The 57,671-nt window shown below is 36.3% G+C and carries 49 protein-coding genes, 1 other RNA gene and 1 pseudogene (2 of these 51 cut by a window edge); 29 read left to right on the top strand and 22 right to left on the bottom strand.

The genetic code is table 11. From position 1 onward, the window contains the following. A protein-coding gene (locus ACQCPR_RS02300) for a S8 family serine peptidase (protein ID WP_427138053.1) crosses the window boundary here: on the bottom strand, positions 1 to 1,390 show its start. 3,062 nt of this gene lie to the left of the window's left edge; 1,390 of the gene's 4,452 nt are visible here — the first part of the coding sequence; its start codon is at positions 1,388 to 1,390; its stop codon lies off the left edge, out of view. A gap of 721 nt (positions 1,391 to 2,111) precedes the next feature. On the opposite strand from ACQCPR_RS02300, the gene ACQCPR_RS02295 reads away from it, so the two are divergent. Then, positions 2,112 to 2,498 carry an SLAP domain-containing protein gene (locus ACQCPR_RS02295; protein WP_090564908.1) on the top strand — a complete coding sequence of 129 codons (387 nt, stop codon included), beginning with the start codon at positions 2,112 to 2,114 and terminating at the stop codon, positions 2,496 to 2,498. Between the two features lie 81 nt (positions 2,499 to 2,579). Here ACQCPR_RS02295 and ACQCPR_RS02290 read toward each other — a convergent pair whose 3' ends face one another. From ACQCPR_RS02290 to ACQCPR_RS02255, 8 genes and pseudogenes are all read right to left on the bottom strand, one after another. Then, on the bottom strand, positions 2,580 to 3,770 hold the full coding sequence (locus tag ACQCPR_RS02290; RefSeq protein ID WP_427138052.1) for an MFS transporter: 1,191 nt from the start codon (positions 3,768 to 3,770) through the stop codon (positions 2,580 to 2,582). A 9-nt stretch (positions 3,771 to 3,779) separates the two neighbouring features. Continuing rightward, positions 3,780 to 4,190, bottom strand: coding sequence for a MarR family winged helix-turn-helix transcriptional regulator (locus tag ACQCPR_RS02285; RefSeq protein WP_427138051.1), 411 nt, complete (start codon positions 4,188 to 4,190; stop codon positions 3,780 to 3,782). Between the two features lie 172 nt (positions 4,191 to 4,362). Continuing rightward, a complete protein-coding gene (locus ACQCPR_RS02280) occupies positions 4,363 to 4,968 on the bottom strand; it encodes a flavin reductase family protein (protein WP_427138050.1) in 606 nt (201 codons plus the stop codon). Positions 4,969 to 4,985: 17 nt separating this feature from the next. Beyond that, positions 4,986 to 5,924, bottom strand: coding sequence for a ring-cleaving dioxygenase (locus ACQCPR_RS02275; protein WP_090564917.1), 939 nt, complete (start codon positions 5,922 to 5,924; stop codon positions 4,986 to 4,988). 155 nt (positions 5,925 to 6,079) lie between these two features. Beyond that, on the bottom strand, positions 6,080 to 7,021 hold the full coding sequence (locus ACQCPR_RS02270) for a ring-cleaving dioxygenase (RefSeq protein WP_427138049.1): 942 nt from the start codon (positions 7,019 to 7,021) through the stop codon (positions 6,080 to 6,082). A gap of 277 nt (positions 7,022 to 7,298) precedes the next feature. After that, the gene (locus tag ACQCPR_RS02265) at positions 7,299 to 7,904 is read right to left on the bottom strand and encodes an NADPH-dependent FMN reductase (protein WP_090564920.1); all 606 of its coding nucleotides are present in this window, start codon (positions 7,902 to 7,904) and stop codon (positions 7,299 to 7,301) included. 425 nt (positions 7,905 to 8,329) lie between these two features. Then, positions 8,330 to 9,124 (bottom strand): M15 family metallopeptidase, encoded by a 795-nt coding sequence (locus ACQCPR_RS02260; protein WP_269922114.1) that lies wholly within the window; start codon positions 9,122 to 9,124, stop codon positions 8,330 to 8,332. A 9-nt stretch (positions 9,125 to 9,133) separates the two neighbouring features. Further along, a pseudogene (locus ACQCPR_RS02255) lies at positions 9,134 to 9,205 on the bottom strand (phage holin); the annotation flags it as partial. A gap of 669 nt (positions 9,206 to 9,874) precedes the next feature. On the opposite strand from ACQCPR_RS02255, the gene ACQCPR_RS02250 reads away from it, so the two are divergent. Beyond that, a complete protein-coding gene (locus ACQCPR_RS02250; protein ID WP_241597440.1) occupies positions 9,875 to 10,051 on the top strand; it encodes a hypothetical protein in 177 nt (58 codons plus the stop codon). Between the two features lie 584 nt (positions 10,052 to 10,635). On the opposite strand, the gene ssrS is transcribed toward ACQCPR_RS02250, so the two are convergent. Continuing rightward, positions 10,636 to 10,830: non-coding RNA, 6S RNA (ssrS, locus tag ACQCPR_RS02245), on the bottom strand. Between the two features lie 105 nt (positions 10,831 to 10,935). Here ssrS and ACQCPR_RS02240 point away from each other — a divergent pair. Then, complete coding sequence (locus ACQCPR_RS02240) at positions 10,936 to 11,739, top strand: S1C family serine protease (RefSeq protein WP_427138048.1); 804 nt, start codon at positions 10,936 to 10,938, stop codon at positions 11,737 to 11,739. A gap of 103 nt (positions 11,740 to 11,842) precedes the next feature. Here the strand turns inward: ACQCPR_RS02240 and ACQCPR_RS02235 are convergent, their stop codons facing one another. The 5 genes from ACQCPR_RS02235 to ACQCPR_RS02215 form a co-directional block, all read right to left on the bottom strand. Continuing rightward, positions 11,843 to 13,981 (bottom strand): two-component system response regulator, encoded by a 2,139-nt coding sequence (locus ACQCPR_RS02235; RefSeq protein ID WP_427138047.1) that lies wholly within the window; start codon positions 13,979 to 13,981, stop codon positions 11,843 to 11,845. A 28-nt stretch (positions 13,982 to 14,009) separates the two neighbouring features. Then, a complete protein-coding gene (locus ACQCPR_RS02230; RefSeq protein WP_427138046.1) occupies positions 14,010 to 14,870 on the bottom strand; it encodes a CheR family methyltransferase in 861 nt (286 codons plus the stop codon). Between the two features lie 13 nt (positions 14,871 to 14,883). Then, entirely contained in the window at positions 14,884 to 18,129 is a 3,246-nt protein-coding gene (locus tag ACQCPR_RS02225) for a response regulator (protein ID WP_427138045.1), read from the bottom strand. 310 nt (positions 18,130 to 18,439) lie between these two features. Beyond that, the gene (locus ACQCPR_RS02220; protein ID WP_090564930.1) at positions 18,440 to 19,198 is read right to left on the bottom strand and encodes a hypothetical protein; all 759 of its coding nucleotides are present in this window, start codon (positions 19,196 to 19,198) and stop codon (positions 18,440 to 18,442) included. Positions 19,199 to 19,225: 27 nt separating this feature from the next. Beyond that, complete coding sequence (locus ACQCPR_RS02215; protein ID WP_427138044.1) at positions 19,226 to 23,044, bottom strand: DEAD/DEAH box helicase; 3,819 nt, start codon at positions 23,042 to 23,044, stop codon at positions 19,226 to 19,228. A gap of 261 nt (positions 23,045 to 23,305) precedes the next feature. Here ACQCPR_RS02215 and ACQCPR_RS02210 point away from each other — a divergent pair, with 261 nt between their 5' ends. Beyond that, entirely contained in the window at positions 23,306 to 23,716 is a 411-nt protein-coding gene (locus ACQCPR_RS02210; RefSeq protein WP_427138043.1) for a DUF485 domain-containing protein, read from the top strand. Then, positions 23,713 to 25,236 (top strand): solute symporter family protein, encoded by a 1,524-nt coding sequence (locus ACQCPR_RS02205; protein ID WP_090564934.1) that lies wholly within the window; start codon positions 23,713 to 23,715, stop codon positions 25,234 to 25,236. Before ACQCPR_RS02210 ends, ACQCPR_RS02205 begins: the two co-directional genes overlap by 4 nt. A 745-nt stretch (positions 25,237 to 25,981) precedes the next feature. Here the strand turns inward: ACQCPR_RS02205 and ACQCPR_RS02200 are convergent. Next, positions 25,982 to 26,539, bottom strand: coding sequence for a YhcN/YlaJ family sporulation lipoprotein (locus tag ACQCPR_RS02200; RefSeq protein WP_427138042.1), 558 nt, complete (start codon positions 26,537 to 26,539; stop codon positions 25,982 to 25,984). Positions 26,540 to 26,673: 134 nt separating this feature from the next. On the opposite strand from ACQCPR_RS02200, the gene ACQCPR_RS02195 reads away from it, so the two are divergent. From ACQCPR_RS02195 to ACQCPR_RS02140, 12 genes are all read left to right on the top strand, one after another. After that, positions 26,674 to 27,843 (top strand): M20 family metallopeptidase, encoded by a 1,170-nt coding sequence (locus tag ACQCPR_RS02195; RefSeq protein ID WP_427138041.1) that lies wholly within the window; start codon positions 26,674 to 26,676, stop codon positions 27,841 to 27,843. Between the two features lie 275 nt (positions 27,844 to 28,118). Next, positions 28,119 to 29,051 (top strand): DMT family transporter, encoded by a 933-nt coding sequence (locus tag ACQCPR_RS02190; protein ID WP_090564939.1) that lies wholly within the window; start codon positions 28,119 to 28,121, stop codon positions 29,049 to 29,051. A gap of 19 nt (positions 29,052 to 29,070) precedes the next feature. Then, positions 29,071 to 29,700, top strand: a complete 630-nt coding sequence (locus ACQCPR_RS02185) for an alpha/beta hydrolase (RefSeq protein WP_427138040.1) — start codon at positions 29,071 to 29,073, stop codon at positions 29,698 to 29,700. Between the two features lie 232 nt (positions 29,701 to 29,932). Then, positions 29,933 to 30,550, top strand: a complete 618-nt coding sequence (locus ACQCPR_RS02180; protein WP_090564943.1) for a TerD family protein — start codon at positions 29,933 to 29,935, stop codon at positions 30,548 to 30,550. A gap of 13 nt (positions 30,551 to 30,563) precedes the next feature. After that, a complete protein-coding gene (locus ACQCPR_RS02175; RefSeq protein ID WP_090564945.1) occupies positions 30,564 to 31,139 on the top strand; it encodes a TerD family protein in 576 nt (191 codons plus the stop codon). 116 nt (positions 31,140 to 31,255) lie between these two features. Then, entirely contained in the window at positions 31,256 to 32,386 is a 1,131-nt protein-coding gene (locus ACQCPR_RS02170) for an HpcH/HpaI aldolase/citrate lyase family protein (protein ID WP_090565173.1), read from the top strand. Further along, positions 32,343 to 33,704, top strand: coding sequence for a phosphoribosyltransferase domain-containing protein (locus tag ACQCPR_RS02165; protein ID WP_427138039.1), 1,362 nt, complete (start codon positions 32,343 to 32,345; stop codon positions 33,702 to 33,704). Before ACQCPR_RS02170 ends, ACQCPR_RS02165 begins: the two co-directional genes overlap by 44 nt. Continuing rightward, positions 33,694 to 34,809 (top strand): cysteine protease StiP family protein, encoded by a 1,116-nt coding sequence (locus ACQCPR_RS02160; RefSeq protein ID WP_427138038.1) that lies wholly within the window; start codon positions 33,694 to 33,696, stop codon positions 34,807 to 34,809. Before ACQCPR_RS02165 ends, ACQCPR_RS02160 begins: the two co-directional genes overlap by 11 nt. Continuing rightward, positions 34,806 to 35,612, top strand: a complete 807-nt coding sequence (locus ACQCPR_RS02155) for an HAD family hydrolase (protein ID WP_427138037.1) — start codon at positions 34,806 to 34,808, stop codon at positions 35,610 to 35,612. The genes ACQCPR_RS02160 and ACQCPR_RS02155 overlap by 4 nt, the downstream gene beginning before the upstream one ends. A 25-nt stretch (positions 35,613 to 35,637) precedes the next feature. Next, positions 35,638 to 37,251: a YceG family protein gene (locus ACQCPR_RS02150; RefSeq protein ID WP_427138036.1), complete on the top strand. Its 1,614-nt coding sequence runs from the start codon at positions 35,638 to 35,640 to the stop codon at positions 37,249 to 37,251. 54 nt (positions 37,252 to 37,305) lie between these two features. Beyond that, the gene (locus ACQCPR_RS02145) at positions 37,306 to 38,343 is read left to right on the top strand and encodes a toxic anion resistance protein (protein ID WP_090565178.1); all 1,038 of its coding nucleotides are present in this window, start codon (positions 37,306 to 37,308) and stop codon (positions 38,341 to 38,343) included. 27 nt (positions 38,344 to 38,370) lie between these two features. Continuing rightward, complete coding sequence (locus tag ACQCPR_RS02140) at positions 38,371 to 38,949, top strand: TerD family protein (RefSeq protein ID WP_090564951.1); 579 nt, start codon at positions 38,371 to 38,373, stop codon at positions 38,947 to 38,949. A gap of 205 nt (positions 38,950 to 39,154) precedes the next feature. On the opposite strand, the gene ACQCPR_RS02135 is transcribed toward ACQCPR_RS02140, so the two are convergent. Next, the gene (locus ACQCPR_RS02135; RefSeq protein WP_090564953.1) at positions 39,155 to 40,075 is read right to left on the bottom strand and encodes an SDR family oxidoreductase; all 921 of its coding nucleotides are present in this window, start codon (positions 40,073 to 40,075) and stop codon (positions 39,155 to 39,157) included. A gap of 157 nt (positions 40,076 to 40,232) precedes the next feature. Here ACQCPR_RS02135 and ACQCPR_RS02130 point away from each other — a divergent pair, with 157 nt between their 5' ends. Beyond that, on the top strand, positions 40,233 to 40,406 hold the full coding sequence (locus ACQCPR_RS02130; protein WP_340878859.1) for a hypothetical protein: 174 nt from the start codon (positions 40,233 to 40,235) through the stop codon (positions 40,404 to 40,406). Between the two features lie 72 nt (positions 40,407 to 40,478). Here ACQCPR_RS02130 and ACQCPR_RS02125 read toward each other — a convergent pair whose 3' ends face one another. Together ACQCPR_RS02125 and ACQCPR_RS02120 are read right to left on the bottom strand one after the other, a co-directional pair. Continuing rightward, a complete protein-coding gene (locus ACQCPR_RS02125) occupies positions 40,479 to 41,738 on the bottom strand; it encodes a cytochrome P450 (RefSeq protein WP_427138035.1) in 1,260 nt (419 codons plus the stop codon). Between the two features lie 637 nt (positions 41,739 to 42,375). After that, positions 42,376 to 43,584 carry a NupC/NupG family nucleoside CNT transporter gene (locus ACQCPR_RS02120; protein ID WP_090564956.1) on the bottom strand — a complete coding sequence of 403 codons (1,209 nt, stop codon included), beginning with the start codon at positions 43,582 to 43,584 and terminating at the stop codon, positions 42,376 to 42,378. 289 nt (positions 43,585 to 43,873) lie between these two features. Here ACQCPR_RS02120 and ACQCPR_RS02115 point away from each other — a divergent pair, with 289 nt between their 5' ends. From ACQCPR_RS02115 to ACQCPR_RS02085, 7 genes are all read left to right on the top strand, one after another. Next, on the top strand, positions 43,874 to 44,575 hold the full coding sequence (locus ACQCPR_RS02115; RefSeq protein ID WP_340878856.1) for a response regulator transcription factor: 702 nt from the start codon (positions 43,874 to 43,876) through the stop codon (positions 44,573 to 44,575). Then, positions 44,572 to 45,921 carry a sensor histidine kinase gene (locus ACQCPR_RS02110; RefSeq protein ID WP_427138034.1) on the top strand — a complete coding sequence of 450 codons (1,350 nt, stop codon included), beginning with the start codon at positions 44,572 to 44,574 and terminating at the stop codon, positions 45,919 to 45,921. The genes ACQCPR_RS02115 and ACQCPR_RS02110 overlap by 4 nt, the downstream gene beginning before the upstream one ends. 73 nt (positions 45,922 to 45,994) lie before the next feature. Beyond that, positions 45,995 to 46,708 (top strand): PepSY domain-containing protein, encoded by a 714-nt coding sequence (locus ACQCPR_RS02105; RefSeq protein WP_427138033.1) that lies wholly within the window; start codon positions 45,995 to 45,997, stop codon positions 46,706 to 46,708. Between the two features lie 334 nt (positions 46,709 to 47,042). Further along, positions 47,043 to 47,609 (top strand): PepSY domain-containing protein, encoded by a 567-nt coding sequence (locus tag ACQCPR_RS02100; protein WP_427138032.1) that lies wholly within the window; start codon positions 47,043 to 47,045, stop codon positions 47,607 to 47,609. A gap of 175 nt (positions 47,610 to 47,784) precedes the next feature. Continuing rightward, positions 47,785 to 49,206 (top strand): aldehyde dehydrogenase family protein, encoded by a 1,422-nt coding sequence (locus ACQCPR_RS02095; RefSeq protein WP_340878852.1) that lies wholly within the window; start codon positions 47,785 to 47,787, stop codon positions 49,204 to 49,206. A gap of 592 nt (positions 49,207 to 49,798) precedes the next feature. Continuing rightward, the gene (locus ACQCPR_RS02090; RefSeq protein WP_427138031.1) at positions 49,799 to 50,776 is read left to right on the top strand and encodes a BMP family lipoprotein; all 978 of its coding nucleotides are present in this window, start codon (positions 49,799 to 49,801) and stop codon (positions 50,774 to 50,776) included. A gap of 19 nt (positions 50,777 to 50,795) precedes the next feature. Continuing rightward, a complete protein-coding gene (locus ACQCPR_RS02085) occupies positions 50,796 to 52,445 on the top strand; it encodes a methyl-accepting chemotaxis protein (RefSeq protein ID WP_427138030.1) in 1,650 nt (549 codons plus the stop codon). A 103-nt stretch (positions 52,446 to 52,548) separates the two neighbouring features. On the opposite strand, the gene ACQCPR_RS02080 is transcribed toward ACQCPR_RS02085, so the two are convergent. Continuing rightward, entirely contained in the window at positions 52,549 to 53,202 is a 654-nt protein-coding gene (locus ACQCPR_RS02080; protein WP_090564975.1) for an SIMPL domain-containing protein, read from the bottom strand. A gap of 115 nt (positions 53,203 to 53,317) precedes the next feature. On the opposite strand from ACQCPR_RS02080, the gene ACQCPR_RS02075 reads away from it, so the two are divergent. Together ACQCPR_RS02075 and ACQCPR_RS02070 are read left to right on the top strand one after the other, a co-directional pair. Further along, positions 53,318 to 54,610 (top strand): hypothetical protein, encoded by a 1,293-nt coding sequence (locus tag ACQCPR_RS02075; protein WP_427138029.1) that lies wholly within the window; start codon positions 53,318 to 53,320, stop codon positions 54,608 to 54,610. 248 nt (positions 54,611 to 54,858) lie between these two features. Next, the gene (locus ACQCPR_RS02070; protein ID WP_090564979.1) at positions 54,859 to 55,074 is read left to right on the top strand and encodes a hypothetical protein; all 216 of its coding nucleotides are present in this window, start codon (positions 54,859 to 54,861) and stop codon (positions 55,072 to 55,074) included. Between the two features lie 135 nt (positions 55,075 to 55,209). On the opposite strand, the gene ACQCPR_RS02065 is transcribed toward ACQCPR_RS02070, so the two are convergent. Together ACQCPR_RS02065 and ACQCPR_RS02060 are read right to left on the bottom strand one after the other, a co-directional pair. After that, positions 55,210 to 55,950, bottom strand: a complete 741-nt coding sequence (locus tag ACQCPR_RS02065) for a LysM peptidoglycan-binding domain-containing protein (RefSeq protein ID WP_427138028.1) — start codon at positions 55,948 to 55,950, stop codon at positions 55,210 to 55,212. A gap of 129 nt (positions 55,951 to 56,079) precedes the next feature. Further along, the gene (locus tag ACQCPR_RS02060; RefSeq protein WP_090564981.1) at positions 56,080 to 56,694 is read right to left on the bottom strand and encodes a DUF2238 domain-containing protein; all 615 of its coding nucleotides are present in this window, start codon (positions 56,692 to 56,694) and stop codon (positions 56,080 to 56,082) included. 107 nt (positions 56,695 to 56,801) lie between these two features. Between ACQCPR_RS02060 and ACQCPR_RS02055 the strand changes: the two genes are divergently transcribed. Together ACQCPR_RS02055 and guaD are read left to right on the top strand one after the other, a co-directional pair. After that, positions 56,802 to 57,167, top strand: coding sequence for a DUF2188 domain-containing protein (locus ACQCPR_RS02055; RefSeq protein ID WP_090564984.1), 366 nt, complete (start codon positions 56,802 to 56,804; stop codon positions 57,165 to 57,167). 376 nt (positions 57,168 to 57,543) lie between these two features. Then, positions 57,544 to 57,671, top strand: partial view of a guanine deaminase gene (guaD, locus tag ACQCPR_RS02050; RefSeq protein WP_427138027.1) — the 5' end (the start) only. 1,228 nt of this gene lie beyond the right edge of the window; only the first 128 of its 1,356 coding nucleotides appear in the window; its start codon is at positions 57,544 to 57,546; the stop codon falls past the right edge of the window.

Raw genomic sequence — 57,671 nt, 5'->3', positions numbered from 1 at the left:
GCAATGCTGCTACACCTGCTACAGCTGGTCCTGCCATCGATGTACCATTCCAACCACCTTCATAGATTCCTCCAGGTACAGACGAACGGATATTCACACCAGGTGCAGATATATCCGGCTTAGTTTCTGCATACGGGGATGGTCCACGTAACGAGAAGTTCGCTACAGTGTTATTAATATCCGTCGCTCCTGTTGCAAAAGATTCTGGATAATTAGCTGGTGCTGCTACAGAACCTGCTCCACCAGGATTTGTAAGGGTAGTATTCCCTGCAGAGAATTCTGGGAAGATCTCTGCTGCACGCCAGTTTACTACAACATCACGGTACCACTCATCTAGTCCTGCTCCGCCACCCCATGAGTTATTCACTACATCCGGTGCCATATCTACTCGTGCATTACCTTCTGCATCAGTTGGAGCTAAAATCCATTCAGCAGCTTCGAGTAAGTCAGTATCTGACCCCCCGCTTGCGGTAAATGCTTTAACAGCAATATATTTTGCACCTGGAGCTACCCCGACTTGGTTAGCGCCATTAGGTTCACTACCAACCATTGTTCCCGTTACATGTGTTCCATGTCCTTGGTCATCATATGGTGTAGCTTGCCCTGCTGTTGCATCAAACCAGTTATAGTCATGAGAAACCGCGCCACTCGCCTTATTATAACCACGGTATTTTTCTTTTAAAGCAGGATGATCCCATTGAACACCTGTATCAATACTTGCTACTACTGTTCCCGCTCCGTCAATTCCCATCTCCCACACTTCTGGAGCTTTGACCCGTTCCACGTTCCATTCTACATTTGCAGTTTCTGCTTTAGGTACAACTGCATTCTCTGTTTTTGTAGTAAATAATTGACGGGTTTCATTTGGTAAAATTTTTTCTACCTCTGGGAATGTAGTCAATTTTTCAGCAACCTCTTTCGTCGCTGTAACAGACATACCGTTTACTATATAGTAGGATTCAATATCTTTTGCATTGCCTTTATCAACTTCTTGCTCTAGAAAATCTGTAACGGATTGCTGAGACTCCAAGGAAGTGGATTTCAGTTCCGATACAACAGCAGATCGTTGGATTAGCTTAGCATTGTGAGAAGATAAGTTTGCCTTTTCAGCATTCTTTCTTGCATTCTCCGCTACTTGTAAGGAATCTGCTTTTTCCTTGAATTTTATTAGAAATGTAACTTTATCATCGCTTTTGAAACTTTCCAGTAACCGACTATTCAGCTTGTCCTTTGCTGAAATAGAACTAGAGCTTGAATCTCTGAATGATTGGTGAAGTTTGTTTGCTGTTTCCGCACTAACTACGTTTGGCGCAACAAGTGAAAATGTCATAAGTACGCTAGCTACAACACTAAGAACTTTAGTTTGACTTTTTTTCTTCCTCAATTTCATTCCTCCCTAAATTTTTCAAAGATTTTTTACCAATAAAACTTACAAAAGGCCATAAAAAAACACCTTATCCTCCTTCCCAAAAAATTTTGGTAAATAGAATCAATGGTGACAATCTAAATCTCTCTAGGTGTATCTATAACAATAGACGAAGTTCCTATAAATTTCTGTCGAAATCTGTCGATGATTATCTGAATATTCAAAAATAATAAATATAAACTATTTTTAACATTTTTTTAATAGGTTAATAGTCTCTACTCACAGAATTATATTAATATAAAATTATCAAAAGAACCGTTGGTACTACTAAGGAATATACAAATGATATTTTTTTGTTTATTAATAGACGTTATTTGTACTTTTAGAAGAAATAAACAATTATTCCCACTTCCAATTTATGTGAGTAGACCACGGAATTTACCGATATTTTAAAGTAGTCCTTATTAACCAATAAATATATACTTAAAAAGAGAGTTAAACCAATATTTTTCAATGTTTTTTATTAATAAACTCATTATTTTGTTTCATTTAAAATAGGAAGTACATTTTCACTATTAACCTAACCATTTACCATAACTTTAGAATCAGTTTCTAAATTACTTTCCAATTTGTTGAATGGAACAAAGTTGTCATCTACTATTTATCATAGCTAAAAAGTTAAAGGATTTTATTCTGTGAAGTTTATTGGTATGGTTAAAAGAGATTAAATTGGAGGAATTATGGAATGCAAACTTTACAATTTGAATCTTCGTGGGAAAAGACTATTGCTATCAAAGATAGAGAGCTAATAACAGAAATTTTTCAAGATAGTAATATGATAAATGGGCAAATTATTCGGTTGGTTCCCATTTGGGAAGCTCTGAATTATAAAGGAGAGATATTAATTACTGTCTTGATTCATAACTTTGCAGATATTGAGCAAATTTTTCAGAAACAAAAAATTGCCTATATAGAAAAGGAAACAATTATTGCAGAACACACTTTTACTGTTCCTAAGTTAATTATTAAACCTAAAACCAGTATGCCTTGGACATTTATCTTCCCTGTCGAAAGTTTGAGAATGAAAGAAATCAATGGGAATGGAAATTTAGAATTGCAAACAACTCCTTAAATAGTAACATGCCTAACGAATATGATATTTCGTTAGGCATTTTGTTGTTTATATTGTTTTTACTTTTTTGTTACGAGGTTATTATGCAGTTTTCATTAATTCCTTATCTTTTCTACCATGCATTAAATAGTATAGAGGAATACAAAGTATAATTACTACAACCATTGCTACAAATATTGTACGGTATCCCGTCTCGGGTACGATAAAGCCTAAAACGTATGGACCTATGCCTAAACCCAAATCGAATAGTATAAAATAGGTTGCAGTAGCTAAACCGAAACGATGTGGCTCTGTTACTTTAACTGCGATCGTTTGTGCAACTGAATTAAAGTTACCATAACCAAACCCTATAAATGCTGCTGCAAGAAGTAACATCCATCCTTCCGAAGCTTGGCTAAAGAAAAACATCCCGATAGCAAATATAATTATGCATGGGTAGACAATAATGTTTGCACCTCTAGAATCCATTATTTTACCTGTAAATGGACGAGAGAAAATGATAACAACAGCATAGACTAAAAAGAAATAACTAGCTGCACTAACTAGATTAATAGACTCCGCATAAAAAGACAAAAAGGTCATAACGCCTGAATAACTAAAACCGATGATCAATGCAATAAAAGAAATAGGCACTGCTTTCGGTTCGATAAATTGAGATAAAATTGAGCTTTTTACTGCTTTTTGTTCTGGTTGTTTAATTGGAGCTAATTTTAGTTTTACAGTTGCTAAGAATAGCATACATATGAGCGACATAAATAGGTTCATCACAAACATGATCGTGAAGCCACTTTCCATATTCATCAGTAGAATCCCTATAAAGGGACCAACAGCTGTTGCTAATATAGCACTTAAACTAAAATAACCAATCCCCTCTCCTTTACGCGCACTTGGCAATATATGAGCCACAATAGTACCCGTTGCAGTACCAATAATTCCAACTGCAATCCCTTGCGCTAATCTGTTGATTAACAGCAGTGGAATACTGTTCGCCAAGAAGTATAGTGCCGATGTAATGGCAAAGAAAGTTAAACCTATCCACAATACTTTAATCGGCCCTTTTTGTCCGATAAAACGTCCAGCACCAAGTCTACCCAACAATGAGCCAATAATAAAAATACTTGATACTAAGCCCGCCGTACTAGTAGAGGCTCCAAATTCAGATGTTGCATAAGATGCGATTGTTACCAATAATAAAAAATATACTAATGTTGCTAAAAAATTTATAGTTGAAACGATTATAAATTCCTTCGTCCAAAGTTTTTCTTTGTTCATAAACTACCACTACTTCCTAATATTTTGTTGCAATTTTTCTAAAACATTTTCCACAATCTCACATTCTTCTTTAGTAATGCCTTCTAAAAGCGAAGATTGGAAAGTATGAACTGCTTCTTTTAATTGTTGATATTTAGCTATTCCGTTCTCCGTTAAATGCATTACTTTTTTTCGTTTATCTGTTCCGTAAACTACGTATATTAATTGTTGATCAATAAGCTTCTGCGCAAGTGCTGTGACAGAAGGCTTCTCAACACTCCAATACAGAGCAATTTCTGAATTTGTCGCAGGACCAACTTCATAAATGTATCTTATTAATCCCCACTGGGCTTCTGACATCTGAAAAGGACTCAACACTTCCTGAAGACCATTCGCATAAGGTCGCTGAAGAATTTTAAATTTAGCAAACATCGAATTCATATAAACCCCTCCTTTATTATTATGAAAATTAGTTAGTTAACCTAATTAATTAAATAACAATTATTTGAATTTGTAAAGTATTTTACAATTCATTCTTTTTACAGAGTGAATGTATATAAAAACACCCTTACCAATTTGGCAAGAGTGCTGTAACAACCTGTAATTAAACTCACTATTTAGGTCTTTCAATGGAAAAAATATCACCAATGGTTGCATAACTAGAGCCAGCTAGGCGGCTGATAGCATTTAAACCCTTTGGATCAATTCTCCCATTTTCATAAATTGCTTCATCTATATGAAATCGAACTACTTCTCCAATGAATAAATCACTTCCTGGCTCTTCACCTCCTAAAGGAATTGCATGTATTAGTCTACATTCCATTCGTACTTTCGCTTCCTTTACACCTGGTACAGAAATATATTCACTCGGTACGAGCGTTAGGTTCGCCAATTCGATTTCACTTTCCGCTGCCGGTAATGATGCTGCTGTTTCATTAATTTTAGCTACATTCTCATCATCCACAATATGGACTACAAATTGTTGGTTGCCATAAATATTGCGAGCAGTATCTTTCACTCTTCCTCCTGGCCTTTGGATAGCAAGTGACACCATTGGCGGATTGGATGAAACAATATTGAAATAGCTAAACGGGGCCCCATTAACAATCTCATCTTCAGACTGTGTTGTAACAAAAGCAATGGGTCTAGGAATAATAGAACCAATTAAAAGTTTATAGTTATCTCTCTCATTATTTTGTTTTGGGTCAATAGAAATCATTTTCTTCTTCCCCTTCCTTAGTCGATTGGACGCACTTGAATTGGAATAAGCGAGCTTACTAATCGTTCACGGTGTTGCTCAAATTGTGCTGGTAACATCAATTGAGTCCCCATCGTTTCCAGCGATTCATCATGTGCAAATCCTGGAGGATCTGTTGCAATTTCAAACAAAATCTCTCCGGATTCACGGAAATACAATGCGTTAAAATAGTTACGATCCTTTAACTCTGTTACATGTTGACCACTATTCATGGTATGTTGTTGCCATTCAACATGATCAACATCATCTTGTGCACGCCATGCGATATGATGAACGGTACCAACACCCATCGAGCCGCTTACACCTGTTACCATTTTTAAATCTATAATGTTGCCGATATCTGCTGAAGCTTTAAAGCGTGTATAATCACCTTCAGTTCCAACTAATTCAAGCCCCATTACATCAGTTAATGTTTTAGCCGTTTCTTCAGGTCTGCTTGAGTAAAGTGTTGCACCACCAAAGCCTTTAATCGCAACTTCTGGTGTTACTCCACCAAACTTCCAGTTATTTTGTTCACCTTCTGCACGTTCGACAAGTTCTAGATGTAAGCCATGCGGATCATCAAACTGAATCACTCGTTCTCCAAAACGCTCTGCTTTTTTAAACGGAATTGCATTCGTTGCCAAACGGTTTACCCAAAAGTTAAATGATCCTGTAGGTACTACATATGTTGTAACTCCAACTTGACCGTCTCCAATTTGTCCCTGATAAGCATTTACCCAAGGGAAAAAAGTAATAATTGTACCAGGTTTCCCTCCACCATCTCCAAAGTACAAGTGATATGTTCCTGGATCATCGAAATTCACAGTTTGTTTGACTAAACGTAAACCTAATACCCCTGCATAAAAATCAATATTTTCTTGTGGATGACCAACGATAGCTGTAATATGGTGAATTCCCGCAGTATGTTTTTTCATCATTATTTCCTCCTATTTGATAAATTTCACAAATTCATCGACTGGCTATGGTAACCATCTGTAAGCTTTAAATCTTCACAAATTGGTTTTAAATCACTTTCTGTCATTTTCACTTCTTTTAAAAAGTTACTTGCAGATGTCTATTTCCCCTACCTTCACTCAATCGGTTCTAATTTCTCCTCGATTTCCGCACGCTTAACTTCCAAAAATGGCGGTAGGTCTAACTCTTTACCTAGTGATTCAATAGTAGAGTCCACTGTAAAGCCCGGTCCTTCTGTCGCCAACTCAAATAAAATACCGTTTTCTTCTCTAAAATATAAACTCTCAAAATAGTAACGGTCTTTAATTTTCATCACCTCAAAACCAAAGTCTCGAATACGCTGGTGCCACTCTCTTAGCTCCTTGCCATCTTTTACACGGATAGCTATATGATGTACACTGCCTTTTCCAGGTTTTTCTTTAGGACCGTCTTGCTCCACAATGACAATTTCACCAAAAGCCTGCCCTTTCACAGATTGATAAATAGCTGTGTTTCCCATATGCGAAGCAAGTACATACCCAAATAGGTTTTCTAATGTATTCGCTAGGCTATCAAGCGATTGCACAGTCATTTCTACAGCACCAATTCCAAGAATACGATGTTCCTCTAAAACAACTGAATCATCCCAAGACCGCCAAAATGCTGGTACCTCATCGCCACTATTATTTAAAAGGACTAGTCGTAAGCCTTCGCAATCCTCAAAATGAAGTGCATCACGTCCCGCATACATAGTAAGCTCCCCATGCTTCACATCGAGTACTTCAAATCTTTTCTTCCAATATAGTAAGCTGTCATACGACGGCACTAGTAACCCGATTTGTGTTATAGCGTTCGTCCCTCTCTTTGTACTTCCTACCATTGGGATTTCAAAAAAGGATAGTTCTGTCCCAGCACTTCCAGTTAAATCTCCATAAAACAGATGATACATGCTCGGGTCATCTTGATTGACTGTTTTTTTCACTCTACGAAGTCCGAGGACATTTTGGTAAAACTGATTGTTTTGTTGTCCTTTTTTCGTAATCATAGAAATATGATGATGTCCTGCTATATTGTTCATTATCGTTCCTCCCTTTCTTTATAAATTCTGAACAAAACCTTCAATCTACTTGATAGTATTTTGCTCAAAATTTATTTATTAAAAAAACAAAATGTGCATGTGCTAATGCACATTTTGTGAATTGTAGAGATTTAAATACTTACACCTAGGCGTATTGCTTCCAAATTTTTATCAAGCTCAAGGCCTTAAAAAACAGGATGTTAAACGGTTAGGGATTGCCGCAGGATGCGGCACCCTACTGCTCCTGCGCAGCTTTCGTAAATGCATTAAGTTAAAATTATTTACGTATAGTATTTAATGCAGTTGTCCACGGAATGACTTGGTCTAACATTTGGTTCACTGAATCTGCTTGTACTGCAGCTGGTTTGAAATCTGTACCGTTTTCGAAGTCAGTAAATAAGGATAATGCTGGGTGTACACGGACATGCGCTACTAATAACTCACTTAAAATACCACGTAAATGTTCTGTTGCACGCGCTCCACCTACAGAACCATAAGAAACGATACCTGCTGCTTTGTTGTTCCACTCTTCACGTAAGTAATCTAATGCATTTTTTAGTGCACCGGTTATAGAGTGATTGTATTCTTGAACGATGAATACGAATCCGTCTTGTTTAGAAATGATTTCTGACCACGCTGCTGCACCTGATGCATCGCCGCCAGCTTCACCTAAAAGTGGTAATTTATATTCTGCGATATCGATAATAGTGTAGTTTGCATCCCCACGTTTATCCGCTAATTCTTTTACCCATGCTCCTACTTGTGGACTTACGCGTCCTTCACGTGTTGATCCTAAAATAATGCCTATATTTGATTTTGTCATTGTTTTTTCCTCCTCTTGTTGTTGTCCTTGTGTTCCAAATAATTTATTTAATAAACCCATTCTTTCTTTTTTCACCTCCTTACAATTACCTGTAATCGTTAATACAAGTACAATCCTTCTTTACAATTAAGTCTTGAATTCGAGGTATTTAGTTGAAAAAATTCATACCCTCTTTGCATGATGTTCAATTTCCGAGTAATTCAGTCGTTTAATTCCCTTCAATATTACCTTTAATTAATATATCTCTAATTCGAGATAATAATATCATATAAGAAATCTCAATGTCAACATATTAAATCCTAATACATTTAACACTCAGCAGCTTCTTAAAGTAAACAGCCTTTTTAGTTCAACAATAATAAAGTATTACCTAAGCACCCTTATAATTTTTCTAATGCACCAATTAGGAATGATAATATTCTAACAATTCATTAAATTTTATTCAATAAAAAAGCCCCGTTAAATTAATTAGCGGGGCTTTAAAATCATTTACTATTTAATTTTGCTAACATCGCTTTGGATGGTGTTTCATACTTAATATACCCGTCCATCTTAGTAACCCACATACCGCTGCCAACATTATATTGACCACCATGATCTTCTCGATATCGGTAAACTCGATATTCTTCACCGGGGTTCAGTACACGAACCATTTGAAGTTGTCCATTTTCATGTGGGTTATCTTGCCACAGGTTAATACGCTTTAAGATAGTTACTTTACCTATTTGACCTTTTACTAACTCTGTTTTACCCCACATAATTTTATCATCTGGAACACTCTCAAGTGCTTTTAACGGTAAAAATACAGGTCTATGACCAGCTCTCAACTGAGCAATTGTTAATCCTGTGGTGTATTGCAAATGAGGATAATCTTCAAAACTCTTCCAATCTCCACCCCATTCAAAGCCCATTGATTTAGCGATAGCTGCAACACGCCTCCATTTATCGTTGACCGTCCACAATGATTTATTACCATCATCACTAACTAAAAAATAATCGATAGCTAGCCCATAATTGTGGACGGACGTTCCCGGCATTGCGTTCGAAACGATACTTCCTTTTGAACCATACTTTTTGCCATTCCAAATATAATTCGGTCTACCTTGACCATAGATATAGGCTTGTTCTTCGTTTGAACGGAATCCAGATGATATTTGGATTTTAATACCTTCATTGTAACAACGCTTAATTAATTCAATAGTATATTCCTTCAATGAAGGATGAACAGCTCCAATGCGATTGACAGACCGATCTATTAATATATCTACTGATACTACCATAATCTCACCTCATTTCTTCTTTGGTTTATTATAATTTAATGCTTGTTCACTATCAGATAATCCCTTTGTAGTTGGATTTGCAACTACTCACCCAGCAAGCAAAACTAACATAAATGCATCCACATAGTTATTATATTCAGCCAAATCTATTAGACATGAGTTATTAACTTATCAATCCTACAAAACCAAATAAAGTCTCCCAAAATGGATAGTTTTGCTAACGAAGTTGATATTTATAAACGTTAGTTAATCGTAATACTGCAAAACACTGCTATTGCTCCACCGATAACAACAATAAAAGAAATGACGCTCGCTCGTCTTTTCCATTTGGTACCGCCTTTAATTTCCTTACTCCTTCTTTCAAATTATAATATCACGGCCATCTATTAGCCGTTTGTCTCTTATTGGTGTATCAGAACGTCTTTATTAATTGCATCTTTCCAAATATCCACTTACTAGCTCCCACAATGTCATTCCACATCTCATTATTTCTCTGTTTAATAAAAAACAAAAAAACGCTCCAATTGGAACGCTCTTACGTGGTAACTATTAATTTCTCTTTACGCATTACATGTTTCTAAAATTAAATACTAAACACTTGTCACGATTCAACAACTTTAAATGTTTCATAGCTATGATTTTCATTACAAATGAATTACAAATTCCATATATTGCATACTTTACGTTCTTTTAATGAGATAATCATTATACAGCAATAAAATTGTTGAAGTCGTAACTAGGAGTTGTACCATGTTCGTTATCACACGAAATATAAATGGAGCAACAGAGGTTTTAAAATCTTCAAATAGCCAATTGGATAAAACTTTTTCGGATAAAGATGTAGCATTGAAGTTTGTGAAACAGTTAAACCAAAATATAATTCCATCTAAACAATGGAGTGTTTCCAAACAATTAATAAATAGTTAGCGCAAGTGGGTTAAAGCCTACTTGTTTTTTTATACAAAAACCAATTCGCTAAGGTCATGAATAATGAAAACCCTACTATTGTAAAAGTGAATCTTAAAAAAAAATCGTCATTCACCACGGAAGTGCTTTAAGGTCAAAACTGTTTCTATCGTTTTAAACACTTATTATCCCCATTTATTTCCACTAGTATAATAGAAAGTCTGCTTTCTGCCTCTATCATTGGCTAAACTTATTTCTAATTCAAAAGCGATTACAAATTATTTATGAGTCTCTAAAATTCAACCAATCTTATCATCTAAGCGATAAGCTATGCTACCTCTTATAGGAAGTACTACACTCTCATTAGTAGAAGATGGCGACTCCAGCAGGATCAGTGAGACAGATGAAACAACACAACGTACCCGAAGGGACGGTGATGGTTCATCGCTCAGCCTGCGGAACGCGTCCACCTAAAACGGAAATCAGCTATACTATCCCTATAATATAGTCCCACGAGCTCAGTGTTTACGCTACATTATTTCCAAAAAACACCCTTACCATTCCTGGCAAGGGTGCTCTATAAATGTTGCTATAATAGACTTTTTAAGTAAGCCGCCTTTGCCGTACATTCATTAGAAAGTTTTAAACCACCACTCCTCAAAGTGGGTGTTCGCAGAAACTATCCTGCATGTCCTTATTGTCTAAAAGAGAATAAGGCGTGTCATTCCAGCTCTATATAAAACTCCCTGTTACAGCTTAAAGGTTAAAACTTAATATCCATACGTACAATGCAGCTTATGTTTATATATTAAACCCTTCTCACAAACATTTCAATGGAAATGATTTCATTTTAAAATTAGGTATAATAGATAATACAGAAACGCTTGGATGGGGGATGTGATGAAGTGGATCTGAATAAAAAACAATCAGACGATGATTTTGAAGAAATAAGTGATGAAGAATTACAGCTACTAGTTCTTGAAGCACAACGGGAGGCACTTGAAAAAGAAGCGTTAGAAAAAACAAGACCAAAACTAAAGCGACCTTTTCCAAGATGGATATTTTGGATAATTGCTTTTGCCTTATTCGTCAATACATTTGCGATGATTTTTCAAATTTACTCCATTCCAGCCATTGAATTTATCAAGACCTCCGCTAGGTTATCAACACAGGAAGATATCTCTAATTATAAAGAGGCTGTTGTTGTTGTTTTAACGGATGATAGTAAAGGAACTGGATTTTCTATTTCAAGTGAAGGAAAGGTTATTACCAATAATCACGTAGTGGAGGACAACGACAACGTAATAGTTGGTTTTCCAGAAGCAGGACGCTTTACCGCAGATGTTATAGAAACTTACCCAGATATTGATCTTGCAATTTTGCAAGTGGATGAAAAGGACTTACCTTATTTAGAGCTTTCGGAAAACCCATCTTATGAGTTCGGCGATCACATCACCTTTATCGGAAATCCATTAAAATTTACTAGTATTGCGAATGAGGGATCATTAATTGATTTTCATCAATTAAGTGATTGGGATGTCCCAGTCATGATGATGGAAGCTCCCGTATATAGAGGAAATAGTGGAAGTCCTGTTATAGACGATAAAGGAGAAGTAATCGGTGTTGTATTTGCCACTTTAGATCATGATGAGCATGGAAAAGTTGGACTGTTTGTACCGATTGAGGAATACTTCAATGCGCAAAAATAACAAAGTCGACTTCAATTGAAGCAGACTTTGTTATTTCTTGGAATCAACGAATTTTGTTACAGTACATAATAAGCTTTTAGGCTTTGCTTTATTCAGTAGCAGCTTATGTTGCAAATACTCCATTATGATTCATATACCATAAATAAAAAGATTCAGCAGGCACAGGTTTGCTTAAATAGTAACCTTGTGCTGTATCACACTTTATTGCTTGCAGATTATCCCACACTTCCTTACTTTCTATACCCTCCGCCACTACTTGAAGTCCTAAGTTATGGGCCAGATTGATAACCGTATTGACAATTATTTCATCACTTTTACTATCTAACATGTCTATTACAAAGGATTTATCCACTTTTATTTCATTGACTGGAAGCTTTTTTAAGTAGGCTAAAGAAGAATAGCCTGTACCAAAGTCATCTATTGAGAGGTTTATACCCATTGAGGATAAGTTTTGTAATATTCCTCTCGCTCTAGCTGGATTACTCATAATAAAACTTTCCGTTATTTCCAAAGTAAGTGTCTTAGGGTTCATATTGTATTTATTCATTAAAATTTGTATGTCATCTGAAAGTTGCATATCTTGAAGATTTGAGGCGGATAGGTTAACCGAAATCTGTAATTCTAATCCATCTTCTAACCACTTTTTACTTTGCTGCAATGCTTTTTCAAGAACCATGATTGTCAGCTTTTTCATTAGGCCATTTTGTTCTGCTATAGGTATGAACCGATCTGGCGGTATAAATCCATAGGTAGGATGAATCCACCTCAATAGCACTTCGACACCGGTCACTTTTTTTGTTTTCATATCGACCTGTGGTTGATAGTGAAGCTCTAGCCTATCATTTTCTATTGCTTCTTTGAGACTTCCTACTAAACTAAGCTCTTCTATTGTATGCGTGTCTAGTTCAGATGAAAAGATACAGTAGCCACTATCCTTTTTCTTGGCGGTATACATCGAGATATCTGCTTTTTTCATTAGGGTTTGCACATTATCCCCATGGTCTGGATAAAAGACAATTCCTTGACTCAAACTAATAGAAAGAACATGATCGTCTAGTATAAAAGGTTGTTCCATAGTGTGTATTACTTTCTTAGCTATATCTATCGTCTGTTCTTTCGTTGCTGTCGGTAAATAAAGCGCAAATTCATCCCCGCCTAAACGAGCTACCGTATCTTTTACATTTACAATTTCAACCAGTCTATTTCCAACTTGTTGAAGTAACAAATCTCCAAAGTGATGACCAAGTGTATCATTTATTACTTTGAAGTGATTCAAGTCAATCAATATTAGAGAGAAATTGCTATGATCATTTTTCGCCGCTTTAACTCCTTGTTCCAATCGATCATATAACAAATTGCGATTGGGAAGAGAAGTGAGTGAGTCATGCAAAGCTTGATGAGCTAAAGCATTCATTTGAGTTTTAAGTTCACTAATATCTCTAATAGTACATGCATATATACTATGATTATCAATAGTTGCACTCCCTAATTGAACCTCCACAGGAAAGTTACTAGAATCACTCCGAACACCCGTAACTTCTAATCTTTTTCCAAATTCATGTCCAAATTCTATCGCCAAGGTTGCTGCAGGAACAATTTGCATAATCTTTTGCCCAATTAAATCTACCTCTTCGTACCCAAACATCTGCTTAGTGGCGGGATTGACTGTTAAAATTTCAAATGATTCATTGTATGTAATCATCGCGTCTATTGAGGTATTTTTGATAATCCCATTCAAAGCCTCAGACTTCTTTAATTTGAGCGTAGTTTCTATTAGGTCTTGATTGGCTTTTTCTAAGCTCTGTGTTTTTTCAAGCAATAGTTCCGTATATTCTTCTAGTCCTTTTTTGTTTCGGTGAATAGCAGTAAAACTTTCAATTTTAGATTTAAGGACATCTGGTTCAAATGGTTTGAATACATAATCTATCGCTCCAACAGAATACCCGGTATAAACATTTTCTGGGGCTTTACTAATCGCTGTAATAAAAATAATCGGAGTATCCTTTGTCTTCGGTCTAGATTTAATAATTTTTGCTGTCTCGAAACCATTTAATCCAGGCATTTGTACATCTAACAAAATTACAGCAAAATCATCCTTTAATAAGCATTTTAGCGCCTCTTCTCCCGAATATGCTCTAATTAGATTGTAATCTAGGTCGCCTAATACAGCTTCCAGAGCAAGCAAATTTTCTGGACGATCATCTACTAATAACACATTTACTTTTTCGATGTACTTCTCCATATTGCACATCCTCACTTTAGTTTTTTCATTAATTTATCTTTTTATATAGTTTGTTTTCTGCATCTATTTCCTCGTAACATGGCATATAAGGAGAAAACCTTATAGATTCTTTGCTACCTAAGCCTAGGATGCCGAACCTACTTAGACTTTCTTGAAATAATCCATGGACCTGATTTTGTAGCTGTTTATCAAAATAGATTAATACGTTCCTACATATAATTACGTTAAATTCATTAAAGGAACTATCTGTTGCAAGATTATGCCTAGCAAAAACAATATTTTCACTTAAGAAAGGTTTAAATTTAACTCCGTATTGGTCAGCAGTATAGTATTCCGAAAAGGCATGTAATCCCCCAGCTTTTTGATAATTGCTTGTGTACTGTTTCATTTTTTCAAAAGAAAAAATTCCCTTTTTTGCCTTTTCTAACACATCTATATTCATATCGGTTGCATAAATCTTACTTTTTTTATAAAGGTCTTCTTCATACAAAAGGATAGCCATTGAATATGCCTCTTCACCCGTGGAGCAGCCCGCATGCCAGATCCTTATAAATGGATAGGAATGCAAAAGTGGAACTACACGTTTACGAAACGAAGAATAGAATTCTGGATCTCTGAACATTTCAGTGACATTTATAGAAAAATCCTTGAGTAGTTTTCTCATCATCTCAGGTTCGTATAATACCCTTTGTTGTAGATAAGAAATAGATGTTAATCCTTCTAATTCCATACGATATTTAATTCTTCTATTAATAGAAGGATAAGAGTAACCCCGAAAATCATGACCATAACGTTGGAATATACCTTCTAAAAGTAAAGTTATTTCTATTTTTTCTGTCCTAGAGTTACTTTCTAAACACTCTTGAGGTAAGTCACTCTTTGACTTCATTTACTTAACCTCCTTATGTGTATAGCCAAACTCTCATCAATGATAAAAGCTGATCGTTGACTATTGGCTTCGAAATATAGTCGGAAGCTCCTACTGAAATACACTTCTCTCGATCTTCTTGCATTGCTTTAGCGGTTAACGCTATGATTGGTAGATCTTCGAATTGTTCCATTTCTCGAATCTTTGTTATGGCTTCGAAGCCATCCATTTCAGGCATCATAATATCCATCAACACTAGGTCGATATCAGTATTTATACTTAATGTACTCAGAGCTTCCCGACCGTTTTCAGCAAAAAGCACACTCATCTCATATTCTTCTAAAATACTAGATAGAGCAAAGACATTCCGAACATCATCATCCACTATTAAGATTTTTTTACCACTAAAGAACAGTTTATTTGCATTAACGGGAGTAGTCGGTCTAAGTAAAAATTCATTTATATTACTATTACCTCTATACTCTTGTGAAATGAATCGAGAAATTTCGTTAAGCAGACGTTCAGATGAGTTTATTCCCTTGACAATTATTATCTCTGTAAAATGCTTTAGTTCCATTTCTTCTCTTACCGTCAATTCTTTCCCTGTATAAATAATAACTGGGGTATTCATCCATTCGTCATGTTCTTTTATATGCTTTAGTAATTGAATCCCCGTCATATCCTCTAATCCAAGATCCAATATAATACAGTCATAATGTTTTACATGTAACGCATTTAAAGTTTCTTTTCCCGAAGTAACAGCTGTTAGCGTAATATTAGAGTAATTTGAAGAAATAAGCTCTTTTATACTCTCTCTCTGGATAATACTATCTTCGACAATTAATAATTGACTTCCTACATCAGAAAGTTCTCTGTCATCGTAAACTGCGACCTCTTCTACAGTACTCGCTACTTCCTTTTTAACTACCTCAACTCTCTGATTCAAATCAGTTGGTATGAATAGCTTAAATGTACTCCCTCTTCCTTCAGTGCTGTCGACAACAATCTTCCCGTTCAATAAAGAAGCATGCTCTCTACTTATAGATAGTCCAAGCCCAGTTCCTCCGTATTTCCTACTAGTAGTTCCATCAGCTTGTTGAAAAGCCTCAAAAATAATTGATTGTTTATTTTTAGGGATTCCAATTCCTGTATCTGTTACAGAAAAGGAAATATAATCTGTTTCTTCTTCCATATTTAAATCTAAGCTATCGTCTGCAACATGCGATACCTGCAGCGTAACGCTACCACTATCCGTAAATTTAATAGCATTTGCGATTAGGTTTTTTAGTATTTGCTGAAGTATTTTTTCATCCGTGTGAAGGATTTCCTCCTCTAGTACATCTTTTACTACGTGAAAAGTAAGACCCTTTTCGTTTGCAATAGCATTAAAGTTTCTTTCAACATAATCAGTAATATCTTGGATTTTCACTTCATTGACATGAATATCTATCTTTCCTGATTCAATTTTAGACAAATCTAGAATATCGTTGATGAGATCTAACAAATCGCAGCCAGCAGAGTTTATCGTATGCGCATATTCAACTTGTTTAGGAGATAAGTTACGAGAATTGTTATCTGCCAATAACTTCGATAAAATGAGTAGACTATTTAAAGGTGTCCTCAATTCATGGGACATATTAGCTAAAAATTCTGACTTATATTTAGAAGTTAATTCTAATTGTGTTGCTTTCTCCTCTAACTCAGTCTTTGCTCTTTCTACTTCCCTGTTTTTTACCTCGTATTTTTGATTATGCTCTTCAAGTAAGATTGCTTTTTCTTCTAGTTCACTATTAGATTGCTCTAATTCTCTTGCCTGTTGTTGAAGCAGAAGTTCGGATTGTATTAATGCTGTTGTCTGAGTTTCCAATTCTTCATTGAAACGCTTCAATTCCTCATGTTGGGTAGATAACTCTTCCGACTGTGTTTGTAGTTCTTCTGTCATTGTTTGTGATTCCTGAAGTAATTCCATCATTTTATGTCGACCTGCAATATTGTCAATTATGATACCAGAATAGTCCGCCAGCTCTTCTAATAACTTCCGTTCAATACTACTAAACTTTTGGAAGGAAGCAATTTCATAAACAGCTCTAACCTTGTCCTCAAATACTATCGGTATGATGAGAATTTGCTTGGGAATAGCTTGCCCGACTCCAGAAGCGATATGAGTATAGTTTGTTGGTATATCCACAAGGCTGATCGTCTCTTTAGACAATGCACTCTGACCTATCAAACCTTCCCCTAACCTAATAGTGCTATTTTTATCGTCTAGTTGCTTATATGCGTAAGTACCAGTCAGACTAAATACTGGCTCTCCATCATTTTCTTCATTTAAATAAAAGACCCCATATTTACCACCAACTATTGGAGTAATTTCTTGCATAAAGGTGTGAGAAAATGAGATTAAGTCTTTTGAGCTTTGGAGATAAGTAGTTAAATTAGCGAGGTTTTTCATCATCCATGCTTGCTCTTCATTTCTAGTACTTATTTCAAGTTCTTTTTTCACTTGATTTTCGAGCGCATCTGCCATGGTGTTAAACGAAATAGACAGTTGTCCTAGTTCATCATTGGTTATATTATCTATACGGCTAGACAACTTAGATTGTCCTGACGAAAAGTCACCCATAACACTTGAAATATGATTGATTCCTTTGACAATACCTCTCGTAATAATGATAGAAATAATAATGCCAACTACAATTCCTATTAGAGCGAGAATAGTTAAAATCATTGAGGTTTTCTGGTAGTCAGAATCCGCTTTAACAAGTGCTGCATCCATGTCAGTTTCGTAATAATTAACAAGGTTGAACAATGAATTGAAGAACTCCTCTTGTATCAACTTTCCTTCTGTTCTAACAAGTTCAGACGCTTCCTGTTTGCTACCAGCTTGTACCAAAGTAATTTCCTGTTCCACAAAATCGGTAAAATCTATTTGTTTTTGCTTAATTTCTAATAAAAATTTTTCTCCCTCTTCTGTATTGACTAAACTTTCAAGCTTCTCAATCGCCATCCTCCCTCTATCACCTGCTACACGGATATTATTTATTTCACTTTTTATTTCGCTTTCGGATTCAGTTAATATGAGATAAGAAATTCCTTTTGCTTTATTATTGAATTCATAACGTATGTCAGATATAAGACCTATTTTTTTATATTCATCATTAACTATATCGTTCATTTTATTGAACGTTTCCATTACTGAACTAATCCCAATACCCGCAACAAGACTTAAAATAAGTATTAACGCCAGGAATCCTAAGGTTAATTTTTTCTTAATATTCATATCCTAGTCTCCTAATCATCAAATTTATAGATTTTTCAAACTTTTATTTCGTACTACTAATTTACTTGAAGAACACTCAAAAAAATAGTACTAATCTACCTAAATTCCATACTCTATATTTTTAAATTGGATCGAATATCCATAACGTTTTGCCTATAAATCGATAAAATAATGATATTATCGCTACACCTTTTGAAAATCGAAAAGCCAATAAAAAAAGTCTATTTCGCAACTAAGCGAAACAGACTTTGATTAATATTCATATTTGATATTATTAGATTCTTCCAACAGGACAACCCATTACCTTTTCTTACTCTTTTAAATATTTCTCCCGCCAAACAACTCGTTCTCTTTCATTCAACTCATTTTCTAGTGTTTCATCCCATTGGTCAAGAAATGTATTCCATACCCGGGCGTATAGAAGATCCTCTGATTTATTGTGCAAAATAAACTCAAAGCAGGGAACATCATCCACATATAATTCAGAGCTGGATACAATTTCAGAAACTACTGTTTGAAGGTCTCCATCCACAGTTTCCAACCCATTTGTTTGGAGGCCGTCTATTAGTACCGCATCTTCCCACTTTAACCTCACCTTTTCCTCAGAAGCATAACGATATAGGTTCAGTGTTTCCTCGCCGTCCAGTGCTGGTTTTATTTCACCTTGCAAAAAACTACTATGACTTGGGCTATAAAGTAAATTTTGACTTCGGGCATCTAGTTCTTCTTCAAATATTCCTTCTTCCAGTTGATTGCACCCTTTTTCGGTCAGCGTAAGTATTTGGTTTTTTATTTCGATTAAACGAGTTCTCTTCATAATATTGATCAAGTCTTCCATAAATAGCTGCTCTACAAGCAATAATTCACTAATTTGTTTACCACTTGTTAATTCTGCTTTTTGGCATGTTATCAACATCATTTTCATGAGAACATCCATTTTAATACGCTTTACAGGTTTGTATTCCACTTCAATTGTATGAAGTGGAATCGTCCATGCAGTGGACGAAACTATTTTAGCTTGTACATTTTGTTGTAATTCTTTTTTTAGACGTTTTTCTAAATCAATCATTTTAATATACTCCTATAGCTAAAAACGTTATTTCTTACCGTCTTTCTGAAAGTTAATCAGTCCGTTATTACCTTTTACAATTTGAAGCAAGCGTTCATACATTTCTCTAGAGGTTCTTTGCTTTGCTCGTTTTGTGAACATATGGGAGCTCCCTACTAAGATAAGTAGCTCTCTTGCTCGTGATAATGCAACGTTTAAGCGGCGATAATCATTTGCAAATCCAATATCTCCACTCTTTTCTTGATTGTTTCTTACCATACTTAAGAGAATGACATCCATTTCCATCCCCTGAAACTTGTCTACAGTTCCAGTTCTGAAGGTCAAATGTGATAAGTTAGCTTGTTGTTGGATAAGACGGTCAATTCGTTTAACCTGTTCTCCATAAAAACTAATGACCCCAATACTTTTAAGTTCATCTGGATCCATTCTTCCTTCTTTTTTTGCATTAGCTGTAGCTTCATTCAAATCGATTAGTACATCACGGATAGCATCTAACTCTGCTTGGTTGAATCTACTTTTGCCATCCTTCATACGTTCTTCAAAATATGGTTTTTCGCTTGGCATATCTAGCCATAGCAAATGGTCTTTTCTTTTCACATATCTGGACTCAAGTAGATGATCACGAGCAGTATCTGAATCGGACAACCCGCATTGTAGTCGATAATTTTCTTCCTCATAAAATGGAGTGATAGTCTCCATTATACTTTCATGCATTCTATATTGAATTGCTAACATCGTCTTGCTCGTCTTTGGTAAATTTTTGAATAAACGTTCGAATAATGATTCCTTCAAAAGCTTTTTCAATTCGTCTTTTTCTTCTAGATTATCACTTTCTTCTAGTATTGCCTGAAGTGTTTCATCTAGTGTGTCCTCACCGACTAGTGGAGGAAGCTGATGATGGTCACCTACTAAGATAATCTTCTTACCTTTTAACATTGGCAGAAGCAACTCAGGTGGTGTTGCTTTAGAAACCTCATCAATTATAACTACATCGAAAACAGGATAGTTTTCCATAAACTCTTTACGAGCTGATGCAACACATGTTGTTCCAATTACGTTGGCATGTCGAACATATAGCTTACGAATTTCATCTAAATCGTGGTCATTTGCTTCTTTCAATAATAAGTACCACTCATTTTGAACTGCTTGGGTGATCGGAAGATGATCCTTCTCTAGTTGAAGTTTTACCATTTCCCCTTTAGTTCCTTTTATCGCTTCCACTGTATTTTCGAGTGCTTGCTCTGGATTTTGAAGCAATATTTCATCTAACGCTTTTAGTATGCGCTCTTGCTCTAAACCATCTGCATTCACTTGTTTAGTTTTTAGTTCATTGTCTTGGAGAACTGCTTCTTTCTCTTCTATTTCCTTGGTTACCTTTTGAAGATGACTCTTTTTCATTTCCAGTTGTTCCATATAGCTTGTTACGGTTTCTTCTGTTTTTTTCAATGCTACAATAGAGCTTTCCATCTCCAATTTCTTGTCTTTTAGTTCTGCTGAGGTAGAAAGTAGTTTGGTTGTATCAATTTCTGTCTCTAGCTGCTTCACTGTTTTTTGTAGAAAGTCTAATTGATTCTTTTCATTTATAGCCTTATTAGCTAATTCAGTTTTCAGATGTTGCAGTGATATCATCTCTCTATTGGTATCACTGAGGACCTGAGACTTAATCGATTGAAATTTAGTTATGGAACTATTTTTTGCCATTTGAACGGTCGATTTCTGTTTTATAACAAATTTTTCTCTTACATATAATCCTTCAAGTAAAATAGCTAACTTTTCGGTAGTAAGTTCATCATCACCTGTCATTATATGTTTCATCCGATTCATAAACTGATGAATTTCTTTCACTGTGTATTCAGAATCAAATAGAATGCCACTTCTCCCCATATTATTTTTAACATTTTCAAAAGGAAACTTATATTTCTGAAGAAGCTTTTCTACATAATCTATTGCCGCGAATAAGCGAGAGTTTAGCTCTTGCCAATCAGTGAAAGCTAATATTTTACCAATTAGCTCGTCCAATTCAGTCATCTGAAGCTGCAACTGAGAAGAACATTCTATTTCATATTCACTCATTTTACTTTTCAGTTGATCAACCTTGCGAATAGAATCAATATCAGTCCTTAACATTTCTAAATGATTTAGCTTGACCAGTACCTCTTGATATTTTTCTCTATATGTCTCCACATTTTTTTCTGTTTGCTGCAGGGAATCTATAGTTTCTTTATATAGTATATAATTTTGTATATCCTTTATCTTTACCATAAATTGATCTATATCTGAGTTTAGCTCTTCCCTTGTCGGATTAGCTTGGATAAATCGATCCATTGTTTCTAATTCATGAGCTAAAGCTTCCGACTTCACTCGTACGTCGTAAAGACTTACTTCCAGCTCCTCACGATCTTTTTTTAATAAAACTATTTGCTTTTTTAACTGTTTAATTTCTTCTAATCTAACTTCGTGTTCCACTTTTGCTTCCGCTTTTTGTTCAATAGCTTTTTTTATTAATATTTGTTCTTTACTAAGTTCTTCAATTTGACGCTCACATCCAGCTATTTGTTCAAGAAGCTGACCTTCCCTTAAAGAATGCTCGTCTAATTCTTTCTTTAAAGAAATTAACGTTTGCTCTTTCCAGTACAGCCCCACATTTTCTTCAATAAACCTTTTGCCTTCCTCTTCAATACTTTCTGTTCTACCAAATCGTAAAATACGAATTTCTTTGTTTGAAAGTAATCTACTAAGGGCATTGTCTACTGCTAAGTTAGACTGGGATGCTACAAGTGTACGTAAGCCTGCCTTCGCATTTTGCTGACATATTTCAGAAATCACCGTTGTTTTCCCAGTTCCTGGTGGGCCTTGAATTACATATAAATCTTCAGCCGACATGGCACCAACAACCGCTTCTTGTTGAAATTCGTTTAGCTGGTTATGGAATTCTAATTCTCGACGTTTTGCATTCACGCGAATGGTTGGTCGATCTTCAAATAAGATCTTTTCCAGATTTGGATTGGCTGCGAGTCCATTTTGTAAATCTTCAAAACCCTTTCGAAGTCGTCTAATTTGGCTTAGGGATGCGAAATTACTAAAAACTACCTCTTTCGACTTGGGATTCCACTGATTTTTCCTTGCTAATTCTCTAAACTTTGGTTTAATCTCTACTTCAATTGTTTGTTTTGCGCGATCTGCTTTCAAAATATCGCCTACGTCATTTTGAAATCCCTTTAACGTCACACTGAGACCTCTTAGGTTTTTCCATTCGTTGGTATTCATCGTGCAGCCATGCAATGTCATACGACTAAAATCCGCATTGAAAGCAAGTTTTGAATAAGGACTTGTTATATCTGCAATATCGGCATTACGTTCTTGAATCTTCAAGTAACCTTCCCAGCTAGAAATCCGTTTTTTCACATATTCTGAACGCTCTTCTGCAACAGGAAGATCTTGAATTTTGGTGTGCAACACAAGTGGCATTCCTGCTCCATTATTTCTAGTAGTAACAAAATCCAAATCAACCGCAAGACGACGATTAGTACGTACAGGAACTTTAGGACCTCTAACATGTAAACCCGTTGCGAGTAAACCATCCTTTTGCAGGATGCACTCCATCACGACTACTCGACTATCTACTTTTTCCGCTAACTTAACATTCGTTACATTATCAAAATATATGGAAATTGATGTATTTCCATGATTATTTACTGGGCGCTTTTCAATATATACCTCAAAAGAATTTTGTATGTTAAAAAAGGCATGTTCATCAGTTGACCATTCCTGAATTCCTTTGCGTGCCTTATTTGTAATCATTAAATTGCAGCGCATCGTTTTAACTAAGGTTGCTGATTGGCTCATGAACAACCCTCCTTCTTTATTGTAGTGATTATGTAATTTGTCCAACTTGTCTATGTTATCATTTTTACCTTAGAAATTGCATAATCCAACTTATCTAAATTCTAAAAAGCACTACTTAAATATCATTTCAATAGTTTCTTTAGGTATATTTATGTATTTTTTGTGAATTTTTATTGTTATCTCTTTTAATGTTTATTATGATAGAATTACAGTTTTTGGCTGAAAATTCTAAATACTGAATATATTTTAGGAGGAACAAGAATGGCTAATAATATCGAAAGCTCTGTTAACTCAGTAAGTTCCCTAGAAAAAAGGAAACAGAATTCGTCAAAAAGTTCTAATCTCAGATCTTCTCCAACTGTTGGTATGACAAATTATTCTGCAATAGCAGAGAGTGAAGAATTCAAAGCATTAAAAAAGAAAAAGAATAAATTTATTTTACCTATAACAATATTTTTCTTACTAAGTTATATTTTGCTACCTATTTTGACTTCTTATACGACTATTTTAAATAATAATGCTTTTGGTGATATTGCTTGGGTTTGGATTTATGCCTTTGCACTTTTTGTGATGACCTGGGTGTTATGCATGATTTATGTACGCAAAGCTAATGAATTTGATAAAGATGCTGAGAAGATTTTTGACAAAGAAAAGGCTGGTGATTATGAATGAATGCAATAGGATTATCTTTTTTTGTAGCAATTGTAGGACTAACTTTATTCGTTACATACATTGCCTCCAAACGGACAAACTCAGCTAGTGAATTCTATACTGCGGGCGGAGGATTATCTGGTTGGCAAAATGGGATCGCGATTGCCGGAGATTACTTATCTGCCGCTTCTTTCCTAGGTATCGCTGGAGCAATAGCACTTTTTGGTTTTGACGGTTTCTTTTATAGCATTGGTTATTTAGTCGCTTACTTGGTTGTGTTATATATTGTAGCTGAACCATTACGAAATCTCGGGAAATATACACTCGCTGACATGATTACTGCCCGATTTGATCAAAAGAAAATTCGCGCAGCTGCTGCAATAAGTACGTTAACAATTGTTTTATTTTATATGATTGCACAGCTAGTAGGTGCAGGCGCACTTATTCAATTATTATTAGGGATCGACTACTGGATAGCCGTTCTTTTAGTCGGTGTTATGATGACTATTTATGTACTTTGGGGCGGAATGGCTGCAACTAGCTGGGTACAAATTATAAAGGCTGCTTTGTTGATGATAGGGACTGTACTTATTTCTATTTTAGTATTGTGGAAATTCAATTTTAATATATTAGGAATGTTTACAGAAATGAAATCTGTAACCGCTAATGGTGAAGCATACTTACATCCTGGTGTGAAATATACAAATGGCTTAGATACGATATCTATGATGATCGCATTAGTACTTGGAACTGCTGGTTTACCACATATATTGATGCGATTCTTTACTGTAAAAGATGCAAAAACTGCACGTAGCTCTGTTGTTTACGCTACTTGGATTGTAGGAATCTTCTATGTATTAACTATTTTCTTAGGTTTTGGCGCTGCTGCTTTTGTTGGTTCTGATGCAATTATAGCTGCTAATCCTGCTGGAAATATGGCTGCTCCACTACTTGCACAGGCTTTAGGTGGCGACATACTAATGTCATTTGTCTCAGCTGTTGCATTCGCTACAATTTTAGCAGTTGTAGCAGGTCTTGTTTTATCAGGAGCATCCGCTTTCGCACATGACTTATATGGACAAATTATCAAAAAAGGAAAAGTAACAGAAAAAGAACAAATGAATGCCGCACGCCTTGCTTCTGTTGGTGTTTCTGTATTCTCTATTTTGTTAGCACTTGGAGCACAAACAATGAACGTGGCATTCTTAGTTTCCCTTGCATTTTGTATAGCGGCAAGTGCAAACCTTCCGGTAATCATTTACACGATTTATTGGAAAAACTTTAACACAACCGGTGCCTTGACTGCTATCATCACTGGTCTAATTTCTGCTCTTGTTCTAGTTGCCCTAAGCCCTAATCTTTGGGCTGCAGACGGCTCCATGGCCTTCACCGGGGAAGCTCTCTTCCCACTTACTAACCCTGCCTTAGTCTCGGTTCCTCTTGGGTTTTTAGGTGGTTGGATCGGCACACTAGTAGGAGCCCGTGCAGATCAACGAAAATATGCGGAAGTAGATGTAAAAGCAAACATTGGGTTAAAGTAATATTTAAGAAAAATCGGGCTTAAAAGATGTCCAGCCCCCTTTAAGTTTCAAAACCTATTTTAAACGTTGCCCCGAGAGCTTCTTCGGAACTTGTTGCTATATATTGATTTTTTGGAGAGGTTGGTCGTGGCTTAGGTCACGACCATTCTCTCTTTTCTCGGTAATTTTATGACATTTATTTGCTCTCTTTTTTGGGGATAATTGATAATAGATGCATTTTTATTCATTCATAAAAGAAGCCCCTAAGGTACAATTACTGGAGCTCTAACGCTACTTTATACGGTAGATACCAGCTATTTTTATGTCGGATACTTATTTACTAGTTGAAGACCCTTTTTGCAATCAGGTTACTAGAAATACTGATTATGTGCACTCAAGAAGCATAAACATCCTTAAACTTAATGAATGATTTGATCTTAATTTACCTTTACTTGCTCTCACCCATTCTTTACTCGCTTCCATCTGTGTCTTACTTGCGGTCGTAGATGATTTACTTGCTTTAAGACTACATTTACTTGCGGTCTACTCCACTTTACTTGCGGAATGGATAATTTTACTAATTCACAACCTGGATGTGTAAAGTAGAATTACAAATAGTTGCTCTCAACAAAACCAAGCCCGAGGAAAGCGTCCCGCCCGAAGTGGAAATCATATATCAAGAACCCTATGATCACGAGACATTTTTATATACCTTTCTAACTAAGAAAACCGATTCCTTTGTGGAATCGGTTTTCTTCATTCATATTTACTGGGCTTGGTCGGGAAATACTCTTTCTACTGTATCTGTAAATTCATCAAAAAAGCCTTCAACTGGCTCATCTGCTCTAATTCTGTCACCGTAGTCTCTAAACTGTTGGCTAAAATCAGGGTTTGCAGAAACATATACATTGTTGAAATCAGCATTTTCTGCTTTTGCTGCATCGGAAATTTTAGTTTTTATTTCTTCCGTTTCTTCCGTACCTTCACTTAGCTCTACTGCTACGTATGCATTATTATCAGTAACTAATACACTTGCTGACTCTACTTCCTCTAACTCTGTTATTACATCGGCTACTTCATCCGCTACTTCTACATTTTGGTCCTCTGTGTTGTTTGTAGTACCTTCATCACCTGTACCACCATTTGTAGCATCATCATTAGTAGTACCTGCATCTGTTCCATTAGCACCTTCATCTGCAGTGTCCGTGTTTTCTGTTGCATTATCCGTACCATTGTCTTTTGCCTCATCGTTATTATTATTTCCGCAAGCGGTCAATATACCGATTAGAAGCATCATAAATACTATTTTCAGTAGTTTATTCATTTACCTTTCCTCCTTATGATTTGCTATACAAATAGCTTGGTCTATTTCAAGTGAAATATGCGTAAGTTCATAAAAATGGAATCAATCTCTGATATAATTTATTTAATTAAAATGATAAGGGGAGATTATCAAAAATGAGTATGGATATTATAAAGCAGCTTGAGGCATCATACGATGAAATGGTCAGCATCCGACGCTATTTACATATGCATCCCGAAGTATCATTTCAGGAAACCGAAACAGCAAAATATATACAAAATTTCTATACACATTTAGAAATACCTTTCCAAGCTAACGTTGGCGGTAATGGGGTAGTCGCTCGAATAAAAGGTGCATTTCCAGGTAAAACCGTTGCGCTTCGAGCAGACTTTGACGCTCTCCCAATCCAAGACGAAAAAGACGTTCCCTACAAATCGACTTTTCCAGGAGTTATGCATGCATGTGGTCATGATGGACATACTGCCGCATTACTCATACTTGCCCGTACAATCAATGAATTCAAAGACCAACTAGCAGGTGAATATGTATTTATCCATCAGCATGCAGAAGAATATGCTCCCGGTGGTGCTAAACCGATGATTGAGGCTGGTTGTCTAGATGGAGTAGATGTAATTTTCGGTACACATTTATGGTCCCAAACTCCTTTAGGCACTATCGAATATAAGAGCGGACCCATTATGGCTGCAGCAGATCGTTTTTCTATCACAGTCCAAGGTAAAGGTGGACACGGGGCAAATCCACATGACACAAAAGATTCAATTGTAATAGCTTCTCAATTAGTTGTAAACTTGCAGCAATTAGTGGCAAGACGTGTAAACCCTACTGAATCTGCAGTACTTTCTGTCGGTTCTTTTATAGCGGATAACGCCTTTAACATTATTGCGGACACTGTGAAAATGACTGGTACCGTTCGAACATTCAAACCAGATGTTAGAGATTTGATGGAAAATGAACTAAAACGCGTTATAGAAGGCACATGCTATACAGCGGATTGTTCTTATTCTTTCCTATACGAAAGAGGCTATCCCCCAGTAATTAATCATAAAGAGGAGACAGAGTATATTGCAGACATTGCTAGAGCTGTTCCAGGAGTTAATAAAGTCAATGAATCCGAATTATTGATGATCGGGGAGGATTTTGGTTATTATTTAGAAGAAATCCCTGGTACGTTCTTCTTTACCGGTGCTATGCCTGAAGGGGATGTATTCCCTCACCATAGTCCTATGTTCGATTTTGATGAACGCGCAATGCTAATAGCTGCCAAAACGTTGGGTATTGCCGCGATTAACTTTCAAGGTAAATAATATTATCGTCAAATTAAACAACTCAAATTGCCAGTAATCCCAAGGAGTAGAGAACCGTGATTAATTTTGCGGTACTCTACTCTTTTTCATTATCACACGGCTAAATATTGCTTATCATACTTAACAATTGACTACTTACTTTCTAACACCAAACACTTGCGTATAGGATACTCAAACCCCTATCTCCCTCTACTTGTGGGATATAGGAATTTGTTGTACGATTAGTTGTTTGCATTAACAATAATTATTACTGTTAGAAAGTTTGGTGGAAGAAAATGAATACAAAAGCATTAACACTTGCATTATTCACCGTCGCTATTTGGGGTTCCTCTTTTGCAGCGATTAGCGCAAGTTTACAGGGTGGCTATTCTGCAGGGCATTTAATATTAGTTAGATTTCTGATTGCTTCTATTATATTTCTTGTTATCGCAATTTGGCCTGGAGTCAAATTTCAGTTACCTCAAAAGGAAGATATATTTAAAATTGTAATTCTCGGTTTTATCGGGATTAATATATACCATCTTTGCATCACGTTTGGACAACTGTCGATATCAGCCGGAACGGCTGGTATGCTGATTGGTTCAGCGCCTATCTTCACGACTATTATCGCTATTATTGTATTGAAGGAACGACTTGGTAAAATCGGTTGGTTCGGATTAGCTTTTGGATTTGTCGGTATTATTTTAATAGCTATAGGGACAGGCGGAAGCACTTTTGGTATTTCGCCAGGCGTATTTTTAGTTCTGATTGCAGCTTTTTCAACCGCAATCTTTTTCGTTTACCAGAAGCCTTTGTACAAAAAGTATAGTGCCATTGAATTGACGGCTTATTTTACCTGGGTAGGTACTATACCTTTTTTGTTCTTTGCACCTGGACTGTTCGAAGAAATTCAGCACGCGACGATAGAGGCTAATTTATCTGCAGTTTATATAGGAGTATTCCCAACTGCAATCGCGTATTTAACTTGGGCTATGGCATTGTCCTATAGTGAAGCAAGCTCTGTTTCCAATTCCCTGTATTTAGAACCGGTCGTTGCGATTATCGTGACGTGGATTTGGTTGCAGGAACTCCCTACAGCTCTTTCTATTGTAGGAGGATTCGTGGCAATCGCTAGCGTCATTATTGTTAATTTGTACGGCAAGAAAAATCAGCTAAAGCTTTCACAACAAGCTACCATCAATACTTATGATAAAATAGATATACTTTAATTGAAAGGAAGTACGATACATGAAATCTCCTTTTACATTTAACCATACAGCACCCATCAACACTTCAAAAAAACAACCTGCTATATTTTTACTACATGGTATGGGCAGTAATGAAGCAGATCTACTTCAGCTAGTGAGAGATTTCGAGAACACCCATCATATTTTTAGTTTACGTGGGCCAATAGTACAGAAACCTGGCTATTCATTTTTCGAAATTGAAGAAATCGGAAAACCAATTAGAGATATATTCGACAAAATCGTGACGCATATTCAGGCATTCATTCGAGAGGCAATTGTCGAGTACAACTTAAATCCTGATAACATTACGATACTAGGGTTTAGTCAAGGTGCTATCCTTGCCCAAACGGTGGCGCTGACAATGGGAAATAAAATTAGTAAAGTAGTTGCTTTAAGTGGATATATACCTGAGTTTGTAAAAACAGAATATAGCAAGCGAGACGTTAATCATTTATCCATCTTTATCTCACATGGCAATTATGACTATGTGATTCCTTCACAGTGGGGGATTGAAAGTAATGACTATTTTGAAGCAATGGGAGCAAAAGTAACTTTTAAATCTTATAATGATGGTCATGGAGTTACACCAGAGAATCATCAAGACTTAGTAGAATTTTTAAATAAAAACTAATTATTTTCGAAGCGGAGAAATATGTTATAAGAAACATATTTCTTTACTTCGATTTTTATTATGCACCAACCTGAAAATATTCACTAGGTGTTTGCTATTCAACTTAATAGCAAAAGCTGAAAAATTCTGATAAAATTATAATATCCTTTGCATAAGAATGCGTTGTTTTTTATGAAACTTATTGCATCGTATCCTCGTATAAATGGTATGACTAAAATTTGGAGGTAAAAGAATGGGCATTAATTTAGTTAAGGGTCAAAAAATTGATTTAACTAAGGGTAGATCTTCCCTTTCAAGTGTTATGGTAGGACTAGGATGGGACCCTGTGGAAAAGAAAAAAAGCGGTGGTTTTTTAGGTGGATTACTAGGTGGAGGCAGTGGTGGCGGAGCAGCTATCGATTGTGACGCATCAGTACTTTTATTAGATGAAAAGGGCAAATTAGTATCTAAGCAGCACGTTATTTATTTTGGAAATAAAACAAGTCAAGATGGAAGCGTTGTCCATTCTGGAGATAATTTAACTGGAGACGGCGATGGAGACGACGAAGTGATCAACGTGAATCTGAGTGCTATTTCGCCATCTGTACATAGATTGGTGTTTGTAGTAAACATTTATCAAGCAAAACAAAGAAAACAAGATTTCGGACTAATTCAAAATGCATTTATCCGTCTAGTTGATAATGGCACAAAAGAAGAATTAGTTCATTATAATTTAAGTGAAAGCTATGCCGGTAAAACATCTCTTATTCCTGGAGAGCTATACCGTAACGGATCAGATTGGAAATTCTCTGCAGTTGGTGAAGGTACAACAGATTTAGATATCGGATCAATAGCAAACAAATACTTATAAGGAGTGGTTAAAAGTGGGCATTAACTTATCAAAAGGTCAAAAGGTAGATTTAACAAAGACAAATCCTGGTTTAGTTAACGTAACTGTAGGTTTAGGCTGGGATACAAATAAATACGACGGAGGAAAAGACTTCGACTTAGACTCCTCTGTATTCCTATTAGGCAGTAACAGCAAATGTTCTTCAGAAGGTGACTTTATATTCTATAACAACACTACTGGTGGTAACGGATCTGTTGTTCATACAGGAGATAATCGTACTGGTGATGGAGACGGAGATGACGAGCAAGTAAACGTTAACTTGTCGACTGTGCCAACTTCTGTGGAGAAAATTGCTTTTTGTATCACAATTCATGATGCAGAAGACAGAGGACAAAACTTTGGCCAAGTAAGCAATTCATACGTACGTATTTTAAATGCAGATACACAAGAAGAATTGATTCGCTATGATCTTGGTGAAGATTTCTCCATTGAAACTGCAGTCGTTGTTGGTGAGCTATATCGCCATAATAACGAATGGAAATTCAATGCAATTGGAAGTGGATACCAAGGCGGTCTTGGAGCATTAGTTTCGGACTTCGGCTTGAATTAATAACTTCTCTCAAAAAGCAAGGGTATGCTTCCTTGCTTTTTGTTTTAGTATCTGAAGAAAGTAGAGGTATTTGGGTATACCTAATAACTCCTTCTTCATTCTTAGGAGTGGAAAATATGAGACAATTCAGAGGGGTTAGTGAGAAAGAGATACGTCAATTCTTTCATATACCACCTAGCGACTTTTCCAAAAATTTGGAAAGAAAAAAATTAGGGATGGCTATGGGAGCAGCTTTATACTTACCAGGTTCAATGCCCAATTTCACCGATAAACTATCAAAAAATAATTTAAAGAATTTAACAAGTGCTATCATTTGTTTAGAGGATGCTGTCTCCGATTCAGAACTTTTAGAAGCAGAACTAAACGTTGTAAATGAATTAAAATTAATTGAACAAAATGATCAAAATAGCTTAATAGATATAAATAATATTCCTCTCTTATTTATCAGAATAAGAACCGTCCAACACCTAGAAAAGGTTGTTACTTTATTAGGAAGTGCTATTCAATATATTACCGGATTCGTTTTTCCAAAGTGCACCTCCTATAATGCAAAAAGCTTTTTTTTATGTTTAGAAAGTATTAATCTTCAGTATTCTACTCATTTATATGGGTTACCTATTTTAGAAACTAAAGAAATTATTTATACAGAAACTAGAGAGCAAGAACTTTCTAAGCTTTATACAGTTTTCAAGCAGTTTGAAGACCTTGTACTAACTATACGAGTTGGTGCTACGGATTTCACCAGCCTTTTCAGTCAAAGACGTCCTGGGAATAGAACAATCTATGAACTGCTACTAATCACCAATTGTTTCACCGATATATTAAACAAATTCAATCGTAAAGAAGATAACTTTATCGTTTCTGGACCTGTTTATGAGTACTTTGAATCTCTAGATTCCTTTCGTCTCTTCACGGATGTAAATAGTATAGAGTCCATACTTTGGAATGAGGTACAACTCGACCTTTTAAATGGTTTCTACGGAAAGACCTGTATACACCCTTCTCAAATCGATATCGTAAATAGTGGATATATAGTGCCTAAGGAGTTATTTGAAGATGCATGTTTAATCATTGAAAATAAGGCGGAAACAAATGGAGTTTTGCGAAGTTCTGCTAAAAATAAAATGAATGAGGTTAAACCTCACTACAGCTGGGCTATGAAGATTATTGCTCAAGCAGAAATATATGGGGTGTTAAAAGAAAATGTTACATCACTCGACTTCCTTCAATACATCAAAAACCTATAATTTACATGGAGATTTAAAGCTAGTAATAGACATTAAAGATAATCCGTATAATTTCTCGCCGGAAGCACTTTTCCAAATGGCTGTGAGAATTAATAAAAAACGCCAATTTTTATTCGTAAGTCGACTTCTTGGTAAGCATTTAGCAGTGGATCCAGCTATTTCACTAGGTACTGGAACTATTCTAGCTTCAATGCTTATGAAGAGTGAAAGCTTAGATACTCACCCATTGGTAAATGAACTTGTTCAGATGATCAATTCAGGAATACCCAATCGAAAACTAAGTCTGGACTCTTTAAGCTATAAGTCCAACTTACCAAGTAAGACCGTATTCATTGGATTTGCGGAAACAGCAACCGGCCTAGGTCATGCAGTATTTCAGCACTTTCAAGACGCTTATTATATTCATACAACTAGAGAAGAAATTCTACATATGGAACCTTCCTTCTATTTTGAAGAAGAGCATTCACACGCAACCTCTCACAGAGTCTATGCACCTGAGCAAACACTAAAGGATGCGGACACGATTGTGTTAATAGATGATGAAATAACGACCGGTCTTACACTCTCCAATTTAATCGTTGCATTAAATAAATCTTTTCCAGGTAAAAAATATAAAATTCTATCTATATTAGACTGGAGAACTAAAGAACATCAACATGATTTTAACGAACTAATGAATACACATCAGATTTCTGCTGAAATTATTACGATTATGGGCGGCCAATTCACTCTACTCAATCAGGCATCAATCGAAGAAAAGGACACTCCTATTCTAAGCGGTATGCAACCATTTTCTGTTTTCGTTGACGAAAAATCATCTCTAGAGATTACCTCTAAGCATCGGAGTGAGCATGGGATCTATTGTAACTTCACAGGGAGATTTGGTTTATCAAGCAATCTTCACGAAGAAATGGATGCTTGGATAGAAAGTTTTATAAATAGGCTTCCTAATCTAAATAGGAGCAAATCCACTCTAGTTATAGGCATTGGAGAGAACATTTACATCCCGCTCAGATTTGCACTTGCCTTTGGAAATAATACAAAAGTACAAACTACCACAAGAAGTCCTATCTTAGCAAAAACAGAAGAATTATATCCTATTCAGCATAAATGTAAATTTATGTTGCCTGATTCCAACGGGATTAACCAATATTTATACAACCTCTCAGAAATTAATGCCGAACAAATCATTGTTATTTCTGAGTCTGTTCAAGAACCTCCCACCTGGTTTCCACTTCTTTCCTATTTGGAGACGTTAGCGCCGGTTTCGTGGGTATCTCTTACTCACCCAGTTAGAGGTGAAAATAATGACTATTAATACAGATGGATTGGTAAAATCAAGCTACTCTAAGGAAGATATCACTTTCTTACTTAAGGATTTATCTGATGTTCAGATTGAGTCTTCTGTAGAATCTAGAGAACAACTATTTCAAACAGGCAGTCACTACTCCGAAACCCTGCCCATTGAAAATCGACCAACCTCTGAGTATACGGAGTTATATCAACAGGCTATGCAGGATTCGGCTGATCATATCGCACAATTAGTAGGGGTATTATGTAGAAGAGTAAGACGATATGCAGGTACCGATGACGTCGTAATCGTTTCACTCGCAAGAGCAGGAAGCCCAATCGGGATATTAATGAAGCGATACGCAGAAAAATTTTTGAAACTTAAATGGCCACACTTTAGTATATCTATACTAAGAGGAAAAGGAATCGATGAGAAGGCTGTCCGAACTATTAGAGAGCATTATCCGAAAAGCCATATTCAATTTGTTGATGGGTGGACAGGAAAAGGCGCTATACAAAACGAGCTAACTAAGTCCACTCAAAAGTTAAATGCAGCTTACGATCTTAACTTAAATGATGACCTCGCCGTATTAACCGATCCAGGCGAATGTGCCACATTATTTGCAACGAGAGAAGACTTCCTTATTCCAAACGCTTGCTTGAACTCAACTGTCTCTGGATTAGTTAGTCGAACTGTATTGAATAATGCATTTCAAGATGCAGATGATTACCACGGAGCCAAGTATTACGATGATCTTGAGGAAATGGATGTATCCAACGAATTTATCGAAAATATATCCAGTCGATTCCAAGAACAGGAACCAATCATAACAGAACTTATAAAAAAATTTCCAATCACAAACATACGGACTTGGAAAGGCATGCAGGAAGTGGAGTCCATTGCCAGTAAGTTCTATAAGAATGCTGATATTAGTAAAGTAAAGCCAAGTGTTGGAGAAACGACTAGAGTACTGTTAAGGAGAAAGCCTTTTAAAATATTACTTAGTGATGATAAACACCCATCCCTACGTCATATCCTCCTCTTATGTAAGGAAAAAAATATTCCAACTGAAATTGTACCAGGGCTCTTTTACCTTGCCATCGGGTTGATAGAATCGGAGGATCTAATATGACAATTCTATTTGCTAGTGATTTAGATCGAACACTTATATATAGTAAAAATTCAAGAGGACAAGAAGTTAGCACTGAGGATTTTGTAGCTGTAGAATGGGTCGATGAAAAACCAACTGCATTTATGACCAATAAAGGTCTACAGTTGTTTCAACATATAGCCTCCTCTACAACCTTTTTGCCCGTAACAACTAGAACAGCTGAACAATACAATCGAATTACAGGTTTATATCATACAGTAGAAAAACCAAAATATGCAGTTGTATCGAATGGTGCCGTTATTTTGGAGGACGGCGAACCGCTTGCGGAATGGTCGGATAAAGTAATCGCACAAATGCAGCAGAATCGTACTTCCATAGATCATGTACTACCTCAGCTGAATGCATATATAAAAAACAAATTTGTCCTTAACGTTATGCAAGCAGAATCATGGTTTGTATATCTAATTATTGATGAACATGCATTTTCAGTCGAGGATTTTGAAAACCTTTCTCAAATCTTTTATCAGCAAGGCTTCTCTCTTTCCCACCAAGGGCGAAAGGTATATATCATGCCTACTTGCATAAACAAATCGGCTGCACTCCAATTTGTAGCAGAGCGAATTGCTGCAAATACGATCATAGCCGCTGGGGATTCCATGCTCGACTTCGATATGGTTTTAAGTGCCACTCATGGTTTTATCCCTTCCCATGGCGAGGCAAATCATAAAGGCGGATATCTTCCTCCTCACGTATCTATTACAACCCAAACAGGTGTACTAGCAGGAGAAGAAATATTAAAAAAGGTGAACGATTATTTGTTATAATATGTATGAATAGGAGGGAAAGCCCATGGTTAATTTAAATCCCATCAGGATGAAGTCGTGGGATTCATCTAATATCGGATTATGGTTGAAAGATTCTTTAGGAGATCCTTCTCAAGTAACATTAGACGGAGAGAACTTAAAATATCCTCAATTAGTTTGCCAGTATATTGGCATGTCCTTAGATGAAGATGAATATTTCTCAATTCTGCATACACAAGTTAATGAATCCTCTGGAAAGCTAAGCATACTGACTGGTGTACTTAACAAAGAAATTTCTCCCGAGAAATTACGAGCACTCAACCAACTCTTTGATATGCATAGGAAAGAAAAAGGACTTTCTCCAAATCGAATGGTTGCGTTTCTTGATGGATACTCATTATTGCCAAATTTGAAAGATCTGGGTCTAAATAGACGAATTAGAACTGTCCTAATAGATTTACTAAAGAAGTTACAAAACAGCTACACAGAAGGCACACTTCATCATGAATTTCGCCGTATTACTACTGATCTTGTAAAGTGGATTTTCAATCATGTAGAACCAGTATTAGAGAAAATAAATTTCGAACAAGGTCTTCCTGCATTTCTTTGGTACGGCAGTGCAACTCCTAGCGAAAAATGGTTTCTTACATACTTAGCTGACTTCGGTCTCCATGTAGTTATTTTCAATCCAAGTGATGAATCATGGCCCAAAAGCCTACTGGCAATCGCGGATGACCTTAGTTTCCGTTTACCTAAGGTTTCTCAAGATATAAAACCGCTTCCAGATGAGATGCCAAAAATTGCAGGTACTGTAGCATTTAAAGCAACCCAAGAAATCAACGAGCTTTTACATCATGAAGATTCAGGACTTTATAAACCTTTTCAATTTAAAGCGTATTCCATTAACTCAATCCGTTTGAAAACTACAGAAGATGAAGCTTTCTTGATTTCTAAAGAAAGAGCAATGATTCGTCCTCACTTCCAGGTTAGCAATCGACAGGTAACAATTCCTGTAGTTTTCGCAAAACTGTTAGGTATAGACAAAAATAGAAAACGGTTTTGGAATAACGTTCATTCGTTAACAGAGCGAGATGACACACAAGTAATTCGCCAATTCCCTTTCACGAAGGAGCAAAAAACGAATCAGCTATTCCATTACCGAGATGCATTAAAAGCAGATGGTATGCTAGATCCCGAAAAAATGAAAGCTGCAAATTGGTGGACATATGATAAACTCCCTTTAGGCACGCAAACTGTTATCGGGGAGACAATCGCCAAACACGTAAGCGAACCAATACTTATTCGCCAGTCCAATGAAACATTGGAGGATCTCCAACTATACGCATTTGCACAATCCATGGTTTTACCTGATTTTGTTATTCGTCTTTTACAAACATTTGATTACCCTCAATTTGTTCCAACAATATTTATTTATAACGAGGAGAATGGGCCTGAACTTTCAAGAACAGATGCCAACGCCTTATGTATGATGCATCATTTAGGTTTAGATATTGTTATTGTGAATCCTAAAGGGCATCTTGATATTGAAAAATGGGTACAAGAAGGCACCTTCGATATACACTGGATGGACGATAGAAGTTTCAATGATCCATTTAAAGAACCTAGTGTAGTTCAGAAGATTTTCAAGAAATTTCTATAGAAATGGGGAGAAAACGTGGAATTACAAAAATTAGAAATTGAACAGCAAGAACAAATGATGGAGGAAAGTAACGATTTAAAAGCACAGCTGAAACGTGACCCACAAGTATTACAGCTAGTAGCAAAAATTGACCCAAAAAACCAAGTTGGTTTATTAGAATTTGGTCGTGAGCCAGCAGATGAAATCTCCAAGTTTACAGGACAAATTTTAAGCACGATCAAATCCAGTAGTATGGAAGAATCCAGTGAACTATTAAAACAGCTCGGTAAGATTATGGATAAATTTGACAAAAAAGACTTTGTTGAAAAACCCTCTTTCTTCGGTAAAATCTTTAAACAAGGTGAGAAATTAATCGAAAAGCTATTCAATAAATATCAAACAATGGGTGGCGAAATCGATAAGGTATTTGTTGAGATAACAAAGTATGAAACTGAGATGAAAAAATCTACAGTTACATTAGAAGATTTGTACGACAAAAACTTCAACTACTTTATGGAATTAGAAAAGTATATTGTAGCTGGTGAATTGAAGGTCAATCAGTTAAGACAACTCGTGCCTAACCTACAGCAAAAAGCTGAAAATGGTGATCAACTAGTACTGATGGAATTGAATTCATTGCAAAATGCGATTGAGCTACTAGATCAACGTATTTATGATCTTGAAATGGCTAAACAGGTATCTTATCAATCAGCACCACAAATCAGAATGCTTCAACGAGGCAACACAAAGTTAATCGGTAAGATAAATTCAGCATTTGTAACAACTATCCCTATTTTTAAAACAGGACTTATCAATGCAATTTCGGCTAAAAGACAAAATCTTGTTGCACAATCGATGAGCGAGCTAGATCGTAGAACAAACGAAATGTTACTCCGTAATGCCAATGATATATCCAAGCAAAGTGTGGATATCGCTAGAATGTCAGGGCAACCTAGTATTAAAATTGAAACAATCGAACAAACATGGGATACGATTATGCGCGGGATGAACGAAACAAAAGCTATTGAAGAAGAAAATCGTAAAATGAGAGAACAAGGTCGTCTTCGTTTGGAAGAATTGCAAAAGAAATATGAGGATGGGCAAAGAAAGTAATTTAAAAATGGATTAGGGGGAAATAAAATGTCAGTTATTAACCTATCAAAAGGACAAAAAATTGATTTAACGAAAACGAATCCAGGATTAAAAAATGTCTTAGTTGGACTGGGCTGGGATACAAACAGATATAGTGGCGGAGAAGACTTTGATTTAGATGCTTCAGCTTTTATTGTAGATGGTAATGGGAAAGCCTTTAATGAAAAGAGCTTTATCTTTTATAATAATCTACAAAGCGAAGAAGGTTCAGTCATCCACACAGGAGATAACCGTACTGGAGATGGAGACGGTGATGACGAGCAGCTTCTAGTTAAGTTACCAATTGTACCCAACGCTGTTCAAAAAGTTGTTTTTACTGTAACCATTCACGATGCAGACCAAAGAAAACAAAACTTCGGTCAAGTTTCAAACGCTTTTATACGAATAGTAAACGAAGATACAAATGAAGAGATTGTTCGCTACGACTTAGGGGAAGACTTCTCAATAGAAACTGCACTGGTTGTTGGAGAAATATACCGCCACAATAATGAGTGGAAATTCAATGCAATCGGAAGCGGATTCCAAGGCGGTCTGGCATCACTAATTACAGAATTTGGATTGAGTTAAAGGAGATTGATTGACAGACAAACTTGATAAGATTACCTAAAAAAGTGATATTAGTTGTGATGTCCTTCACAACCAATATCATTAAAAAACACACGGTAATCATAGAGCAAAACATCTGTCTAAAAGCCTTCCAATACAATAGAATTAGGTTTTGACCTTAAAGGATCGGGCGTCTTTTTGCCCGGTTCTTTTTAATTAATATGCACTACGATGAAGTAAATTGTCCGCCGTTTACATGGAGCGTCTGTCCAGTCACAAAACGTGAATCATCTGAAGCAAGATACACAAACGTCGGAGCTACCTCAAAAGGTTGACCTTGACGTTGCATTGGATTGCCCGCTTGCGTAACTTCGTCCGCTGAAAAACTTGCAGGTATTAGTGGTGTCCATATCCTTCCTGGTGCTATAGCATTTACCCGAATACCTTTACTAACTAAACTATTGGCAAGTGCCCGTGTAAAACCGATAATAGCACCTTTTGTTGCAGTATAATCAATTAGTTGTTCATTGCCATCAAATGCAACGACGGAAGAGGTATTAATAATAGTACTTCCCGGATTTAAGTGTGGTAACGCTGCACGCGTTGTATAAAAATGTGAATAGATATTTACTTTAAAAGTATCGTCGAATTGCTCATCAGTAATGTCAAGTAAACTCAGCTGCTGAAATTGAATCCCAACGTGATTACAAAGGATATCAAGCTTCTTATATTCTTGGATGGTTGCTTCTACTATGTCAACACACTGATTTTTTTCTCGTAAATCTCCAGGTAATAATATACAACGTTGTCCAAGTTCTTCTATTCTTTTCTTTGTACGATTTGCATCTTCGTGTTCATCTAAATAAGAAATTGCAACATTTGCTCCTTCTTTCGCAAAAGCAATAGCGGTTGCAGCCCCTATTCCACTATCACCACCTGTAATGAGCGCAACTTTCCCTTTTAGTTTGTTACTTCCTTCATAATTAGGGTTTTCAATAATTGGATGCGGATTCATTAACCCCTCAACACCTGGTTGTCTTAGTTGACGTTGCTCTGGCACAGTAATTGGTACATCTTCATATCTTGTGATTTTCCCGTAATTAGGATACATTGGATAGATTTGATTTGTTTCGTTTTTATGGGACATAGTAATCCTCCTAAATGTAATAATCCAATTATCTTATGTCCCACTTACAGTTAAGGTGAATATATACGTATGATCTTAAGTGAGGATTGAAGGACGTTACCATTGCAGGTAGCGCAGAATAGATTATTAAGAAGTAATCTACTAAGGAGGCTACACCGTGCAAAGTTCAGTACCCAATAGAGAAGTAGAAGTACTACTGATCAATTATTCAGAGGATCAGGTTAAGGTATTATATAACTCCAATTCTAGTCCATTTCTGCTACCCAAAATTGGAATCCGTCCTCCCTTTTTCTATAATCCTAGATATGAACAGTATTATCCTATTATCTAACATCGTGGTATCATTATTAACTTTTTGGTAGGCTGGTCATAACCGACGTTACATCCAGCCTCAATTTTTTCATCACATTATTCTTTGGATATTCTTTAGAACAATTCCGCTACGGGGGATACTTGGCATACTAACCAAGCTATAGCTCAAATCTTGTTCCGGAAGCTGATAAGCTAAATGATTAACTAAAAAATTGAGCGATACTTCCATTATTTCAATAGTCACAAATTCTCCCGCACAACGGTGTCCCATCATATAATCTCCTCCACCTTGAGGTATGAAATCGAAAGGGCTTTTATCCCATCCGGTAAACCTATCTGGATTAAATATATCCGGGTTATCCCACAATTCTGCATCATGATTTGTTCCATACAAATCAAGTAACGTCAACGTCCCTTCTTTAAAAGCATAGCCTTCCCAAGTAAAATCTTTCCTTACTTTTGCTGCTGCCATTGGAAAGAAAGGATAAAAACGTCTCACTTCTTGAACAAACATTTGAAAATACTTCGCATCTGCAGTCTCGAGCTTTGCTTTTTGCTCAGGATAATGGTGAATTGAGAGTGCAGTAAAATTAACATAAATAGCAATTGCAACAATTGGTCTTAAAATATTTACTACTTCAACAGCTGCTACTTTTTCCTCTAGCCATTTCCCTTCCAAGTCTTTGTGCAAAGAGATTTCTCGTAGCGCAGTACCTTCTGGTGGAGTAAGATGCCCCTCTCGAACTTGATTAACTAAACCTACTACCCATTGTTCTAACTGCTTCCGGGCATACCTCCCTTTCCAATGCTGTGGACCAAGGGCGGTTGGTGATTCAAATAAGGCAGCCAACTGCTCCGCTTTTTCTTTTAGTTCCTCCTCCTTAACCGGAACTCCACTCCATTCACATGCGATTCTACACATGATTTCTTTTGCTTCATCATACAAAACGATCTGCTCCATCTGCTCCCACTTCATTGCAGCTATTTGCCATTGCATTTTCGTAATTTCATGTAAAACTTGTAGGCGACTCTTCGTCATCAACGACATAAACATCGACTTACGATGGCGATGTGCCTCATCATCTAATGTTTGGACCCCTTCCTCTCCAAATAATGTCTTTTGCAAACGTTTAGGAGCTACCCCTTTTCGCATAAATTTCTCTTCATCATAAAACAATTCTGCTGCTTTTTTTCCACTCATACAGATTGCACTCTGCCCTAATAAGCGAGTTTCAAATATGTTAGAGGCGAAGCTTTTCTTTCTATTTGGAATGTACATATATCCTTCTCTTAACAAACTCAGACTGTGATCTAGCCCTTCTTCACGAGGAATATTATTAGTCATGCTCATACACCCTTTCCTACTAAAACTTTCCTCATCATCTTTTCCCTATTGCATCTTATTGAAACTTGGTAAAACAAATAGTAGAAAACAAGCAATTCAAAAAGCAGTCAAATAAGAAAAACCGGGTAAAAGACGCCCGGTACTTTAAGAACAGAAATATGGATATGCCGTTAATTGCAGTGAAGAACGGACGCTTTCCGTGGGCACGGCTTCAGCCGTTTCCTTCGCTTCGTCCAGGGTCTTCAGCTCGCGCTGTTCCCACTTGAGTCGCCGCCCTGCGCTCCAATCAACCATGTACTCTTGAAGCAATCATAGATGATGTTATCACTACATAAAATTAGACCACTCTTACCATCTAAACGATAGGCTATGCCCTACCCTTATAATGGAATACTACACACTTGTTGATGGAAGAGGAATGTGGCGACCCCTGTGGGATAAGCGAGAAAGTCGATACTCTTCAGGTAGTGTACAAGGAAGCTCGGCATCGCCCGTGGAAAGCCTCCACATGAAACGAAAATCACAGGATTATTCGTTCTTTAAAGCCCTACGAATCGACATATTTATATATTTTCCTATCTCTTAAAATAAAACCCCATCCAATCAAAATGGATGGGGTTTACTCACTATATTATATTTAAATTTAAATGAACATACCTGCAATAGATGCACTTAAAAGTGAAGCTAACGCTCCTGCTGCTACTGCACGAAAACCTAAACGAGCAATATCTGAACGACGACTCGGTGCCATTGAACCAAGACCTCCAAGTAAAATAGCCATAGAGCTTAAATTGGCAAATCCACATAACGCAAAACTAACCACAATGACAGTTTTAGGCGATAAATTTGCAATCTCAGGTGCAAATGAAGAATAAGCAACAAATTCATTCAATACAAGTTTTTGCCCGATATATGAACCTGCTTGTACTGCTTCTGCCCATGGAACACCAATTGCAAATGCTAATGGAGAGAAAACAAATCCTAAAACACCTTCAAGTGAGAGATCACCGTATCCGAACCACCCACCTATACCTCCAAGTAAACCATTAAGCAACGCAATAATTCCGATGAAAGCTAACAGCATCGCACCGACGTTCAGTGCAAGCTGTAGCCCTTCACTAGCTCCTTTTGCAGCTGCATCAACAACGTTTGCCGAACTTTCATCCTTTTCCATGACAAAATCAGTTTCATCTACCTCTTCTGTTTCAGGAATCATTATTTTTGCTAAGATCAAGCCTGCTGGTGCTGCCATAAAGCTAGCAGCTAACAAGTATTCTAGCGGAACACCTAATAATGCATACCCTACAAGCACAGAACCTGCTACAGACGCCAATCCTCCGGTCATAACAGCGAAAAGTTCAGATTTAGTCATTTTTGCTATAAAAGGTCGAATAACTAGTGGAGCTTCTGTTTGTCCCACAAAAATATTTGCTGCAGCAGAAATGGATTCCGCTTTTGAAGTTCCTAAAATTTTAGAAAGAACTCCTCCAATAATTTTAATAAAGAACTGCATAACTCCTAAATAATATAGAATAGAAATAAGTGAAGAGAAGAAAATGATAATTGTCAACACTTGAAAAGCAAAAACTACCCCAGATTGATTTGCCACTAAGGGTCCAAATAGGAAAGAAATTCCTTCGTTTGCGTAGGAGATTAAGTTTTGTACTCCATTCGAAAACTTAACCAGAACTTCACGTCCTGTTTCCCACTTCAGCACCACAAAAGCAAATAAGATCTGTATCGTCAACCCTGCTAGGATTGTTCTTAATTTAATCGATTTTTTGGCACTTGAGAAAAGAAAAGCAATACCTAAAACGACTAGAATACCGCAGATTCCCCATAACACATTCATCATTGTTCCTTCTTTCTATACAGTAGTAAACACTACTTTTAATATCCGGGTTGATTGATGTCTGACGACAGACGACTCAATCGCATATTACCAAATAGAATAATCGATGTAAAATGAAAGGCTATTCAAACTTTTCAAGTATAAATTATTATTGTTGGTTTACCCTATTTCCTCTAAAATAATATTATTTTTTTCAGATTCCTCTTTAAACCTAACCCTTCTCTTACTCCATGGGTCATTTATTATTGATATAATAGAGCTACTAATGGATTCGAAAGGTGTGAATAACTTGTCTAAGGAATCGATTTTAATCGTAGAAGATGAAGAAAAAATAGTAAGGCTACTTGAAATTGAATTGGACTATGAAGGCTATGAAACCGGCAAGGCTTTGGATGGGATTGAGGCTTTTGACATGTTCCTTTCACAAAAATGGGATTTGATCTTACTAGATATAATGCTTCCAGGTATGAGTGGAATTGAATTACTACGACGCATTCGAGGAAAAAATTCTGTGGTTCCAATTATCTTATTGACTGCCAAGGATTCTATTGAAGACAAAGTATCTGGTCTCGACCTTGGCGCAAGTGATTACATAACAAAGCCTTTCAGAATGGAAGAATTGCTTGCTAGAATTCGTGCAGTGCTAAGAATGAGCCAAATCACTATTCCTACAAGTCCAATAGATGACGAGTGGATTCAGTTTAGTGACTTACGAATTAATGAAAAAACAAGAGATGTTTTTAGAAGTGATTTAGAAGTCAGTTTGACTCCAAAGGAATATGATTTGCTTTTATATTTACTGAAAAACAAGCGACAAGTATTGGATCGTGGACAGATTCTTGAATCGGTATGGGGCTACGACTACTATGGGGATACAAAGATCGTCGATGTATATATCAGATACCTTCGTAAAAAAATCGATGCAGATCATGAGACTGCACTCATACATACAGTGAGAGGCGTAGGATATGTCCTGAAGGATGCCACATGAAACTACGTAATAAAATAAATCTATATACGTCGGTATTATTTATCGTGCTGTTGATAATCATGAATTCTTCTATCTATTTTGTATTTAGTCATTTAATGAAAGAAAATGAACTAGAGCGTACACAAGCAGAGGTCGAAAAGGTGGTCACCGATATCAAAATAGCGGCTGACAGTATAGCGCCTAGTGAGTTATTACGTGCTAACGTACCGGTGGACGGCATGATTCAATTATTGAAAGAGGACTTAACTACTGACAATAAAATCACCTCCCTATCTGAGGGAAAACTAAGTTCACGGGACAATAACTTTTACGACGGAGAGTTTAGTGAGTTGTTAACATATGAGGGAACATCATATGTTTTTGTATCGTTCCCCATGGTGTGGCTTGACGGATCTATTGTGAATTTACAGATGACCACTAGTATTGAACCTACTAACGATATGATTCATTTATTAGGAATCGTTTTAATATTTGTAACTTTAATTGCAGTCTTACCAACCCTAATTTCTAGTCGAATTTTAAGCAATTTAATCATCCAACCAATTCGTACAATGATTAATACAATGAAAGATATACAAAAAAACGGTCAATTTAAACAATTAGAGCTAAAGGATACTACCGAGGGAGAACTAGTAGAAATGGGCGAAACGTTCAATCATATGATATCGCTGCTTCAAAAAAACTATGAAAAGCAGGAACAATTTGTCTCCAATGCATCACATGAGCTTCGAACTCCTTTAACAATTATTGAAAATTATGCAGATTTAATGAAGCGACGAGGTTTAGAACGGCCAGACTTATTTGAGGAATCCATTGATGCCATCCACTCTGAGGCTATTCGAATGCGAGAAATGACAGAGCAGCTATTGTCCATTGCAAGACAGGAAAAATGGATTCTCCAAATGGAGCAGATTAACATTTGCCAGCTTGTCCAGGAAATAGCGAACACCTTTCAAACAACTTATCACCGCGATTTATTTGTCGAAGGGAGCAAGCAGATAATTGGTTATGCTGACATTCAAAAGCTGAAGCAATTACTCTTCATCTTTTTAGATAATGCGCGTAAGTATAGTGATGGCCCAATTACTATTCACGTTGGACAGACAGAAAAAGAGACCACTATCCAAATCAAGGATAGAGGAATTGGCATACCTAAAGAGGATCTACCGAAAGTTTTTGATCGTTTTTACCGAGTTGATCAAGCAAGAAGTAGGAAGCAAGGTGGTTCCGGCCTCGGACTAACTATGGCAAAAGATATTGCAGGTGCACTCGGTGCACGAATTGAACTAAGTAGTAAAGAAAACCAAGGCACAGTCGTGACGCTTTTTTTGCAAAAAGAAAAATAGACTTTCTCCCCGAATTCTAACTTTCGAGTTGTACACTATTGCCAACAGACAGAATCATGAGGTGACGCATACGATGAAGATAAATAAATCCAGTTGGATAATTGGAGGAACCATATTAGTAGTTTTGTTAGTATTCGGTGTGCTTTGGCTATCTCTTTTTTCTACTAAGACTCTCACAGAAAAGGAATTGAAAGAAACTGCGCTAGCAAAATATCCAGGTGAAATTATCCACGCTTCGAAATCCGATAACGAGTATCAGATTGAAATTCAAATGGAGAATGGTGTTTACATTGTTAGGATGGATACAAAAAAAGGAGATATACTTTCACTAGAACAAATGACGACTGAAGAGGTAGCACCTCCCTTTAATAAACTGACTAAGGATCAAATAAAAAAAGAAATTACTACACTAGGTGAGTTAAAATCCATTCATTTTATAAATAATACAGATACCCCATACTACGAAGCAATTGTTCAGAAGGAAAATGAGGAAATCACGCTAAAAATAGACCCGTATAACGGTTCCATAATAGAGTCAACTCATGCTCCAACAGAAGAACCCGTAACAACAGAAAGCACAATTCTCACTGAGCAGGAGGCACTCATTATTGCAGCAGAACATTTAAAAGGCGTTGCAGATGATGATGTAGAACTTCATCACCCTTCTGGTCAAACACCATACTACTTGGTGGAGGTTGAGATTGAAAATGGAGAAAACGATCGTGAAGCAGTTGTCCAAGTTGATGCATACACTGGTACAGTGAAATCGGTAGATTGGGAGGATTAAAAGAAGCCCTAAATAAGGTTGGTCGCGGCAACTACCGCTACCAACCTTTCTTTTTGAAAAATTGTTCTGCCGCATACTCTTTTATCTCTACGTGCTTGTGCAGAAGCACTTCATTGTGATGTTTCGATGTTTACTGACGTTCATTTTTATTTACTTGAGGTCTATCTATATACTGCTTAGGTAACCCTTACTTGCGAATCAGGAATTTTTTCCAATCTTCCTACGAGTGTAAATTTATTTTCTATCCAAATTTTAACCTTCCCCTCCCCATCCTTTCTTTTTGGTTGTTTATAGTAGTACATGTAAGGCAAACAAAACTTAGGAGGAGAAATAAATGAAAAAAATAGTAATTGGTTCATTAGCAGCTGCACTTGTGATTAGCGGAGGACTTACGATTAATGCTCTAGCAGATGACGACAACCTTAAAATAAGTAAATCGCAAAACGAAAAATTGATCGGTATGGAAAAGGCTAAAGAAGTGGCACTTACGCAAGTAGATGGAAAAATTGAAAGTGTAGAATTGGAACAAAGAAACGGAAAGACATTTTATGATGTAGATATCGATGCAGAAAAATCTAAAGAATACGAAGTACGCGTCGAAGCTTACACAGCAAAAGTCTTAAATATAAGAGAAGATGACGATGACCAAGACGACGATGATGATCAAGTGCCTACTAATGCTAAGCTTATAACAGAAGCTAAAGCAATTGAAATTGCTCAGAAACAAATTAAAGGAACACTATCAGAAATCAAATTAGATTCGGATGATGGTCAGTTTGAATATGAAATTGAGCTTCGCACAGCCAAGGGCAAAGCAGAGTTCACAATCGATGCAACCACAGGGAAGATCCTTGAATCTGAGCTAGACGACGATGATGACGACGATCGTTATGACGATTAAAATATAATACTAATCGCTTGATGTGCACGCATCAAGCGATTTTTTTGATTACTAGAATACATGGGAATATTAGAACTGGTATTAATGGGTATGGTAGAGTTAGAACAGGTATTTCAGCTATATTGCGATCCATATCGGCTAATCACACTAAGTATAATCTTGAAAGGATGATTCGATGAAAAAGCATTATTTCGTAAATGGTGAATGGAAATCTTCAAATAAATATACAGAACTACTTTCTCCCCATACAAAAGAAGCTATAGCACAGATTCCACAAGCTACTCTTGAAGATGTTGAAACAGCAATTGACATTGCGTATGAAACAAGAAAACAAATGGCAGCTTTAACTGCATACGAAAGAGCAGCCATTTTAGAACAAATTGCACAATTATTTATGGATAATCGTCAGAAAGCTGCGGAAATCATTTCTTTAGAAGCCGCTAAACCTATTAAATATGCATTAGGTGAAATTGATCGTACGATTGAAACCTATAAATTCGCTGCAGAGGAGGCTAAACGATTAACTGGAGAGATGATTCCAATGGACGCAGCAAAAAACGGGGCAAACCGTTTTGGCTATACAATTGAAGAACCAATTGGAGTAATTGGGGCGATTACACCATTTAATTTCCCACAAAACTTAGTAGCACACAAAGTTGGTCCTGCAATTGCTGCTGGCAACACAATCGTTTTGAAACCAGCCTCACAAACTCCCCTTTCTGCACTCTTTTTAGCGGAATTAATCGATCAAACAGCACTGCCAAAAGGTGTATTCAATGTAGTGACGGGTAGCGGAAAAACTATTGGAGATGCACTAGTCAAAAACGACAAAGTAAAAATGATAACATTTACTGGTAGTCCTGCAGTTGGAAAAGGTATTCGAGATAAAGCAGGATTGAAGAAAGTAGCTCTAGAACTTGGTTCTAACTCAGGCTTAATTATCGACAAAAATGTAGATTTAGCTCAAATTGTTCCAAAATGCGTAATGGGTGCATTTTCTAACCAAGGTCAGGTATGTATCTCTTTACAGCGCACATATGTAATGGATGAAATATACGATGAGTTTCTGGAGCAATTTTCCACACTAACAAACCAGCTCGTAATTGGAAGCCCAGATGATGAATCAACAGATATTTCGGCTATGATTCATCCCGACGAACAAGCACGTGCGCTAAGCTGGGTACAAGAAGCAGTCGAACAAGGCTCTAAGATTATCTCTGGTGGCACAATAGAAAATGGTGTTTTCTTACCTACTATTTTAGCAAATGTTTCCTCAACCTCTAAAGTTTCTTGCCAGGAGGTTTTTGCACCAATCGTTGTAGTTAACCGTATTTCTTCTATTCAAGAAGGCATTTCCGCTATCAACAATTCCGATTTTGGTTTACAGGCTGGCATTTTCACAAATGATATACAAACAGCATTTAAAGCTTCGAAGGAATTACAAGTTGGAGGTGTCATGATTAATGATATTCCTACCTATCGTATTGACCAAATGCCATACGGAGGTGTGAAAGAAAGCGGTACCGGTAAAGAAGGTGTTAAATATGCAATTCATGAAATGACAGAGACAAAGCTGGTTGTTTGGAATCAGCAATAACCTAAGATAAAAATTCGAGTAATAAATAATAATGTTTTAAGAACAGAAACATAGATATTGTTGATTTCGGCTCTGGGCGGACGCTTTCCGTGGGCACGGCTTCAGCCGCTTCCTTTGCTCCTGCGCAAGCTCGTCGCAAAAAAGATTTTCGCTACGCTCCAATCAACCATGCGCCTGAAGTAAACGGATAATTGAAGTCTATGGTACTTACTATTTTACCGCGTATTTGAAAATCATTAATGTTGAACTGGACGCTATTACAAAGAAATTTTACTGTCCGCATTAATATCATTGAATAACAGCATTTCTAATTCAATAGAAATCATAGATGATGTCTCACTAAATAAATTTGGACTACTCTTACCATCTAAGTGATAGGTTTGCCCAATCTTATCTTTAAAACTCTACGAATCCAGTGTTCACAGAACATTTTATACCCTATCTTTTAAAAGAGGAGCCAAACTATGGCTCCTCTTTTTCTTTCCCCTCTAAATTTCTGAATTATTAATGTAAACAAAACCTATTAAATATCTCGGGTTTTGAATCGATAGTAGTATAGTACAACAATATTTATTATGTTAGGAGTGGCTTTATGAAAAATAGTATTGTGATTGGGTTATTATTCATGTTTTTATTGGTCATAAGTGGATGTGCTGAGAGGGACACGACTTCTGAATCCCATCAGCTAAAAGTCGGTATTATGCTTTCCGACGCTGGACTTGGAGATCAATCATTCTCTGATTTAGGATTCCAAGGTTTAGAAAAAGCACGTGACGAGTTAAATATTTCATTTGATTACCGTGAAATTGATGATACAGATACATATGCAAAAGGCTTAGAAGAGCTAGTGAAATCCGGTAACGACTTAATAATCGGACTAGGGTTTGCCATCCAAGAGGATCTCGAAACTATTGCAAAAAAATATCCAGAAGAATCATTTTTACTGATAGATGCTCAATCGGAGCTACCCAACGTATACAATGTAACATTTAAAGAAGAGGAAGCATCGTTCTTGCTAGGAGCAATCGCGGGCATGAAAACAAAAAGTAATGTCATAGGATTTGTTGGAGGCGAGGATGTTCCTCTCATTCATAAATTTGAAAAAGGTTTTACGGCTGGAGTGAAGTCTGAAAATCCGAATGCTGTTATTTTGTCTAAATACGCAGGTGAATTTGGTAACGATAAATTAGGTGAAAGCATTGCAGCGGAAATGATTTCAGCTAAAGCTGACTTTATATATCCAGCTGCTGGATTTACAGGAGTAGGCGTTATAAATGAATCACAGCGCTCAGGTACTTATTCATTTGGAGTAGATAGCGACCAGTTTTATTTGGCTGAGAAAGCAGTGGTCTCCTCTATGCTAAAACAAGTGGACGTCGCTATTTTTAATACCGTTCAAGAACTTGTAGAAACCAATAAAATCCCCCAAAAAGATCAACTATTAGGAATAAAAGAAAATGGCGTAAGTATAGCACCAATTCGTGTAATCGATCTATCTACTGCTGAGCAAAATCGATTAGCAAAACTACAAGAAGATATCGCAAGTGGTTCCATTAAAATACTACAATAGAAATTAGGTGACTTGAATAATGAAGCTTAAACAGAAGATATTAATGATATCAATTATTCCTTTGCTACTATCTGCTTGCATCATCGCCTATAACATAATTCAACTAACGGCGTTAAAATCCTCTACGGAAGAAATTGTGGAAGCTTTAGTTAAAGTAGAAGAGTTAAATAGTTCAGCAAAAAGTTTACAAAAATCATTAAGTGTATATTCCCTTAACATATCAGAAAGCAATAAAAATGATATTGAGGTAGATTTAGCATCAACAAAATCTATAAACGATCAGCTAACTCCTTCCTTAACAACAACCGATCAGAAACAACTGAATACTAGCATAGCTAAAAAGTACGAAGAAATATTAAATTATTCTAATCAAGCAATTTCAGAGCAAAACCTTGCAGAGATAAAAAGACAATCCACACGTACCAAAGGATTAATCAATGATGTGATTCGATTAAAACGAAATATTACTGCTGAATATTCGATTATGCAAAGTAATTTGCAAAACAAGATTGATGGAATTATTTACATTTCGATTATTTTAATAGTCCTCTTACTAGTTGGTAGTATTACATTGGTGATTTTCTTTACAAACAGGATTGTTCGACCAATACGCGACATTACCAAAAATGCTGAGGAAATTGCAAATGGAAACCTTGCAGTAGATATTGTACAGGTAAAAACCCGTGATGAAGTGGCTACATTACAGAAATCCTTTGAACAAATGACGCTGAATTTAAGAGAAGTCATTACCCATGTCTCTGATAGCTCCAATCAAGTAGCAGCTTCCGCTGAAGAGTTAATGGCAAGTGCAGACGAGACCATGAAGGGTACCGAACTAATCTCTACTTCAATTCAACAGGTTTCAGAAGGAGCAGAACACCAAACAAATATGGCAAAAGAATCAGCTCGCTCTGCTGAAGAAAGCTCAAATGCAATAACTCTAATTGCAGAAAAAGCAAAAGACACAATGGAAATAACGATTGCAACAAATGAGAAAACCATGCAAGGATCTGCATTCGTTCAAGATACTGTAGCACAGATGAAATTAATAAATGATGCAGTATTAGAAACAGATCAAGCACTTGTTACGCTCAATGAGCGTTCTAAAGAGATTGTTCACATATTAAAACTAATAACGGACATTGCCGAACAAACTAATCTGCTTGCCTTAAATGCGGCGATCGAAGCTGCACGTGCTGGTGAAGCAGGTAAAGGCTTTGCAGTAGTTGCAGATGAAGTTAGAAAACTATCGGAACAAACTAGAAAATCGGTCTCTGACATATCCGATATTGCTAACGAAATTGAAAAGGATACGAAGCAAACGGTAACATCTATTAATGGTGTTAAGGAAAAAGTTGATTCCGGGCTTACAATCGCGCATCATACAGAAGAAACTTTCCAGGATATCCTGACATCTGTAGGGCAAGTAAAAGAACAAGTTGGAGATATATCGTCCATAACAAATAACATTCATAACATTGTAAGAGACGTTGCAACACAAGCTAATAATATGTCTACAGTAGCAAGCGACACATTTGATAGTTCATCTTCTGTTGCTGCAGCTTCCGAAGAACAACTTGCATCAATGGAAGAAGTATCTGCTGCGGCTGTCTCTTTAGCAAACCTTGCTGAGGATTTACAAGTAAGAGTATCTAAATTTAATATTTAATAAAATTATCCCTGTGTATAAATTTCATACACAGGGATTTTTTTTAGCTGTGGTTAATGGACCTTTAAAAGCAGTCGCCCAGTTTAAGAAAATGTCCGTTATTTTAATATTGGTACTTTACAGTAACGGTTGCAGTTATAGAAATCTCCCCTTGCTCAATCGGTGTTCCCGCCTGTGAACTAGCCATAGATAACGTTTTATAACGCTCTGGTCCACTTTGTTGCTGCTCCTCCACGATGGAAATTGGTTGTGGATGTAGTGTGAGCTTCATCGTTTGCGCAATGGTTTGAGCTTTAACTTGCGCATCATGTAGAGACCGCTGAAGTGCCTGTTGATAAACAAGCTCTGGATTATCTAGTCCAAATTGAATTGACGATATACTATTGGCACCATTCGCCACCGCAGTATCGATTACTATACCAGCTTTTCCAACATCGTCTATTTTAACCGTAATAGCATTCGTCACCTCATATCCTCTAAATAACTGTTTTCCTTCTATATAATCATATTGAGGAAAAACATTAAAAGCCGCTGTTTGTATATTTTCCCTCGGGATATTTAAAGCCAACACAGACTGAATAACGCGGCTCATGATTTCCGCATTTTCAGCCTGTGTTTGTTGTACCTCTTCCCCTTCTGTCCTTACTTCTACTTGAAGTTGAACATAGTTTGGTGAGACCTCTACCACCCCACTACCAGTTACCGTAATGACTCGCACCATAGGAACCGATAGTGTTGGAATACCTGAATACAACATGGAATTACCACCTTTTTTATATGTTTATTTTAACAACAACTTTATTCATCACAAATAACAATAACGTTCATAAAATAAGGCATAATGACTTTCAGTGTAAAAGGAGTATGAAAAAGTGAAAGAATCGAAGGTCCATTTAGTTTCCGCTGCCCTGGGAAAGAATAATAACCAAAATCATTTTTACAACAATCCCCATTTAGAGTTTCTAGAAGAACAAACATCCGTAAATAAGCATCTTATGAACTGTGTTTCTCAGCTGGACCAATCCTGCAAAACAATTTTAAATGATATACGTGATCAAAACATAATCCTTAACAAGTTAAATAATAATCATAGATATGATTATGGAAATATTAAAAAGATACTGCTCAATTTTGCACAAACCTCAAAAGAATCCAAGTCCCAATTACAAAAAGTAGGGCAAACACTTCATTTAATCCATGTACATTTGGATAACCAATCTGATTTTAACGAGGTAACTAATAAACGAACAGAAAATTTAGAGAGAGCGTTAACCAAATTACAAGGAAGTGTAAATAGACAACGAAATTTCCTTAATAACTTTGCCATTAAACAAAACAGTTCTTTCGACAACATTAATGCTCAATTAGGCCAACATGGAAAACAATTTGATACGCAAAGGGAAATAATACAAAATGTAATAGAAGAACAAAATCGCTTTTTTACTATCGTATCGAAAAACTTAAAAGAACAGAACCTCTTGTACAAAATATATTCCGATAAACAAGATGAGTTAATACAAAATAACACCATTTTTTCCAATGGCGTCCTATCTAAGATTGATCACCAGGAAGAAATATTCAATCTATTAAACGAACAATTTAACAGACAAAAAGAAATTTTAATTGAGTTGTCAGAAACTCAAAATAATCAGTTTGACTTAATCTTAAATCAGTTTAAAGAACAAAACCATTTCAATAACTGTCTGAGTGAAAAACAGGAACTTTCCGAGGAAATGGATGAATTAATATTTGAGGAAATCAAACTTCAAATAACACAGCAGGATGACATATACAATTACTTACAAGATAGCCTTAATAGACAGCAAGGTTTTTTGCTTCAACTATCCGATAATCAAAATCGGCAACTTAAAAAAGTAACCGATAGCTTAGGGAACATAAAAGAGACTGAAGTAAGACATAACGACACATTAACTGAAGTAAAAGCATCTATCGAAAAAATATTATATGCTAAAGGAAATATAGGTAGACATCTATCCAAGCTCCCCCCAGACTCCCCCATCAAACAAGTTATTTTAAGTGGTGTAGCAATTCCCGTAGAAAAACTAGTTTTAGTCAATCAAAATACGGGAATTGCTTTTTTTGCAAGTGGTACTCAAACTATCTCCATCGATATCGAAAAAATAGAAGGCATTCATTGGGAATAAGAGTATATAAAAAGTTGGTTATGACTTCAGTCATAATCAACTTTTTATTATTCCGATTCTAACATTATTTGAAATTGGAGACTCACTACTTTATAAACTTCTTTTACTTGCAAATCTCAGTGTACAACCCTCTCTACAAATTTACTTTCCACTATTAGGATATTAACTTAGTTTCTGAGATTCAAAATTAATATATTATAGTATCTCCTCCAGTACGAGGAGAATTTTTTAAAGGAGGTGTGATAAACATGAACCAAAGAAGAGAAGAAGGTATTTGTGGTTTATTAGCAACGCTCTCTCCAAATCAACGTGTAAACGAAATCGTAGTGGATGGTTTCAGTGAGTCCGTATTTCGTTTTATAAACTTTGAAGAAGATACGCATCTTGCATATTTTAGAGAAGAATTGGGCGGATTAGTAGTTGCTGATTGTCGTCGTATTTCCTTGATAGACTTCCCTGCATAATGAGTAGTGAATTTACTTTCTAATTTATACCTTCAATAACTTAATAGATCAACGCTTGAAGTTATGTATTAACGAAAGTAAGAGAGACCAAGCGAATATATTCGCTTGGTCTCTACATTTATTCATACATACGGATTAATTTAAAATTTTAACTTTCACTGTTTTATGTCCCCAATTGATCGCTGCTTGTTTAGACGGAATGAAAATATCTATTTTATTTCCTTTAATACTACCGCCAGTATCACCAGCAATTGCTTCTCCATAGCCTTCTACCCATACTCGAGAACCTAATGGAATTACATTTGGATCAACAGATATAACTTTTTGATTTGGATTTGCCTTTAAGTTAATACCAGTAGCTGTAATCCCCGAACAACCTACGCATGACGCTGTATAAGCTGTTGAAGTCATCGTTAACTCTTTCTCAACAGAAGCAGTTGCTTTTGCCTCCGAAGTTGGAGCGTTAGAAGTAGCTGAAGTCGTCGTAGCTGCACTTACTTTAGGCTGTATAACATTCGATCCTTCCAACACTAATTTATCTCCAGGTATGATTAAATCACTAGTTAGCTGATTACTAGTCATTAATTGTTTTATAGTCATATTATGTTTTTTTGCAATACTAGATAATGTATCTCCTGAAACAACAACGTAAGTTTCTAGAGCTTCCTCTACTTTTAATTGTTGAGATGGAAATATAATAGTTGAATTAAGATTGTTCCATTGCTGTAAGTCCTGTACACTTACATTCTCTGCTTGAGAAATAGACCAAAGTGTATCTCCTTTTTCTACCGTATGAACACTTGATGCAGACGCTTGTCCTGCCGCTCCTACTGATAGTGTTGCAATTGCGGTTAGTGCAATAATGTGTTTTTTCATAAAATGAATTTCCTCCTTTTCACTAACGAGATTCATCATACCATCTACATATGACAGAACCATTGCAATATCATTAGAAGAAAATATCATTTAAGTGACAAAATTCGACACGTTGCAACATTTGTAATATTACTTTTTTAGTAACTTATTATGCCATTTCGATAAGATTAGTAAAGCGATTAAACAACCTGTGAAGGCTAACGCCATATCCCATTGAGCATCCCATTGATCTCCTTGCATACCTACAAAGTCTTTAGCAGCTTTGCCACCTTTCGAAATTTTGGTACTTAACCACTCAATAATTTCGTATAATGCTGCAATGGATAAGATGATGCTTGTCGTGATTCCAAACAACCAAGCTCCGTTTGATAATGGTGTAAGGCGTAGTAATAACTCTCTTACTACAATTGCGGAGAAACCTTTAAAAAAGTGGCCCATACGATCATAATGATTCCGTTTTAAATCAAACTCCTCCTTGATCCAATTGAACAAAGGAACCTCAGAATATGTATAATGACCTCCTATAAATGTAAGAATACACAAAAAGACTATGATAAAGTATGACAATGTTGTAAATCGGAACTTCCTATAGGTTAAGGTCAGTATGATAATAATAACCAACCCTGGGCTTACTTCCGCTAGCCAATCTAGATAATCTAATGGGTTGATAGCTGACCATATTAATACGAGGATAACAATAATAAGTAAGTTAATATGTATTTTAGAGCTTGCTTGATATCCCAAACTTCCTTCCTCCTTTCATCATATAGAATGTCCAAAATAGCTTTTAATGATTCATATACGTTTCAGACCCTCAAAAACGGGGAAACGGATGCTAAGGAGGCGTTACTATGCCATGGAATAAAAGCGATTATCCTGATTCAATGAAAAACTTAGATGCAGATGTAAGGGAGAAAGCCATTGAAATTGCCAATGCATTGTTAGAAGATGATTATGAGGAGGGACGAGCGATTTCTATCGCTACTTCTCAGGCAAGAAAAGCAATACATGGTGATGGAGAGGAACGTGTCACATACGAAGTTATTTCTCGTGAAACTGACTGGGTCCTCATGAAAGCAGACGGTAAACGTGCCATAATAGTAGAGGAAACGAAAGAAGAACTACTTCAAAAAGCAAAACCATATGTAAATGAACAAAACGGAATATTAACGATTTATGAGGAAGATGGCTCTATACAGGATACTTTATACGATTGATGAAAGCACAGATACTTTTCTGTGTTTTTTTAAAGATAAGAAATTATAGAATGATCAGTTAAGATTTAAGGTACTTAAGAAGGAAATGAGGCTGATGGTTGCCATTTCAGTTGAATTTTTCACTGAATGACATAATGTTGGGTTCTTAGACTTTTATTTAAAAAATGCCTCACCATTACGGTGGGGCTTTTATTGAATGAGAAAATATTAACATATTTGACTTTCTCGCTTATCCCGCTGGAGTCGCCACCTTTCACTCAATTAAGCAAGTAGTATCCAACAAGAAAAGTTTGCATAGCCTATCGCATGGCTAAGCTAAAGGTAATTGATCCATTACTTTGGTACAATAAACTTATTTAAATGAGGTGGGAATTTTATGAGAGATTATACACAGATTTTTCTAGGGACAGCTTTTACGAGCAAATCCCCAACAGAAGTACAAATATTAAAAAATAATCTTTTCTTTGTGAATGCAGATGGAATGATTGATAAAATTATTGCTCC

Origin of the sequence: Psychrobacillus psychrodurans, assembly GCF_050209195.1 — a bacterium.
Classification (GTDB): Bacteria; Bacillota; Bacilli; order Bacillales_A; family Planococcaceae; genus Psychrobacillus; species Psychrobacillus psychrodurans.
This window is presented reverse-complemented; position numbering and strand designations above follow the sequence as displayed.

What these genes read in the sequence shown, in the direction of transcription:
- ACQCPR_RS02295 (WP_090564908.1), top strand. Translation starts at nt 2,112, where the DNA reads ATGCAAACTTTACAATTTGAATCTTCGTGGGAAAAGACTATTGCTATC.
- ACQCPR_RS02290 (WP_427138052.1), bottom strand. Translation starts at nt 3,770, where the DNA reads ATGAACAAAGAAAAACTTTGGACGAAGGAATTTATAATCGTTTCAACT.
- ACQCPR_RS02285 (WP_427138051.1), bottom strand. Translation starts at nt 4,190, where the DNA reads ATGAATTCGATGTTTGCTAAATTTAAAATTCTTCAGCGACCTTATGCG.
- ACQCPR_RS02280 (WP_427138050.1), bottom strand. Translation starts at nt 4,968, where the DNA reads ATGATTTCTATTGACCCAAAACAAAATAATGAGAGAGATAACTATAAA.
- ACQCPR_RS02275 (WP_090564917.1), bottom strand. Translation starts at nt 5,924, where the DNA reads ATGAAAAAACATACTGCGGGAATTCACCATATTACAGCTATCGTTGGT.
- ACQCPR_RS02270 (WP_427138049.1), bottom strand. Translation starts at nt 7,021, where the DNA reads ATGAACAATATAGCAGGACATCATCATATTTCTATGATTACGAAAAAA.
- ACQCPR_RS02265 (WP_090564920.1), bottom strand. Translation starts at nt 7,904, where the DNA reads ATGGGTTTATTAAATAAATTATTTGGAACACAAGGACAACAACAAGAG.
- ACQCPR_RS02260 (WP_269922114.1), bottom strand. Translation starts at nt 9,124, where the DNA reads ATGGTAGTATCAGTAGATATATTAATAGATCGGTCTGTCAATCGCATT.
- ACQCPR_RS02250 (WP_241597440.1), top strand. Translation starts at nt 9,875, where the DNA reads ATGTTCGTTATCACACGAAATATAAATGGAGCAACAGAGGTTTTAAAA.
- ACQCPR_RS02235 (WP_427138047.1), bottom strand. Translation starts at nt 13,981, where the DNA reads ATGGAGAAGTACATCGAAAAAGTAAATGTGTTATTAGTAGATGATCGT.
- ACQCPR_RS02230 (WP_427138046.1), bottom strand. Translation starts at nt 14,870, where the DNA reads ATGAAGTCAAAGAGTGACTTACCTCAAGAGTGTTTAGAAAGTAACTCT.
- ACQCPR_RS02225 (WP_427138045.1), bottom strand. Translation starts at nt 18,129, where the DNA reads ATGAATATTAAGAAAAAATTAACCTTAGGATTCCTGGCGTTAATACTT.
- ACQCPR_RS02220 (WP_090564930.1), bottom strand. Translation starts at nt 19,198, where the DNA reads ATGATTGATTTAGAAAAACGTCTAAAAAAAGAATTACAACAAAATGTA.
- ACQCPR_RS02215 (WP_427138044.1), bottom strand. Translation starts at nt 23,044, where the DNA reads ATGAGCCAATCAGCAACCTTAGTTAAAACGATGCGCTGCAATTTAATG.
- ACQCPR_RS02210 (WP_427138043.1), top strand. Translation starts at nt 23,306, where the DNA reads ATGGCTAATAATATCGAAAGCTCTGTTAACTCAGTAAGTTCCCTAGAA.
- ACQCPR_RS02205 (WP_090564934.1), top strand. Translation starts at nt 23,713, where the DNA reads ATGAATGCAATAGGATTATCTTTTTTTGTAGCAATTGTAGGACTAACT.
- ACQCPR_RS02200 (WP_427138042.1), bottom strand. Translation starts at nt 26,539, where the DNA reads ATGAATAAACTACTGAAAATAGTATTTATGATGCTTCTAATCGGTATA.
- ACQCPR_RS02195 (WP_427138041.1), top strand. Translation starts at nt 26,674, where the DNA reads ATGAGTATGGATATTATAAAGCAGCTTGAGGCATCATACGATGAAATG.
- ACQCPR_RS02190 (WP_090564939.1), top strand. Translation starts at nt 28,119, where the DNA reads ATGAATACAAAAGCATTAACACTTGCATTATTCACCGTCGCTATTTGG.
- ACQCPR_RS02185 (WP_427138040.1), top strand. Translation starts at nt 29,071, where the DNA reads ATGAAATCTCCTTTTACATTTAACCATACAGCACCCATCAACACTTCA.
- ACQCPR_RS02180 (WP_090564943.1), top strand. Translation starts at nt 29,933, where the DNA reads ATGGGCATTAATTTAGTTAAGGGTCAAAAAATTGATTTAACTAAGGGT.
- ACQCPR_RS02170 (WP_090565173.1), top strand. Translation starts at nt 31,256, where the DNA reads ATGAGACAATTCAGAGGGGTTAGTGAGAAAGAGATACGTCAATTCTTT.
- ACQCPR_RS02165 (WP_427138039.1), top strand. Translation starts at nt 32,343, where the DNA reads ATGTTACATCACTCGACTTCCTTCAATACATCAAAAACCTATAATTTA.
- ACQCPR_RS02160 (WP_427138038.1), top strand. Translation starts at nt 33,694, where the DNA reads ATGACTATTAATACAGATGGATTGGTAAAATCAAGCTACTCTAAGGAA.
- ACQCPR_RS02155 (WP_427138037.1), top strand. Translation starts at nt 34,806, where the DNA reads ATGACAATTCTATTTGCTAGTGATTTAGATCGAACACTTATATATAGT.
- ACQCPR_RS02150 (WP_427138036.1), top strand. Translation starts at nt 35,638, where the DNA reads ATGGTTAATTTAAATCCCATCAGGATGAAGTCGTGGGATTCATCTAAT.
- ACQCPR_RS02145 (WP_090565178.1), top strand. Translation starts at nt 37,306, where the DNA reads ATGATGGAGGAAAGTAACGATTTAAAAGCACAGCTGAAACGTGACCCA.
- ACQCPR_RS02140 (WP_090564951.1), top strand. Translation starts at nt 38,371, where the DNA reads ATGTCAGTTATTAACCTATCAAAAGGACAAAAAATTGATTTAACGAAA.
- ACQCPR_RS02135 (WP_090564953.1), bottom strand. Translation starts at nt 40,075, where the DNA reads ATGTCCCATAAAAACGAAACAAATCAAATCTATCCAATGTATCCTAAT.
- ACQCPR_RS02125 (WP_427138035.1), bottom strand. Translation starts at nt 41,738, where the DNA reads ATGAGCATGACTAATAATATTCCTCGTGAAGAAGGGCTAGATCACAGT.
- ACQCPR_RS02120 (WP_090564956.1), bottom strand. Translation starts at nt 43,584, where the DNA reads ATGAATGTGTTATGGGGAATCTGCGGTATTCTAGTCGTTTTAGGTATT.
- ACQCPR_RS02110 (WP_427138034.1), top strand. Translation starts at nt 44,572, where the DNA reads ATGAAACTACGTAATAAAATAAATCTATATACGTCGGTATTATTTATC.
- ACQCPR_RS02105 (WP_427138033.1), top strand. Translation starts at nt 45,995, where the DNA reads ATGAAGATAAATAAATCCAGTTGGATAATTGGAGGAACCATATTAGTA.
- ACQCPR_RS02100 (WP_427138032.1), top strand. Translation starts at nt 47,043, where the DNA reads ATGAAAAAAATAGTAATTGGTTCATTAGCAGCTGCACTTGTGATTAGC.
- ACQCPR_RS02095 (WP_340878852.1), top strand. Translation starts at nt 47,785, where the DNA reads ATGAAAAAGCATTATTTCGTAAATGGTGAATGGAAATCTTCAAATAAA.
- ACQCPR_RS02090 (WP_427138031.1), top strand. Translation starts at nt 49,799, where the DNA reads ATGAAAAATAGTATTGTGATTGGGTTATTATTCATGTTTTTATTGGTC.
- ACQCPR_RS02085 (WP_427138030.1), top strand. Translation starts at nt 50,796, where the DNA reads ATGAAGCTTAAACAGAAGATATTAATGATATCAATTATTCCTTTGCTA.
- ACQCPR_RS02080 (WP_090564975.1), bottom strand. Translation starts at nt 53,202, where the DNA reads ATGTTGTATTCAGGTATTCCAACACTATCGGTTCCTATGGTGCGAGTC.
- ACQCPR_RS02070 (WP_090564979.1), top strand. Translation starts at nt 54,859, where the DNA reads ATGAACCAAAGAAGAGAAGAAGGTATTTGTGGTTTATTAGCAACGCTC.
- ACQCPR_RS02065 (WP_427138028.1), bottom strand. Translation starts at nt 55,950, where the DNA reads ATGAAAAAACACATTATTGCACTAACCGCAATTGCAACACTATCAGTA.
- ACQCPR_RS02055 (WP_090564984.1), top strand. Translation starts at nt 56,802, where the DNA reads ATGCCATGGAATAAAAGCGATTATCCTGATTCAATGAAAAACTTAGAT.